The following is a 55,552-nucleotide window of genomic DNA, read 5'->3' as shown; positions in this document are numbered from 1 at the left end:
GAACGCCGAGCCGTTCGGCTTCTTCAGTACATCGTCGTCGCCCGCCGGGGAGATCGCCATAGACTCGCCGGTCCGCACCGGCGACATCGCCCTGGTTCCGTTCGGATATCACGGACCCGCCATCGCGGCCCCGGGATACGACCTCTACTACCTCAACGTCATGGCCGGACCGGGCGACGAGCGTGCCTGGCTGATCAGCGACCACCCGGCCCATGGCTGGATCCGCGAGACCTGGAACGACCAGGACATCGACGCCCGATTGCCCTACACCCGCTCGACCAGTGAAGGAAGCACGCACGCATGAGTACGACGAAGCAGATGACGGTGGCTCAGGCTCTGATCGAGTTCCTCGCCAACCAGTGGACCGTCGACGGTGATATCCGCGAACGCACCATCGCCGGAACCTTCGGAATCTTCGGGCACGGCAACGTCGCGGGAATCGGCCAGGCCCTGAAGCAGATCGAAGCGGAGCGGCCCGGGCTGATGCCGTACCACCAGGCCCGCAACGAGCAGGCGATGGTGCACCAGTCGGTGGGCTACGCCCGGATGCGTCGGCGCCGGGGCACATACGCGAGCGCGGCATCCGTCGGGCCGGGCGCCGCCAACATGCTGACCGGCGCGGCCCTCGCGACAACCAACCGGCTGCCGGCACTGCTTCTGCCGAGCGACACCTTCGCGACGCGGGTCGCCGATCCGGTTCTCCAACAGATCGAGCTCCCGCACGACACATCGCTCCAGGTCACGGACGCATTCAGGCCTCTCTCCCGCTTCTTCGATCGAGTCGATCGGCCCGAGAAGCTCTTCTCCATTGCTCTCGCTGCAATGCGTGTTCTCACCGATCCGGCAGAGACCGGCGCGGTCACGATCGCGTTGCCGGAGGATGTGCAGGCCGAGAGCATCGACGTGCCCCTCGAATTCCTCGCCCCTCGTGAGTGGCACATCAGACGTCCGACGCCCGAGGCCGGCCCCCTCGCCCGGGCTGTCGCTGCTATCCGCGCAGCGAAGAACCCCATCATCGTCGCCGGGGGCGGCGTGATCTACAGCGGGGCCGAGGATGCGCTGAGGGCTCTGGTCGAAGCGACCGGAATTCCTGTCGGCACGACCCAGGCGGGGGGAGGCGCTCTGCTCTGGGATCACCCGCAGTATCTGGGTGGCATCGGAGCGACCGGCTCCACAGCGGCGAACCGACTTGCGGAACAGGCGGACGTGGTCATCGGCATCGGCACCCGGTACTCCGACTTCACGACCGCCAGCCGTACGGCGTTCCAGACGCCCGGGGTGAGGTTCGTGAACATCAACGTGGCCTCGTTCGACGCGTACAAGCACGGCTCGCAGCTGCCGGTGATCGCCGACGCGAGAGAGGCGCTGATCGCGCTGACGCGTGCACTCGACGACTATCGGGTGCCCGATGAATGGGCCAACACTGCGACGCGGGAGAAGTTGGTGTGGGATGCGACGGTCGACGCGGCTCTCGCACCATCGGGCCGGGCCGTCCCGGGTCAGGCCGAGATCATCGGGGTCGTCCAGTCGTCTACCGATCCCCGAGACGTCATCGTTCAGGCCGCTGGCTCATTGCCGGGCGACCTGCACAAGTTGTGGCGAGTTCGGGACAGCCTCGGCTATCACGTCGAGTACGCCTTCTCCTGCATGGGCTACGAGATCGCTGGCGGGTTGGGAGTGCGCCGCGCTTCGCCCGACCGCGACGCCATCATCATGGTCGGCGACGGCTCCTATCTGATGCTCCACACTGAGCTCGTCACGGCCGTCGCCGAGGGCATCAAGGTGATCGTGGTGCTCATCCAGAATCACGGCTACGCTTCGATCGGTCACCTGTCCGAGACCATAGGTTCCGAGCGATTCGGCACCCTGTACCGGTACCAGGATCGCGAAGGGGGCTTCCAGGGAGAGCGGATTCTGCCGATCGACCTTGCGGCGAACGCACGAAGCTATGGCGTGGAGACGATCGAAGTCGCCCCGGGTCCTGACGCGATCGCCGACCTCAAGGCGGCGATGGCTGTTGCGAAGGCGTCGCCAACGACGACCCTCATCCATGTCAACAGCGACCCACTGTCGTACGCTCCCGACGGCGGGGGCTGGTGGGATGTGCCGGTCGCCGAGGTGTCTGCTCTCGAGACCACGACTATCTCCCGCCGAGCCTACGAGGAGCAGAGGACCCGCCAACGCCCCCTGCTGGGATGACCTATCTGTCGACGAGCGTGATCTCGAAGGAGTAGAGGTCGGGGCGGTAGCAGTGCTGGCCGTATTCGACCGCGCGTCCGGAATTGTCGAAGGCCGTCCTCGTCATCGTGAGAACAGCGGCGCCTTTGCGCAGATCCAGAAGCTCCGCTTCCTTCGTGGTCGCCGCGCGCGCCCCGATGCGCTGCTTCGCCACGCGCATGGCAACACCGCGTGCGCGGAGCAGTTGATACAGTCCGTGCGCGTCGAGAGCGGCCAGGTCGAGGTCGATGAATTCTGCCGGGAGGATGTTGTCGAGCACGGCGAGGGGGACCCCGTCAGCCGACCGGAGCCGGGAGATATGCACGACGGGCGACCCGACTTCCACGCCGAGGGCCTCGGCTGCCTTCTCATCGGCGACACCGATCGAGGAATCGAGAACCTGCGTCTCGGGCTTCTGCCCGGACCTGGCCAGGTCTTCGAAAAGGCTGGTCAGTTCGACGTTCCGTGTGACTCGTCCGTGCACGACCTGGGTACCGATTCCGCGCCGACGCACCAGGAGGCCCTTGTCGACGAGATCCTGAATAGCGCGCCGAATCGTCGGTCTGGACATTCCGAGGCGATTGCCCAGTGATACCTCGTTTTCGAGGCGTGAGCCGGCGGGGAGGGTCTCATCGAGGATGGCGCGTTCGAGGCGCGTAGCAATCTGGTGGTACAGCGGAACCGGGCCGGATCGATCGAGGTCCATAAAGAGGTCCGCCGGAAGCGGCTGTTCTTGTTGCAGCGCCATCAGTTCTCCTTGCTCGAGTCCCCAGCTCGTCAGAGCCCGAGGTTACATTATGCCCCATATGTCAGCTCACCACTATTATGTATTGTTAGGACATAAGGTGATTAGCGGTTAAGCTTGATTGAACCGATGGCGTCGACCTCCGTCGACGATGCAGAGTTGGAGAGATACATGAGCAACGCCCTGGCAGTGAACGCGACCGATCCGTCCCGCGAGCCGATGCTCCCACTCCGGTTTGTTGCCGACAAGACGAAGACGAGTCTCTGGAACGACTCGGCCGACATCCACGAACTCACCCAGTCGATCTCCTTCGGGGCCGTCGGTGCGACCTGCAATCCTGTCATCGCGCTGACGACGATCCAGAAGAATCTCGACGTGTGGGCGCCTCGGATCGCGCGTTTGGCTGTCGAGCATCCGACGTCGGGTGAGAGCGAGCTGGGTTGGCTCGCCATCGAGGCGATGTCCATCGAGGCTGCCGAGCTCCTCCTCCCGGCGTTCCACTCCAGCGGAGGTCGCGACGGTCGGCTCTCGGTGCAGACGGACCCGAGGCTTCATCGCGATGTCGACGCGCTCGTCGCCCAGGCGGTGCACTTCTCCCAGCTCGCCGAGAACATCATCGTGAAGATCCCGGCAACCGCTGTCGGCATCCGGGCTATCGAAGAGGCGACTTTCCGTGGCGTGAGTATCAACGCGACGGTCTCCTTCACCGTCGCGCAGGCGGTCGCCGTCGCTGAGGCAATCGAGCGCGGCCTCGACCGTCGCGCTGCTGCCGGCAAGCCTGAGCGGGAGTTCGGTTCTGTGGTGACCATCATGGGCGGACGCCTCGATGACTGGATCAAAGCCTCTGTTGCCGCCGATCGGCTTCTGGTCGAGCCCGGCTACCTCGAATGGGCTGGGGTGGCGGCGCTCAAGGAGGCATATCGAATCTTCCGTCGGCGAGGTTATCGCTCGCGGGTCTTGTCGGCCGCGTTCAGGAACCATCTCCAATGGTCTGAATTGGTCGGCGGCGACCTCGTCGTCTCACCCCCCTTCGACTGGCAGCTCCTGATCGACGAGAACAGGATCGCCGTCGACGTCGATCGAATCAACACGCCGGTTGCTCGCGAGGTGCTGGACGCGCTCCTTGAGCTGCCCGAATTCCGCCGCGCGTACCTAGAAGACGGCATGAGCGTCGACGAGTTCGAATCGTTCGGTGCCACTCGACGCACGCTCCGACAGTTCCTCGACGCGGATGCGCAGCTCGACGCGCTCGTGCGCGACATCATCCTGCCCGCGATCTGAACGGATGAGCGCGACGAGCGAGGGCGGTGCCGACGACATCACCTTCCGGTCGCGGCGGTGGGTGCGGCCCGAAGATCTCAATGCTCACGGCAGCCTTTTCGGTGGCAGCCTTCTGCGGTGGATCGACGAGGAGGCCGCGATCTACGCGATCCTCCAACTCGGCAACCCCCGGGCAGTCACGAAGTTCATCTCCGAGATCGAGTTCGTCTCATCGGCCGTGCAGGGAGATCTCATCGAGATGGGACTGCGCGCGACGGCCTTCGGCCGTACCTCGCTGACCATGCGGGCCGAGGTTCGCAACATGATCACTCGACGCCGCATCCTCGCCATCGAGCGGATCGTCTTTGTCGGCCTCGATGAGAACGGTGTACCCGTGCCTCACGGGTACACCGAGATCACCTACGATCGAGACCGTCTTCCGGCTAACTGACGGGCGTCACTTCTCCGTCTGGATCTTGTAGATCGAGCCTGTCGTGACATCCTCTTCGATTGCCTCGAGGGTGCGCCCACGGGTTTCGGGAACCTGGGTCGCAATGAAGACCAAGGCCCCGACTCCGATTGCGGCGAAGATGAAGAAGGTGCCTGAGATGCCGATCGCTTCGACCACCGTAGGGAACCAGAGGCCGAGCACCGCGTTCGCGATCCAGCCCCAGAAGACGGCGATGCCGATGGCGAAGCCCCGGATGAACAGGGGGAATATCTCTGCGAGCATGACCCAGATGGCGATGTTCAGAAAGGTCTGCATCGACCCGACGAAGAGCACGACGAGCAGCAGGATGACGAACGGGCGTGCTGGGTTGCCGACCGGGAGGGCGATCGAGGAGATGCCGATCAGGAAGTGCATCGTGGTCGTCAGGGAGAATCCCACGAGCAGGGTCGTGCGCCGGTTGATCCGCTGCATCAGGTTCAGGCCGATGATGCCGCCGATGACCGAGATGACGCCGGGCGCTATGTTGGCGACGAGGGCGGAGCCCTGGTCGAAGCCGGCCTCGGTCAGCACTGATTGGCCGTAGTACATGATCGAGTTGATGCCGGTGAGCTGCTGGGCGACGCTGATGCCAATGCCGACGAGCACGATGCGCAGGATCCACTTGTCTTTCAGTGAGTGCCAGCTGCCTCGCGGGCGCGAGGTCTCGGCGCGTGCGGCGCTTTCGATCTCCGCGAGCTCTGCCCGAGCGCGCTCAGGGCTGCGAACGGTGGTGAGCACGGCCAGCGCGTCGTCGAGGCGGCCCTGCGCGATGAGCCAGCGAGGCGATTCGGGCACCCGGGTCATACCGACGAGAAGGGCGGCGGCCGGTAGGGCGCTCACTGCCAGCATGTAGCGCCAGACGCTGCCGTGGTCTGCCCAGACGGTGCCGATGATGGCGTTGACCACGAAGGCGGAGAGCTGGCCGACGACGATCATGAGTTCGTTGCGCCCGGCAATAGATCCGCGGATTTCGTAGGGCGCGAGCTCGGAGAGGAAGACGGGCACGACGACGGATGCGCCGCCGACCGCGAGGCCGAGGATGGATCGCCCCACGATCATGATCTCGAGGTTCGGCGTGAAGACGCAGGTGAGCGCTCCGATGATGAACATGATCGCCAACAGGATGATCGTGCGGCGCCGGCCCCAGGAATCGGACAGGCGCCCGCCGAGCAGCGCGCCGATCGCTGCGCCGATGAGCAGCGAGCTCGTGACGACGCCCTCGGTCAACGTCGTCAGACCGAGCTCGACGGCCATGGGAGCGAGGGCTCCGTTGATGACTCCTGTGTCGTAGCCGAAGAGCAAGCCTCCGAGCGTCGCCACGAGGGCGACGATGCCGAGGCGACGGCGATGCGGGCCCGCTGTGAGTGGCGGGAGCGTGCTGGGGGACTGCACGGATGAGGTCACGAGACTCCTTCGTCGGTATGCAACTATCGCGGAGCAGCCTATATCGCCCTGCGCTATTGTGCTATTGTAAGAACATTAGCCATTCCGTCTTTGACACTGAGCTCATTCCGCTCCAAAGGAGTTGTACACCGCCGTATGATCCAGACAATCGTGTGCGCCGCCGCATCCCCCACGTCTACTTCCGGAGGCGGTCTGTGAAGGCCTCGGTCGCCGGCGCCCCGGTCAGCTTCGGCGTCTTCGAGCTCACACCAGAGGGCTCCGAGGTCGTCGCATCAGATGACCTCGTCGACGTTCTCACCGAAACCGGTTATACGGGAATCGACCTCGGTCCGGTCGGCTATCTCGGCCGCGGTGTCGAACTCCGCAGGCGATTGCAGCGTTCGGGCCTCGATCTGGCGGGCGGCTGGATTCAGCTCCCCTTCACCGACGACGCCGCGTTCGAGGCGTCTCTTCCCCAGCTCGACGAGACTCTCCGCATCTTCTCCGAAGCGTCGGAGCTCGGCCCGTCCCGTCTTCCCTTGCCGACCCTCGCCGACGACGGCTCACCGGCAAGACGGTCACACCCGGGCAGTGGCGCCGAGGCCGATCCCCTCGACGAGGAACGGTGGTCCAGGCTGATCACCAACGTGGAACGGGCCGTGGGCAGGGTTCGCGCCGCCGGCTTCGAGCCGACTTTCCATCACCATGCGGGAACCTACATCGAATCCCCGCATGAGATCGACCGATTTCTCGCGGCCGTCGATATCGGCCTGACACTCGATACCGGGCATCTCCTGATCGGCGGGGGCGATCCCGTCGATGCGATCGAACGGTGGGGCTCGCGCATCAACCACCTCCACCTCAAAGACGTCGACGTCGCCGAGTTGCGACGTGTGCTCGCCGCCGGGGGCGGTATGCGTGAGGTCTGGTCGTCGCAGTCGTTCGTCGCCTTCGGCCGCGGTGATATCGATCTCGCCGCCGTGATGACAGCGATGGATGCCCATGGCTACGACGGGTGGGTCGTCGTCGAGCAGGACGTCCTCAACTCCCCCGACGCCGCCATCGCCGCCTTCCGCGCCGAACGCGGCGACGACCAGAAGGTCAACCGCGAGGCTCTTCGCGACTGGGTGTGATCAGACCGACCCGCTTCCTGCGATGTGCAGACAATTCGAACGAGACAATGCCCTCAGGGCAGCAAGGACAATGACGTGACTCAGACCCCTCTTCGCTTCGGGCTCATCGGCACTGGCCGTATCGGCCAGGTGCACGCGGCGAACATCGCCGCCGACCCGCAGGCCACCCTGGCGTGGGTGTGCGACCCGTTCATCGAGGGCGCACATGCGCTTTCGGCCCTCTATGGCGGCACGGTGACGACCGACGCCGCCGAGATGTTCGCCTCCGGCGAGGTCGACGCCGTGCTGATCGCCTCGCCGACCGCCACCCATGTCGACCTTCTCGAGGCGGCGATCGATGCGGGAGTTCCCGCCCTCTGCGAGAAGCCGATCGATCTCGACACGGCCCGCGTCGATGCTCTTCTTCCCCGCGTGCAGTCGTCGGGTGTGCCTATCGCGCTGGGCTTCAATCGCCGCTTCGACCCCGCCTTCGCCGAGGCTCGGGCCCGGGTCGCCGCCGGGGAGATCGGAGCGCTCGAGCAGTTGTCGATCATCAGTCGGGACCCCGCGGCTCCGCCCGCGTCGTACGTTGCCGTCTCGGGTGGCATCTTCCGCGACATGACCATCCATGATCTCGACATGGCACGGTTCTTCCTGCCCGACATCGTCGAGGTGACCGCGACGGGCAGCACCACCTTCGATCCCGGGGCGCGTGAACACGACGACTTCGACACGGCTGTCGTCACCCTTCGGGCGTCCTCCGGCGCACTGGTCTCGATCACCAACTCGCGCCACAGCTCCGTCGGCTACGACCAGCGGCTCGAGGCGTTCGGAGCCGAGGGATCGATCGAGGTGGCGAACGCTCTCACCAGCCTGGTGAGCGTGTCGAACGGGCAGAGCGTGCAGGCGCGGCCGCCGTACCAGAACTTCTTCCTCGAACGCTACTCCGTGGCGTACCAGGCAGAGTTGGCCGAGTTCATCAAGCTCGCTCGAGGCGAGCAGTCCACGAGCCCGACCTTCGCTGACGGCCGCGCCGCGCTGATCCTCGCCGACGCTGCAGCTCGATCCGCCGTCGAGCGCGTCTCGGTCGCGGTCACGCTGTGACGATTCGACCCGAGGAAATCAGAAGATGACCTTCAGGCTGGCGGCATCCGCCGAGATGCTCTTTCCAGAACTTGACGTCGTCGATCGAGTACGCCGTCTGCATGAACGGGGTTTCGAGGTCGAGATCTGGGACTGGTCGACGAAAGACCTGCCCTCCCTCGCTGCGACAGGCGCGACATTCTCGTCGATGACCGGATACCTGCGGGGAGATCTCACGACTCCAGACGGAATCGACGAGCTCCTCCGCACTGCGACCCTGTCGCTTGCCGCTGCGGAGATCATCGACAGCCCCCGCCTCAACCTGCACGGCACGGGCCTTGCGCCCGGAGGGCTGCCCGTCAACCCGGGCAGCGCCGTCTCACCCGCCGAGCGCGAGCGGGCGCAAGACACTCTCGCCCGTCTCGCCGAGTTGGGGGAGGCGCACGGCAGGGTCTTCACGCTGGAGAACCTCAACACGGCGGTCGACCACCCCGGCACGCCGTTCGCGCGAGCAGAGGACACGCTCTCGCTGGTCAGCGCCGTCGACCGAACCGGGCTCAAACTCAATCTCGATCTGTATCACGCGCAGATCGGCGAAGGAAACCTCATCGACCTCGTGCGGCGCTCACTGCCCTGGATCGGCGAGATCCAGGTGGCCGATGTTCCGGGTCGACAGGAGCCGGGCACCGGCGAGATCCGTTACCCGGCGATCGCGCGGGAGCTGCGCTCTCTCGAATACGACGGTGTCGTCGGACTCGAAGCATGGCCGTCGGGCGACTCCGAGTCGGCGCTCGACGCGTTCGAGAAGGCGTTCCGCGACTGAGCTCGTCTCGGCCCCAGACAGAAAGGATGCCCTGTGCGTGGTTGTCGCACAGGGCATCCTTTTCGTTCGGCTGCTAGTCGGCATCCCTGTCGTACGTGGTCGTCCCCGTGACCGGCAGCACGGTCTCCCATGCTTTCGCTCGGTCGCTGCGAACCGCCGCCTCGACGATCTCGGCCGCGGACCAGGCATCGGAGGCGGAGGGAGCGATCTGTCGTCGTTCGATGACCGACCTGAGAAAGAGCGACGCCTCGATGGTCTTGAGATCGTCGAAACCCATACTCGTTCCGGCTCCCGGCTGGAAGCGATCGAAGTCGCCGAACCCGGGCTGCGCCATGACCGTTCGATACCCGCTCGGGTCGTCCGCCAGCTGCAGTTCATTGAGCCGCTGGAAGTCCCATCGCAGCGATCCCTTGGTTCCGTAGATCTCCAGTGAGTACTCGGCTCGCGGTCCGACCGCCACGCGGCTCGCCTCCAGAACTGCAACGGCACCGGACTCGAACCGCCCCAGGACCGCGGCGTAGTCCTCGTTCTCGACCGGGCCCCGTGCACCGCCCTCGGATCCCTTGCTGAAGTGGCCCGCGGCATCCGAGCCGGGCAGTGGGCGCTCGCGAATGAATGTCTCGGTCAGGGCTGAGACCGAGTCGATTCTCCCCACTACGTACTGGGCCAGGTCGGCGCCGTGCGAGAGGAGGTCGCCGAGCACGCCTGATCCGGCGCGATCGCGGACGAACCGCCAGGTCAAAGCCCCCAGCGGGTCTGCCGAATAGTCGGCGAGCAGCCGCACGCTGACATTCGTCACCGCGCCGATGCTCCCGCCGCGCACGAGTTCTCGGGCCTTGGCGACGGCCGGCGCATGGCGGTAGTTGAAGCCCACAGAGGTGATGATCCCTGCGGAGTCGGCCGCGCGCGCGATGTCGGAGGACTCGGCAGCCGATCGCCCCATCGGCTTCTCGATCCAGAAGGGCTTGCCTGCCTCGACGGCCGCAAGGGCGACTTCGCGGTGAAGGAAGTTGGGTGCGCAGATCGAGACGACGTCGACCTCCGGGTCGGAGAGGACCTCTCTGTAGTCCGGAGTCGTGCGTCGATACCCGAGGACGTCCTGCGCCATCGTGCGGGTTGCGGAGTCGGTGTCGGCAGCCGAGATCAGGTCGACAGCGACACCGAGTTCCGGATAGTGCTCTGGCACCGCCCGGTAGGCGCGTGTGTGCAGGCGCCCCATCCAACCGACTGAGACCAAACCGACCCCTATGCGCTCAGCCATGGGATACCTCTTCCTGCTATCGACGATGATGTACAGCCAAGTATAACTGAATGACAATATGTATTGACATTCGCACTAGCTGCTCGGCATACTTAGCGCACAATGATGTTGACCGGACCGTCGCAGGCGACGCAATCCGCATCGAAAGGACTTTCAATGAAGAAACGCTTTCTTGGCGGGCTCGGCCTGACGGCCGCGGCCGCATTGCTGCTGGCCGGATGCACGGGCACGGGTCAGGAGACCGCGCCCGACTCCTCAGGCGGAGATTTCACCTACGCCGTGGTCACGCACTCGGGCCCAGGCGATGCCTTCTGGGATCGGGTGAAGTCGGGGGCCGAGGCGGCCGGAGCCGACTACGGCGCCACGATCACCTACAACTCCGATCCTGATCCGGCCAAGCAGTCGCAGCTCATCGACAATGCAGTCGCGCAGGGCGTCGACGGCATCGTGGTGTCGATGGCCAACCCGGATGGTGTTCGGGACAGTGTCGAGAAGGCAGTGGCCGCGGGCATTCCGGTGGTCACCATCAACTCCGGCATCGAACGGTCCGCCGAATTCGGCGCTCTCACCCACATCGGCCAGAGCGAGACCGTCGCTGGCGAGGCGGTCGGCACCAAGCTCGCCGACGCCGGTGCCAAGAATGCGCTCTGCGTCATTCAAGAGGCAGGCAACGTGGGTCTCGAGGAGCGGTGCAAGGCGGCAGCCTCGACTTTCGGCGGCACCATGACGAACCTGCAGGTCGACGGCACGAACGACGCCGACGTCAAAGCGACGATCAAATCGAAGCTGCAGGCCGACCCGTCCATCGACGGGGTCCTGACCTTGGGTGGGCAATACGCGATCGACGCCGTGGGCGCCGTCTCGGAGTCGGGAAGCTCGGCGCAGATCGGCACGTTCGACCTCTCGGAGGACGTCGTCGCTGGAGTGGAGGACGGTTCGATCCTCTTCGCGGTGGACCAGCAGCCCTACGTTCAGGGCTTCCTGGGCATCACGGCCCTCTCCTTGTACTCCACGAACGGTAACGTGATCGGCGGAGGCCAGCCGGTCTACTCCGGACCCGCCTTCATCACGAAAGACAACGCCGCAGCGGTCGCCGAGTTCGCCGCAAAGGGCACTCGCTAGAACCCCCTCGGAGGTCGGCGCGTGTGGGGCGCGCCGACCTCCACCCTTCTCTCTTTAGGAGTCACCGTTGACGACCACTGACATCGTGACGATCGCAACGAGGCCTCGCCTCGAACGACGTCCCATCCGCAAGATCCTCAGTCGCCCCGAGGTCGGCGCTTTCGTCGCCGCCCTCGCAGTGCTGCTGTTCTTCTCCCTCTACACCCCGCAGTTCCTCAGCATGGCCGGAGCCGGCGTCTGGCTTGAATCAGCATCGACGTTCGGAATCATGGCTGTCGCGGTGGCGCTGCTGATGATCGGTGGCGAGTTCGACCTCTCCGCCGGTGTCATGACAGGCTTCTCCGCCTTGATCGTCGGCATCCTCACCACGCACTATGGGCTGAGCATCTGGGTGGCCGTGTTCATCTCCCTCGTCACCTGCCTCGGCGTCGGTGCCTTGAACGGCTTCCTCGTCATGAAGACCGGTCTCCCGAGCTTCATCGTGACGCTGGGCACGTTCTTCGCCCTCGCGGGAATCGACCTCGCCGTGACCAAGATCATCACGGGCCAGGTCGCCATCCAGGGCATGACGAACGTGCCCGGGTACGACAGCATCCAGCCGCTCTTCGGCTCGTCGCTCGCGGTGGGGGGCGGCAATTTCTACATCTCCGTGCTGTGGTGGTTCATGGTGACGGCCGTCGCCACCTGGATTCTTCTGCGCACCCGCGCCGGCAACTGGATCTTCGCCGTCGGAGGCGCCCAGACGGCCTCCCGTCAGATCGGCGTACCGGTATTCAAGACCAAGATCGGCCTCTTCATGGGCACGGCGGGCGCCGCGTGGCTCGTGGGAATGATCTCGCTCTTCCGCACCTCGACGGTTCAGGCGAACACCGGTGTCGGCCAGGAGTTCATCTACATCATCTGCGCGGTGGTCGGCGGATGCCTCATGACCGGTGGCTTCGGCTCGGCGATCGGGGCTGCTCTCGGCGCGCTCATCTACGGAATGGTCTTCCAGGGCATCACCTTCGCCCAGTGGGACACGAACTGGCTCCGCACGGTCCTCGGTGCGATGCTTCTCGCCGCTGTACTACTCAACAACTTCGTACGGACACGAGCAGGAGGCGGACGATGACGACAGAAACAGCGGCCATGACGGGCGCCCACGAAACGTCTAAGCCGGTCACGATCGTAGAGGTCCGCAACATCGGCAAGAGCTACGGGGCGGTCAATGCCCTATCCGGCATCTCGACGACGGTCAACGCGGGGCAGGTCACCTGTGTGCTCGGCGACAATGGCGCGGGCAAGTCGACGTTCATCAAAATGCTCGCCGGTGCCCACACCCCGTCGGAAGGCGAATTGCTCCTCGACGGAAACCCGGTGACCTTCTCATCGCCTCGCGCTGCCCTGCAGGCTGGTATCGCGACGGTCTACCAGGATCTCGCCGTCGTGCCTTTGATGCCCGTCTGGCGCAACTTCTTCCTCGGATCGGAGATCACCAAGGGCTGGGGCCCGCTGAAACGCCTCGACGTCAAGGCGATGAAGCGGATCACGCAGACAGAGCTCGGCAACATGGGAATCGACCTGAGAGACGTCGATCAGCCGATCGGCACCCTCTCGGGTGGCGAGCGGCAGTGCGTCGCCATCGCCCGTGCGGTCTATTTCGGTGCCCGAGTCCTCATCCTCGACGAGCCGACCGCGGCCCTGGGCGTGAAGCAGTCGGGCGTCGTGCTCAAATACATCGCCCGATCGCGGGACCAGGGCCTCGGAGTCGTGTTCATCACGCACAACCCGCACCATGCATACCCTGTCGGTGACCGCTTCCTTTTGCTGAATCGCGGAACGAGCCTGGGCAATTTTGAGAAAAGCGAGATCAGCCTCGGCGAGTTGACGAGCCTCATGGCCGGTGGTGCTGAGCTTGCCTCCCTCGCCCACGAGCTCGAGCGCTCGATGGGGCCGGAATCCGACATCGCGGCAGAGGTCGGGCGCGAGGCATCGAAGAACTAGGGGTAGTGGGCTCGGGCCCCAGGTCAGATGGAGACGTTGTCCCGCGATGGTGGGGCGATGGGTCTCAGCCCTTCGGAGCAGTGTTGAGTTGGACGGCCGCGCGGATCACGGCCTGGAACGCCTCCGCATCCACCGTGTCGCCCTCGTGCAGATCGATCGCCCGCCGCACGCCCGCGCCCACGGCGAGCAACCCCTCGGGATCGGGAAGAGACGATCCCTCCGGAAACGTGAACTTGACCTTGTCTCTATAGGTGTGGAGTTGATCACTAAGTGGCGGTGTTTTGTGATCGCTCTCTGGCATTAGTTGCCGATGACGAGGATGCTGGCTGCAGCTTCGATGACGTCGTCTGTGATGGTCTCGAGTTCGTTGATCTTGAGTACTCGGGCTATTTGTGGAAAGAGTCGTTCGAGGAGGCGGAAGTTACCGCGGGTGATGCGTTCGATCGCGGCGATGGCCTGGGCGTCGGTGAAGTCGTCAGGGTCGAGGGTGCGGCCGAGGCGTTTCCAGTGCCGGTCGAGGACGAATAGGAGTTCGTCGCGTCCGAGGGTGCGGTAGTGGTGGGAGAAGCCAAGGCGGCTGTAGAGCTGTGGGTAGTGGCGGAACCGCTGGTCGATTCCGGTCGTGTCGGTCGCGGAGCATCTCGAGCCCTGTGGGTGTGAGTCGTTCGGCTTCGTCGATGATGAGTAGCTCGACAAGATGCGCCACCCCGCCGGCTCTGACCCGCAGGGCGGTCTCGGTGGAGCGGAGGTGTTCGTCGGCGCAGATGCCTACCTTCGCTTGCCAGTGGTCGATGTCGTTCATGAGGTCTTTGGGCCGACAGAGGACTTCGGGCGTGTAGAAGACGGTGCGGGACCGGTTGGCGAGGGCGTAGTGCTTGGCGTCGTGGTCGCCGCGGGGTCCCCATTCGTTGATGTAGGGCTCGAGGGTGTCCCAGTTGGCGTAGCGGCGGGCGGAGTTGGTCTTGCCGACGCCGGCATCGCCGTGGCAGATGCCGATGGTTCGTTCTTTGCGGACGGCGTTGGCGAATTCGGTGAAGCGTCGGTGTTCTTTGGTCACGATGAAGGTCTGGTTCATCACTCGTCCTCTTCATAGGTGCGGAGCCGGCGCCGGCGTGGAGCAGGCGCTACGTCGCGCGTCTCCTCGGGGGTGGCAGCGGTTGGGATGCGGTCGTTGATTGTGCGACGGAGTTGTCGGCGGCGGGCTCGACGGGCGGTTTCGATGTCGCGGAGGCTCATCCGGAGATTGGGGTGGGCTTCGTCGACGGCGACGCAGATGAAGGTGTTGCGGTCGTAGACGCGGATCTCGGAGATGTCGCGCGGGTCGTAGCGGATGGTGATGGTGTGCCCGACGAACGGAGCGAGCGTCGGTGCGAGGTAGCGCTGGCCTTGGAAGTGGATGCCGTCTCGTTGCACCACGCGGCTTTTGGGGACGGTGAGCAGGAGCCCGTCGAGTTCTTCGAGACTGGTCGGCATCCGCGGGAGCCAGCCTTCGGCGACCCAGGCATCTCGAGGCGAGAGACCAAGCTCACGATGGGTGCGTTCGTTGTAGGTCGAGATAAAGCGTTGACGGCTTGGTCGAGTGCGGGGAGATCTAGGGAGGGCTGAGGTTTTCTGCTGCCGGGCTCGATGTGTCCCGGGAGGGCAGCGAGGAGTTCGGTGTTGATCGTTCGGAAGAAGCGTTCGATCTTGCCTCGGCCCTGGGGTCGCCCGACTGTTGAGTGGATGATGCGGATGCGCAGCTCGATGGCGGTGCGTTCGAGGTGGTGGCTGGTGAAGTCGGATCCGTGGTCGACGTGGAGGATGTCAGGGATGCCGCACATCGCCCACGTCGGGTCGGTTTTACGCCAGATCGCCTGGCGCAATGCGAGGGCCGTGTTGATTGCCGAGGGTGCGCCGGTGAACACGGTGTACCCGCATATTGCCCTCGAGTAGTCGTCCATCACGATCGTCAGCCAGGGCCGGTCCGGTTTTCCGCCGACACCGGTGATGAGGACGTCGAGTTCAGTGTGGTCCGCTTGCCAGGTCTGATTCGGACGTTCTGCCCGACGACGAAACACGAGCTCATGCTTGTCGCGATAGGAAGTCGGTCCCTCCAGAGCGAGGGTGACAAGCGCTGGATCCAGCGCCCGGACGATCTGCCTAACAGTGGCATAGCTCGGCGCCGAGCGCCCCGACCGTTCTGCTTCATCAACGGCGAGGCGGTGCAGCGTCGCAAGGGCAGGGCGAGGCCTGGTCAGTGCAAGCCGTTCAATGAACGTCACTGTCTCGGCGGCAGTGCGGCGGGTGCCGGTGTCCGCTCGAGGGTGAGAGTCGAGAGCGGTGCGGCCGCCGTCCCGGTACAGCTGGTGCCACCGCTGCAGTGTTCGAAGGGCAACGCCCGTATCTCGGGCGAGAATAGCGAGGGGTAGCTGGTCTTCGACGTGAAGTCGGAGGATGCGCCATCGCTCATCGCCGTTCATGACATCGCTACACGGCGGCGCTCTCGCGGCCGGCCACGGCGTGCTGGTGACGGTAGAGAGTGGCTCGACTCCAGCCGACAAGCCGGGCGGCGTCTTCGGCCGTGCGGCCCTTTGCTCGAGCGTCGGCGGCGATCGCGAGCTTGTCGGCAATGACTGCTGGGTCAGATAGGGGCCGGCCGAAGCGGGTCCCGCTCTGCCTGGCCGCAGCAATGCCGGCATTCACTCGCTCGACAATGAGCTCGCGTTCGTACTCGGCGAGCGTGGCCAGCATATTGAGCATCAACCGGCCCGTCGACGTCGCCGGATCGATGCCATCAGATATTGAGCGCACGTGGATACCGCGGCCGCGTAGCAAGTTCACGGTATTCAGAACGTCGATCAGGGAGCGGCCGAGGCGATCGACTCGCCACACCACAACCGTGTCGCCGGACTCCGCGTGCTCCAGAAGCTTCTTCATCCCTCGACGCTCGATCGCGGTCTTACTCCCGGAGGTGACGTCCGCGAACACATCTCGCTTTTGAACGCCAGCCGCGACGAGAGCATCGAGCTGCAGCTGGGCGTCCTGGCTCGACGTACTCACCCGCGTGTACCCAAGAAGTCTCATTCGGCCATTCTGACCCAGAAACCCCGATCCATCACAACGCTGAGACGATTTGCTGTAAGACGTCTTTCTAAGACATCGCCTTCCGCGAAACGACGCGCGGTTAGGTTCGTCGTTTTTGCCCTAACGGCATGTCTCGGAAAGCTTTATTTTGCTGAGGCATCGGTAATCCGGTCCACGAGGGGTCGGCCCCCAGCGCTAGGCCGAAACCAACTGGGTGCGCATCTCGAGGAAGGACGGGCGGCCCAAGGTGGTCGGCTTCTGGCATCCCACTTCATAACCACGATTACTCCCGCGGAAGAGACGCGTCGTTTTCGTGCTCGAAATAGTCAGTTTGGCGGGGATACGCCCAGACCCCGTCGCCTATGCCGCGAGAGTGGTGCGGTACACCTGGTCCAGGTGGGCTAGGGCTGCTGCTGCGTCGTCTCTCATCTGCGCAGCTGCCTCTCGCGGAGCACTGGCATTGATGACCGCACGGCCCGTTGCATCGGTGATGCTCTGAATGACGGAGATGAGTGCGGCTGCGTGCGCTCGGGCGACGATGGGGTGAATCGCCGGGTCGGTCTCGAGGAGGGCGGCCGCGAGGTGCTGTCCTTGCTCCTGCCGCAGCTCGAGCGCGAAACGCCGCAGTGTGTCGCTCTGTAGGCACAGGGCGGGAAACTCACCCCCTGCGAGACCGGGTTCCTCCTCGAGGTAAAAATCGATCGAGTTCATCAGGATGGGTTGCAGTGCGTCGGCAGGGCTCTGAGCGCGTGGCCGGTCGCGGACGACCCGGGAGTAGAGCGTTCGGTACTCGTCGGCGCGGTCCAGTACTAGGTCGGGTTTAGTCGGGAAGTAGTTGTAGACGGTCTGGTCCGATACGTCTGCGGCCCGCGCGACCTCCGCCATCGACACTGCGTCAAAGCCGCGCTCAGCGAAGAGCGCAGCCGCGGCGTCAGCGATCAGCTCCCGCTGTTGCATCTTCTTCCGCTCACGAAGTCCCAGCTGATCACTCATAAAGCCAGAGTATCGGAATTGGTGGAAATGGTCTAATGTTAGAGTCGCTACAAAATAGTTATTTGAACTAATGGAGGCACTACACAGATGACAACGACACACGACGACGCAACGTGGGGCGCCCCCAAGGCACTCGTCTCGGGCGCCGGATTCGCAGGTCTGACGACAGCGTTTTGGATGCACAGGCTCGGCTACCAGGTCACCATCGTGGAAAGAGGCGTCGGCTTGAAGCGGGGTGGCACTCCCGTGGACATCAAGGACGAGACAGTCGGCATCGCCGAACGGATGGGAATTCTCGACGCCATCCGTGAGAAGAGCCTCCCGCCGCGCGCGACGGAGTTCACGAACATCGACGGCGGAACCGACGTTCGCCTAGAACCAGAACCCGCAGAGGCGGGCGATCCCGTCGACGAGTATGAAATTCCACGCGACGCCCTTCTCGACATCCTCTTTGGAGCGGTTGAAGGCAAGGTCGAGATGCGTTTCAACGACTCCATCACCGAGCTCACCGACATCCCCGGTGGCGTTCGAGCGTCTTTCCGTCAGGGTCCGGAGAGTGACTTCGACGTCGTCTTCGGTTGCGATGGCAACCATTCCAACGTCCGAAAGCTCCGCTTCGGGAATGAGGCGGACTTCAGTCACTTCCTCCACAACTACTTCACGGTCGCAATCGTTGCCGAGACACTCATCCCGGAGGACACCACACGCATTCTCAGCATCCCCGGCAGGACGTTGATGCTGAATTCCTACGAGGACAAGACCGACATCAGCTTCCTGTTCCACTCCGATGAAAAGATCGCTTACGACTACCGCGACCAACAGCAGCAAAAGGACATCGTGCGGGGATCGTTCGCCGGCGCGGGCCCTCAGTTCCTTGCCTTCCTCGAAAAAGGGCTCAGCGCGGATAACTTCTACTTCGACGAGCTCAGCCAAACCAAGATGCCGCACTGGTCCGACGGGCGTGTGGCACTCGTGGGCGACGCCGGCTACTGCGCCTCCCCCGCCGCGGGCATGGGCGGTTCCCTTGCAATCATCGGTGCCACGGCCCTCTACGACGCATTTGAGACCGCCAATGGCGACATCGACGCAGCCTTCGCCGAATACGAAAAGACTCTCCGGCCCATCGTCGAGCAGATCCAAGCCATGGCCGTGAATTTCGGTCTAACCACCTTCTTCCCCGAAACGGAAGAAGCCATCCGAGCCCGAAACGACATGCTCACCGGCAAGTAAGCCTAAACCCCTCCATGACCGATACAACATCAACCCTCTTGAACGGAGAACAATCATGATCGACCCCACCCAGCCCGGAAAAGTCCTGCGGTTCACCGCAAAACCCGGCAAAGGAGAAGAGCTCTTCGCCCTCTGCGCTCAGATGAGCGAACGCTCCCCCGCTGTCGATAAGTGCATCATCGCCCGCGACGAAGACGACCCCGACACCATGTGGGCCATGGAATGGTTCATCAGCGACGAAAAACTCGCTGAGCAGGACGCCGACTCGGAGTGGGACGACATCCACGCTCAGATCGGTGCCCTTATCGCAGACTTCCAGCACATTAAGGTCCGAGCCGTCTACTCACACCTTTAACCACTCGGGCCCGACACGCAATCACTAAACGTTGCACATCGCGCCAGCAGTCGCGATGAAGATGAGTTTGATTGCCAGTCGGGCCCGCGCTGAGCGATCGCAGGGCACCTCCAGAGAGCGGTTAAATTCACAGATGGTTGCAACACGTAATTTCGAGAATCGCCGAGGCCTCGAATTTCGCCATTCGAGGCTGACGAAAATCGACCGCGTCGAGACGCCTCGTGTTCCTAGGGATGCAAGACGCTGACTACCCGTCCTGAGCAAGCCGAGAAACCAGGTCGATGCGCCAAATAGCGATCGCAGAACGTCGCCATATAACGCCGAAAGTCACAGGCCCGGCCGGTAGCGTAGGCCGTAGCCATCACCCAGAGAACGGATGCGCCGATGCCCCTCTCCTCCGCCTCGTGCTCTGGCGGCATGGTCTCGCTCGCATGGTCGGTGGCGGTGCCACCGGAGAACGTGTGGTCAGCGTGGGCTGACCCGACGATGCTCTCTCATTGGCTGGGTTCCGCGGTCGAATGCGATATCAGGGCGGGCGGCCGTCTTGTGGTCGACCACGGCGAGGGTGCTCTCTCTCGAAGCGACATTCTCGATGCCGCTGCACCGCGCCTCTTGGTGATGACGTGGGAGTTTCCGAACGAGGCGCCTTCACGGGTCTCCATCACCCTCGACAGGGAGGGCTACGGCACGCGTCTGGCACTCGTCCACCAGCAACTGGGCGACCTCGCGGGGCCGTACGAGTCGGGGTGGATGACTCACCTGACATTCCTCGAAGCGGCCGTCGAGGGTGATCCGCTGCCCACCTCGCAGTTCTGGAAGCTGCACGACACCTTCAAGGCGCTGACGGCGGTCGACCGTGGTCAGCTCGAGTGACGAGGAACGGTCGCTGTACGCGGTGAGCTCCTGAGATCCAGGTGACGTTGGCACAATGGACGCGTGCCACACCGTCAGTCCGCCCCGCAGAACGAGCCGCAGGAGAAGGTGTGCGCATCCTGCGGTCGGCCGATGCGATGGAGGGCGAAGTGGGCCCAGAACTGGGCCGACGTGAAGTACTGCTCCGACAGCTGTCGACGTCGCGGCGTGACCGAGGCCGACAGGCGGCTCGAAGCCACCGTCGTGAGGCTCGTATCGGAGGGTCAGGATGCGCCCGTCACCCCGGAGCTCGTGGCACGAACCGCGGCGCCCGATGACTGGCAGCCGCTCTACGAACCCGCCCGTCGTGCGGCACGTCGGCTCGCGCACCGCGGTGAGGTCGACATCGTTCAGAACGGTCGTGCCGTCGACCCGGGCTCGGTGCGCGGGCCGTTCACCATCCGAGCAGGCGTGCGCAGGTAATCGATCGCCGCGCCGGTTGCCGTAAGAACCCCTCGAAGTCGCTCGCGACGAGGAGTAATCTCGCTCGCATGTGCAGGAACATCCGAGTACTCCACAATTTCGAGCCGCCGACCACCGACGATGAGGTGCACGAGGCAGCGCTGCAGTTCGTGCGCAAGGTCAGCGGATCCACGCATCCCTCTCGCGCCAACACCGAGGCGTTCGAGCAGGCCATCGAGGAGATCGCGGAGGCGACGCGGCGACTGCTCGACGGCCTGGTGACGAACGCCCCGCCCAAGAGCCGCGAGCTCGAAGCGGTCAAGGGCCGGGAGCGGCACGAGAAGCGTATGGAGCGAGAGGTGCGCATCCGAACGGCGAGTGCTGAGGGGACGCTGAGCGCGGAGCAGTTGGTAGCGTCGTAGGCACGTCGATCGTCGGCAGTGACAAAGGACGGTGATTCATCTGAAGACACAGACCGCACCGCTTGAGGTCGCGGCCCTCGTCGTTCTCGCCGGACTGGGCGTGTACTTCACCGTCATCGTGCCTGCTCTGACGATGACGCTGCATATGCTGCCCATCGGGCTGATCCTTCTGGTGGCCGCGGTCTCGATGGTGGTCCTCATGGTTCGGCGTTCTCGTCGGCGGTGACCCGACTCGCTACTCCGAACGACTCGTGACCGCGGGCTGGATCCAGCTCGCCAGGCGGTGCCCTCAAACCGCGTCGAGGAATCGCTCGATGGTCGACGCGAACTCCTCCACGTTCTCGATCTGCGGCATGTGCCCGGCGTCGGCGAAGACGGTGACCTGCGCCTGAGGCAGTGCGGCGCGCGCTGCGGCGAGGTGAGAGAAGGGCAGGATGCGGTCGCGCGCGCCCCACACGAGCAGCACGGGTCGGTCCTTCGCCGCGATCCGCGACAGCAGGGCCTGCCGCCACGCGGTCTTGAGTCCCCGAAGGGTGCCGAGATCGCGGGCGATGTCGAGCGTTGTGCGGGAGTGCCCCTGACGTTGCGACAGCCTGTACGAGCGCGCGATGCGCGCCTCCGTCGCGTACTTCTCGTCGGTGAACACCGCACGCACAGCGGCCCTGGCCGTGCCGAGGCGGGGTCGCGTGAGCACTTCGCCGAGCAGGGGCACCGTGAGCAGGCGCAGGGCGAGGGTCACCTCCGATCCGAAGCCCGCGCTGTCGACCAGCACCAGCGCCGAGACGCGGTCGGGGTGCTCTGCGGCGAACTGCATGGCCACCGCTCCTCCGAGCGAGTTGCCCACGACGGGGATGGCGTGGGTCACCCCGACCGAGTCGAGGAACGTGGGAAGCACCGCGGCAAGCCGCTTCAGCGTGGCCCTGCCGGGCAGCCGCTCCGAGTAGGCGAACCCGGGCAGATCGAGGCTGTACACGGTGTGCCGCGCGGAGAGCAGCTCGTGCTGCTCGTTCCAGTCGTCGAGGCTCTGGCCGATGCCGTGCAGCAGAAGTACTGCAGGGCCGTCCCCTGTCACCCGGTACCGGATGCGTCGGCCGTCGACCTCGACGGTGGCCATGCCCGGCCGATCGAGCAGCACCCGCCGGTCGCTGTCGCCCTGCCGCTCCAGGCCGGGCGGCGTGCGCTCGCCGGCGAACCCGAAGCGCACGGAGTCCGTGACCCTTCCGGTTCGCAGCAGCACGAAGTCGCGCACGTAGTTCTGGTGCAGGCGCCACGGCGTGCGTTCTCCCTGTTTGGGCAACGACCGGATGCTGCGGCGCACGTACCCTGCCGCGAGATCGATCAGCGGGGTGAGCTGGCCTTTGACCACGGCGGAATCGGCCCGGGGCGTGACGCTCGAGTACCCATGGCGATCCATGAACTTCAGCAGTCGGGCGACGTAGCGGGCCACGAGGTCTGCCTTCAGCGTCCAGGAGGCGTTGGTGTAGCCGATCGTCATCGACAGATTGGGAACGCCGGCCAGCATCATGCCCTTGTATGCCAGTGTCTTCGAGACGTCGACGTCGCGCCCGTCGACGACCAATCGCATCCCCCCGAGGTAGAGCAGGCTGAGGCCGGTGGCGGTCACGATGACGTCGGCGTCGAGGTGCCCGCCATCCGCCAGATCGATGCCGCCGGGAGTGACGCGGTCGATCTGCCCGGTCACGATGTCGGCCTTGCCACGGCGGATCGCCGAGAAGAGGTCGCCGTCGGGGATGGCGCAGAGGCGCTGATCCCAGGGCTCGTAGGTGGGAGTGAGGTTCGGGTCGATCGCGAAGTCTGTCGGCAGTCGTTGCGCGGCCGCCTTGTGCAGGATGCCCTTCATCGCCTCGGGTCGCCGGCGCGCGAACTGGTAGGTGAGCTGCGAGAAGCCGATGTTCTTCGCCCGCACCAGCGCGTAGGCGAGGCGCTCGGGCATTCGGCCCCTCAGTCTGTCGGCGAGACGGTCCACCGACGAGACCGAGGCGATGTATGTGGGGGAGCGCTGCAGCATCGTGACGTGCTCGGCGCGTTCGGCCATCGACGGCACGAGGGTGACCGCGGTTGCCCCGCTGCCGATCACGACCACGCGGCTGCCCGCGTAGTCGAGGTCGGCGGGCCAGCTCTGCGGGTGAACCACGCGGCCCCCGAACGACTCGAGCCCGGGGATCTCCGGCGTGTAGCCCTGGTCGTAGCGGTAGTAGCCGGAACAGATCTGCAGGAACGAGCACGTGATGGTGACGGTCTCGCCCTGTGCATCGTTCTCGGTGAATTCCCCGCCGCGCCTGGGCGTGCGCACCGCGGTGAGCGTCCAGAGCGAGTCGGCGCTCGACCAGGATGCCGAGACGACACGGTGGTTGAGACGGATCGCGGGCTCCAGCCCCTCGTCGGCGACGGTCGATGTGATGTACTCGCGGATGGCGTCGCCGTCGGCCAGCGCTTTCGAGCCCCGCCACGGGCGGAACGAGTAGCCGAGCGTCGACATGTCGGAATCGGAGCGCACGCCCGGGTAGCGGAACAGGTCCCACGTGCCGCCCACTGAATCGCGGGATTCGAGGATCAGGAACGACTTGTCGGGGCGGTCGCGCTTGAGGATGCTCGCGGCGCCGATGCCGCTGAGGCCTGCCCCGACGACCACCACGTCTACGTGAACCACCATGTCGACCACTCTACTCGACGGACTGTCGAATTACTCAACACCGTGTCGAGTGAAGTGCTAGCGTGGAGGCATGGCAGAACGATCACGGCGCGCTTCCCGCCCCTCCGGAGATGATCGCCAGGAGGCGATCCTCGTCACCACCGAGGCGCTGCTCCAGTCGCGCGACTTCGACAGCCTCTCGATCGATGAGCTGGCGAAGGGCGCCGGCATCTCTCGCCCGACCTTCTACTTCTACTTCGCCTCGAAAGAGGCGGTGCTGCTCGCTTTGCTCGACCGCGTGATCCGTCAGGTGGAGGAGCGCGTCGGAGCACTGCCGCGCGAGTTCGAGGCCGACCCCGCCTCGGCATGGCGCCGCTCGATCGCGGTATTCATCGAGGTCTTCTCCGAGCACCGCGCTGTCGCGACGGCCGCCATGTCGGTGCGCTCGCGCAACGCCGAGGTGCATGACCTCTGGTCGCGCTCGATGCTGAGCTGGGTCGATTACACGGCCGAGGTCATCGAGGCGGAACGGGCCCGCGGGGCCGCGCCCGACGGCATCCAGGCTCGTGATCTCGCGGCATCGCTGAATCTTATGAACGAGCGCGTGCTGCTCGCCGCGGCCACGGGCGAGCATCCGGCCGTCACGGCCGGCGCCGAACTCGACGTTCTCGTCGCCGTGTGGGTGCAGAGCATCTACGGCGTCATCTCAACCTCTAAGTAAAAGGAGCACCACCATGTCCACCATCCAGAACGTCACCGTCATCGGCACCGGAGTACTCGGTTCGCAGATTGCGTACCAGGCCGCCTTCCACGGATTCTCTGTGACGGCCTACGACGTCACCGACGACGCGCTCGAGCACGCCCGCACGCGCATCGCCCAACTGGCGCCGGTGTATGTGGCCGACAAAGTGGCCGGGGCCACGCCCGAGTCGACCGAGGCGGCGGCTGCCGGCATCCGGTATTCGAGCGATCTCGCGCAGGCCGTGGCCGATGCCGACCTGGTGATCGAGGCGGCGCCGGAGAGCATCGACATCAAGCGCGACCTCTACCAGCGGCTCGCCGAGGCGGCTCCGCAGAAGACGATCTTCGCCACCAACTCGTCGACGCTGCTGCCCAGCGACCTGAAGGACTTCACCGGGCGCGCCGACCGCTTTCTCGCGCTGCACTACGCGAACCAGGTCTGGCGCCAGAACACGGCTGAGATCATGGGCACGACCGACACCGACCCGGATGTCTACCGCTCGGTGGTCGACTTCGCCGAACGCAGCGGACTCGTGCCCATCGAGCTGAAGAAGGAGAAGGCGGGCTACGTTCTCAACTCCCTTCTGGTGCCTCTGCTCAATGCCGCGGCCGGCCTTGTTCTTCAGGGCATCGCCGACCCGGAGACCGTCGACAAGACCTGGCGCATCGGCACGGGAGCGCCCGTCGGACCGTTCCAGATCTACGACGTCGTCGGACTCACGACCGCCTACAACATCGCGTCGGCGAACCCGGAGCCGGGATCGCAGGCCTGGGCCGCGTACCTCAAGACGAACTTCATCGACCAGGGCAAGCTGGGCGTCGCGACGGGCGAGGGGTTCTACCGGTACTAGGCGGCAGCTCGGACTGCTGCCCAAGTAACGCAATCTCTGTAGCGCTAACCGAGGAGTCCTATGGCCGCGGTGAGCGGCAGCGCATCACGGCACTGGTGGCAAGAGGGGAAGCGGCCGCGGGGTGCGCTGACGAGGGGCCGAGCCGAGTCGCCGCGAGAGCATCCGTCAACACGACTGGTCGCCCCCTCGTTGACGACGGTGGTTGCCGCAACGCGGGTTCCGGATGCCGCCGCCGATCTGGCCGTGAAAGTGACGACTTCGTTGCGAGTCGTAGATCACGTGAAGGACGCGTGGGATGGATCGTCAAGCAGCCGAACGATCTCGCCAAGCAACGCATCGCCCGTTCTGACTCCCTCCCGGAGCGCGTTGGCTATAGCCGTCGCTTCGGACGTCAGAATGACGGCGTCCCTGTCTCCGACTCGTGCGATAACCCGGTCAAACAGTCGGCCGCTTTCTTTTGCTACCCGGCCAGCGCCGTCGTGTGCGCAGTGCGGTGCGCAGAGTTCGGGCTCCCAATCCTCGAGTTGTGCGACCGTGCGGCGAAAGTTCACGGCGTCCCACTTGTTCGAGGTGCGAATCCACTCAATTAGTTCATGACGATCGGGGATGCTCTGGTCGCACTGCCGCAGTAGTTCCGAATCCGGCGATCCGCGGAGCGCGTCTGCGATGTCGGCCGAGCTGGCGGTCATCGGGTCGAGGCCCATGATCGTACGGAAGACCACCCCAGTAACAGCGGAAAGCGGCAGAGTCTTCTTGTCTTCGTTGAACGGCTCATTGAGAATGCTCGGATTATCGATTGCCCGCTGCACCCACCGCTCGAGTTGCTTGAGGCCGTAAGTGATCGCGTTCTCTTTTGACATACCGGAGTGGCGCTGGTGTGCGCTGGACGCATCACGAGCAGACGACCATGCCATCCGGTACAGATGTCCGATTGCGAAACTACGTGCTCCTCGTGTAGTTGTCGTTCGAAGCGCCTCTTCGTGGGTTTCGGTCAGATCGGGCAGGTTGTGCTCGCGCAGCATGTGAACGAAGTAACGGCCTGATTCGTCGGCAATAATTCGCCCTGCGAGTGCAGAAAGCTCCGCGCGTTCTGTTGACCACATCGTCGGGAGAGAAAGACGGAGCCGGAGATCCCGTGCGAAATCTTCACGTCGCTTTTCCAGAGTCCCAACACCTGGAAAGAAGAATCGAACTCGGTTCGCATAGATGCTGTCTCCGAGACTCGATCCATTCCAAACGAACGCGTCAAGTGGTGAGGACGGATGAATTTGAAGGAGGTCTTCCCACCAGGCGGCTTTGAACAGCTCATGACTAAGTGAGTAGTTTGGCCCTATCTCGTCAGTGTGAGTCTCCACCGGATAGACAAGTCCGCCGTGGTCTCCGGTCGCGTGGATAACTGTGAGCGCCCCGATCCTGGCCAAGAACGAGGCGCGATCGAGGAGGTATTCACCGCTGGTGTCTTCGACTGGGTACCGCTTAGCGAGTGCGCTCCGTCGGTCGTCGTCTAGTTCGCGCAATGCGACCGCTGCCAGCTGAGCTGCCTTTGTAGCGGACGCCCGTCGCGATCGTTCATCAATGGCCTTTGGGTCGAGGATCTTTGCCGCGCGCTCATTCACCGACGGATTGCACGAACGGCATTCAACGTCCTTGCCGCGGATAGCATCGGTCAGCGCCCGTCGCGATGCAAGAGTAAGCGGTTCTCCGCAAGTCGAGCATTCGAAGGACGGAGCTGTGGCAGAGACAGCTGCCGCCGCCGCGTAATGCGCTGTTCCTGACCAGACTTTGAATCCGATGTCGCTCGTTCGGTGAGCCCAGACGGGTTCACCTGTCTCAATGTCGACATTCCGGATGCTCCAATATGCGGCCCCGACCGACTGAAGTTCAAGAGGGGCGTCGCCATTCTGCACAACCTGCAAGATGATGCTTGACGGTTCGAATGTGGAAGTCATGGTTAATTATCGACTGAGCCGCCGACACGTCACTGGCAATATTGGCTAACCACATGGTTCTGTCGATGACGCTCACGATCCCGATGTTTCTATTTGCGGGTGAATCGTAAATAAATTGGATATAAGAAATAATTTAAATAATTGGATTACCTGATTTGAATTCGATATTCAAATTCCACGACCTATAGCAGTCAAATAAAAGCAAGTAATGCAATAAATGCAATATCAAAATAGATAGCAATAAAATGCTTTCATGAACGAAATTAAATATCCCCAATTCTCGTTCGACAGCGATTTGACTCGTGCCGTGATAGAACTTGAGCGCGAACGCACCAATCTCAACCGAGGAACCACACCGAGCGAGGTCTTCCTCCAGCTCAAGGATCTTTTTCAACTTTTGACAAGCATTATGTCCGCGCGAATCGAAGGAAACAGGACTTCGATACTCGACGCGGTCACTGGCGCGGCGGGCCTCCGGGATTCTTCTCGATCAAGCATGCGAAATGACGGGGTGGAGGAGATCCTCAACATCCAGCGAGCGGTCGATTTTATTGAGCAAACGGCAGCGACATCGCCGATCAACCACATGTTCATCCGAGAGCTCCATCGGATCGTGGTTTCAGATCTGAGTCGTGAGGGAGATCGAACTCCGGGCGCGTATCGGCTGGGAGAGGTGTCGATCGGGCGGTCAAACCATCGGCCGCCGTGGCCAGCTGATGTGCCAGACCACATGTCCACGCTCATCGACTTCATAGGTGAAGAGGTTGAGCCTCAAATGCAGTTGCTGCAGACCGCCATTGCCCACCACCGCTTTCTATGGATTCACCCATTCGGCAATGGCAATGGGCGAACTGCTCGGCTACTCACATACGCAATGCTCGTCAAGCAGGGATATACGTCGGCATCGGACTATCGTGCCGTGAATCCCACGGCGGTATTCGGTTCGGATCGGCAGGGATATTACGACAATCTAGAGGCTGCGGACTCTCTGTCTGACGAGGGGATTGTGGCCTGGTGCACCTACGTGCTCTCGGGGCTTAATACAGATCTGAAGAAACTAGGTCGTCTGACAGATCAGAACTTTGTCACGAACGAATTGCTCATCCCCGCCATTGAACGATTGCGTTCTGCTGGAGGTCTGACATCGGGGGAAGCTGCCGCTTTGGGCGTCGCGGCGCGCAAGACGATCGTCAAGGCTGGCGATCTCGACAAGGCTCTGCCAGGTTCGCCATCCACCCGCAGCCAAGCAATTCGGCGACTGACGGATCGGAATCTGCTGAGGGCGGTTGCTCCGGGAGCGCGTTCATACCAACTCATCTTCGCCCCCAACGAATTGACGGTTCACATGGTCAATCGCCTCGATGTCTCTGGGCTGCTGCCGAGGATTCTCACCGAGGACCCGATTTAGCGGGAGGGCGCATCGATCCAGGCAGGATCGCTGAGCTCAGCGACTAGGCCCCGCTCACCGCTTCGTGATCTGCCGCAACGTTCTTCTGCACCGCGAACTGGGTGCGGTGCAGCTCCTCGTACCGCCCTCCCGCAGCGAGCAGTTCGTCATGCGTGCCGCGCTCCACGATCGAGCCGTCTTCGACCACGAGGATCATGTCCGCGCTGCGAATAGTCGAGAGTCGGTGAGCGATCACCATCGCCGTGCGTCCCTCGAGCGCCTCGCTGAGCGCCGCCTGCACGGCGGCCTCCGACGTCGAGTCCAGCGCCGCCGTCGCCTCGTCGAGGATGACGACGCGCGGCTGGGCGAGCAGGAGCCTCGCGATGGTCATCCGCTGGCGCTCCCCGCCTGAGAGGCGGTAGCCGCGCTCTCCCACCATGGTGTCGAGCTGGTCGGGCAGCGACCGGATGAGCGGCTCGAGCCGTGCGCGACGCACGGCGTCCCACACGTCGTCGGTGGATGCATCCGGCCTCGCGAGACGGAGATTGGACAGGATGGTCTCGTGGAACAGGTGGCCGTCTTGCGTCACCATGCCGAGGGTGTGCCGCAGGGAGGCGAAGGTGACGTCGCGCACATCCAGCCCTGCGAGGCGCACGGCGCCGCTGTCGACGTCGTAGAGGCGCGAGAGCAGCTGCGCGATCGTGGACTTGCCGGCGCCGGACGTGCCGACGAGGGCGACGGTCTGCCCCGGCTCGATGCGGAACGAGATGCCGTGCAGCACCTCTTCGCCGCCGCGGGTGTCCAGCGTCGAGACCTCCTCCAGGGAGGCGAGCGACACCTTGTCGGCGCTCGGGTAGGCGAAGCGCACGTCGTCGAACTCGACCGATACCGGGCCGTCGGGCACGGATGCCGCGCCGGGCTTCTCCTGGATGAGCGGTTCGAGATCGAGCACCTCGAAGACGCGCTCGAAGCTGACCACCGCGCTCATGATCTCGACCCGGGCGCTCGCGAGGCCGGTCAGCGGAACGTAGAGGCGGGTGAGGAGGAGCGCCAGCGTGACCACGTCGCCGGTGTCGAGCTGGCCGGCGAGTGCCAGGAAACCGCCGAGCCCGTAGACGAGCGCAAGGGCGAGAGCGGAGACGAGCGTCAGTGCGGTGACGAAGATGAACTGCAGCGTCGTCGAGCGCACTCCGATGTCGCGCACACGGGCGGCGCGCACGCGGAACTCCTCGGCCTCCTCATCGGGCCTCCCGAACAGCTTGACGAGGGTGGCGCCGGGGGCTGAGAAGCGCTCGGTCATCTGCGTGCTCATGGCGGAGTTGTGGTCGGCTGCCTCGCGGCGCAACGCGGCGAGGCGGCTGCCCATGCGGCGCGCGGGGATCAGGAAGACGGGCAGCATGATCACGGCGAGAAGCGTCACGAGCCACGAGGTGCTGAGCATGACGATCAGGGTGAGGATCAGCGCCACGAGGTTCGTGACGACGCCGGACAGTGTGCCGCTGAAGGCCTGCTGAGCGCCGATCACATCGTTGTTCAGGCGGCTCACGAGGGCGCCGGTTCGTGTGCGGGTGAAGAAGGCGATCGGCATCTTCTGCACGTGGTTGAAGACGGCGGTGCGCAGATCCAGGATCACGCCCTCGCCGATGCGCGCCGAGAACCAGCGCGTCACGAGTGACACGGCGGCATCGGCCACGGCCACGAGGGCGATGACGATGGCGAGCCACACGATCGTGTTCACCGCGCCCCGCGCCACGATGACGTTGACCACCTGGCCGGCGAGTACCGGAGTCGCGACCGCGAGGAAAGCCCCCACGACGGAGAGCGCGATGAAGATCACCAGCTTGGCCCGGTAGGGCACCGCGAACGCCAGGATGCGCCGCACGGATTCACGGGAGAAGCCGTTCTTGCCGCCTTTGGCGCTCGAGATCTTGTACAGCGAGCTCCAGGCGGCGCTTTCCATGCTCATGGCGATTCCTTCCGAGGGGACCATGCCCAACCTACGTGACCGGTCCCGCTCCGGATGTCCGCCGCTTGACCTACACAGCGGGGGTCGCGTCGAAAGACGATGTCTGCCGTCCGAGAACCTTGAGCAGGTCGATCTTGCCGCGACTCGCCGATCCTGGACGCGTGGTCAGAACGACGAGACTCTGGGAGTGATTCTCGGTGAAGAGCACCTGACCGTCCACCTCGATCGGCCCGAGTGCTGGATGAAGGATTGTCTTGCAGTCGTCGTATCGGTGAGCAACCTCGTGGAGGTCCCACATACGCACGAATTCGGTGCTGTGCTTATGCAGCTCCGAATAGATGCGCTGGGCCCGCGCGGTGTCGCTTCCCGCCGCCATAGCGGCCCGCAGTCGAGCGGCATGGGATCGGCCGTGTTGTTCGTGGGTATCCGCAGGGTAGATCGATCGCTCCTCCGGGTCGAGAAACCATCGAAGGTAGCCGCTGCTGTGCAGGCCGGCGAAGCGGGTCTGGTCTCCGAGGAGGGCGGCTGCGAGGGGGTTCATCGCCAGGGTTTCGAGCAGATCGGTCTGTACCAGGCAGGGGGTGTCGACAAGGCTGTCCAGCACTCCGAGCAGCGCGGGGCTGACATGATCGCTGCGCTCGAAGCGTGTCGGCGCGTTGTGGCCCGTGAGAACGAACAGGTGATCGCGTTCGTCGAGAGTCAGCCTGAGCGCGCGCGCGAGCGCGGCCGTGATCTGCGTCGACGGGCGCGGTGCGCGCTGCTGCTCGAGCTTCGCGTAGTAGTCGGTAGACATTCCGGCGAGTTGGGCGACTTCTTCTCGCCGGAGTCCGGGCGCCCGTCTTCTCGGACCTTCGACCATACCTACGTCTCGTGGGCTCAGGAGCTCACGTCGCGCGCGCAGAAAGGAGGCGAGTTCCTCTTTGTTCATGGATCCATCCTCGCCGCTTGCGCGACGGCTATCCAGAGACCAGCGATGCACCCCTACGCGAGGGGTGACTGTTCAGATGCTGCTGAATGTGTCCAGGAGTTTGTCGTAGGAACCGTTCGCGAGGGCATGACGAATGGGCATGGCGGCGTCGACGACGAGTTCCCGTGCCTCGGGGTTGTCGCGCAGCAGGCCCAGGAGTTCGGTGAGGAAGTCCTCCAGGGGCAGGGCGTGTTCGTTGTCCCGCTGATCGAGAAGGTCGGTGCGAACGCCCGGAGGAACGATCTCGATGACCTGGATGCCCGTGGCTGCGCTCGAGAGTTGGACGCGAAGGCTCTCGGTGAACGAATGCAACGCGGCCTTGGTGGCGTTGTAGGTGGGCGTTACCGGGTAGGGAACGAAAGCCAGCGATGACGTGACGTTGACGATGGCGGCATCGGCTTTGCCTGCCAGTAACGGCAGGAGGGCGTACGTCAACCGGATGGTGCCGAGCAGGTTGATGGCGATGTGCTGCTCTGCGATGCCGACGTCGGCCGGGTCGAGTAGATCCTCCTTCAGCATGATGCCGGCGTTGTTCACGAGCACATTCAGGTGCGGGTGACTCTTCTCAAGCTGGGCGCGGGCGTGAGCAATGGACTCCGGATCGGCAACGTCGAGCTCGATGCCGTCGATTCCCGGGTGCTCGGTCGTGATCGTCTCGATAAGCGCTCTGCGTCGCCCGGCAATGATGACCTTGTTGCCGCCGGCCTGCAGGCGCAGAGCGAGGCCGAGGCCGATACCGGACGTTCCGCCCGTGATGAGAATCGTGTTGCCTGTGAGATGCATGGTGTGAGCTCCATTTGTTTCAGTGTGACGGGCTCGACGGAAGCCTCGTCAGTCACGCTATGTGGGGTGGTGAGGGGCAGGGAGAGAAGGTTTATCCACGGACAAGGAATCCATGGACCGGTTGGTCGCAGCCGTCAGCTCAGTGCCGCAGCATCGTCCGATACAGACGCGAGCAGGTCGAGCGCCTCGAACGGCCGCGGGGTCGCTGCGGCGAGATAGAGCACCGAGAAGCCGAGCTCGTTCGCCTTCTCCATCGTGCCGAGCAGCTCATCGCGAGTGGTCGTAGGGGTGATGCTCGCGGTCGTTGTCTTCTGCACGGTGGCGAAATCGCGGCCCACGTCATCGCAGTGCCGTTGCAGCACCTCGAGTTTGTGGAGCGTGTCGTCGGCGACCCTGAGGTTGCACGCGTCTGCATACTGGGCGACGAGCCGCAGAGTCTTGCGTTCGCCGCCGCCGCCGATGAGGAGGTACGGCCGCGGACGGGACAGGGGCGCGGGCGCGCTCAGCGTTCGGGTCAGTTGGTAGTGCTGCCCGTCGTACGGCCCATCAACCTCGCCCCACATCTGCAGGCAGATCTGCACTGTCTCTTCGAGCCTCTCGAAACGTTCCTTGAGGGGCGGCAGATGAAGGCCGAGTCCTGATGCTTCGTCTTCATTCCAGGCTGCCCCGATGCCCAGACCCGCTCTTCCATTGCTCAGGGTGTCGAGCGTGGCCACCTGCTTGGCCAGCAGGCCCGGTGACCGGTAGGTCACGCCGGTCACCAGGGTGTGCAGGAGAACGGACTCGGTTCGGCCGGCCAGAAACCCCAGCAGCGTGTAGGCCTCGAGCATCGCGTTCTCGACGGGCCCGTACATGCTGACCTGCCAGACGTGGTCCATCACACTGATGCGTTGAGCTCCCCCCTGTTCGGCCGTCTGGGCGAGCCGCGCGATGGTCTGCGCGAGCTGGGCGGGCGGGGTGTCCTGCTGGGTGAAGTTGGCGAGGTGAAATCCGAGGTCCATGGTGTGGCTCCTGCCTAATACGTCTGAGCGCGGCTCAGAGCGCGCCGCTCAACATCTCGAGAACCTGCGGGTAGCTTCCGTTCGCGGTGGCCTGACGCAGGAAGGCGACGTTCTGCACGGTGATTTCGTGCGCATCCGGCTGGCTGGTGATGAGCTCCATCACCTCGTCGAGGAATGCCTCGAGCGGCATCGCGATCGGCGACTCCGACTGACCCGGCATGAGTTCCGTCTGAACGGCCGGCGGGACGAGCTCGATGACCTGCACCGACGTGTCGGCGAGCTGCACCCTCATGCTTTCCGTGAAGGAGTGGACGGCGGCTTTGGAAGCACTGTAGGTCGGGGTGAACGGCAGGGGCACGAACGCGAGGCCCGATGACACCGTGACCACGACCGGGTCGGTGGCCTGCTGCAGGAACGGAAGGAATGCCGCGAACAGTCGGATCGGTCCGAGCAGGTTCGTCTCGATCGTGAGCTCGGACGTCGAAAGGAAGGATGCGTCGTGCAGGTTCTCCGGCTGCTGGATGCCGGCCATCGGGATCAGCACATTGAGGTCGGGGTGACGCTCGGTGACCGTTTCGAACGCCGCTGCGATGGAGGAGGGATCAGTGATGTCGATCTGGACCGAGTCCAGTCCGGGGTGCTCAGCCACGAGGCTGTCGAGCAGCTCCGCGCGGCGTCCGCCGATGATGACGGTGTTGCCGAGGGCCTGGAACCTGAGGGCGAGGCCGAGGCCGATGCCCGAGGTCGCGCCGGGGATGAATATGGTGTTTCCTGTTGTCTTCATGAGATTGAGTGTGCTCGGGTGCGAGAGAGTGCGGCAGAGTGCGCTTATCCACGGACTGGCATTCCTAGCTTCCAGACGTGCGCGTCATACTGGATCACATGGACCGCGCCGAGCTCGCCGACTTCTTGCGGACGCGCCGCGAGTCGATACAGCCGGCCGACGTCGGAATCAGTGTCGGACAGCGTCGTCGAGCGCCGGGACTGCGCCGAGAAGAGGTCGCCTGGCTCGCAGGAATGTCGACCGACTACTACGCCCGCCTCGAGCAGCAGCGCGCAGTCCAGCCGAGCGAGCAGATCCTCATCGCGGTTGCGCGCGCACTCCGCCTCACTGCCGAGGAGCACGCTCACCTCTTCCGCCTTGCCGGTCATCACGCGGCACCACCGCGAGACCGGTCGCAACAGATCGAACCCGCCCTCCTGCGCGTGCTCGATCGGCTCGATGATACGCCGGCGATGATCGTGACCGACATCGCCTTCACCCTCGCGCAGAATGCGCTCGCGACGGCGCTGTTCGGAGACGAGACCAGCTACACGGGCCTGGCTCGCAGCTCGTACTACCGCTGGTTCACAGACGATTCCGCCAGGGCCCTGTCGCCGATCCGGGAACACGCGATTCACAGCCGGTTGAATGTCGCGGGCCTGCGCGCAGCTCTGTCTGCGGGGGGAGAAGACCCGACCGCAACCACCATGGTCGATGAGCTTCTGCGTCGCAGTCCGGAGTTCGCGTCGCTGTGGGCTGAACACATCGTCGCCGAGCGTCTGGGCGACGAGAAAACCGTGATTCATCCGGAGCTGGGCGAGATCGAATTCGACTGCCAGCCCCTCTACCTCGAGAACCGTGCCCAGGCTCTCCTTGTGATGACGCCCCGAGCAGGCTCGAACGCGTCGGAGAAACTGCGTCTCTTACAGCTGGGCACCCTGGGCTAGGCCAGGCATCCGGTCGGTCAGCCCTTGCTGCGTTTGTAGGCGCGGTACAGGGAGATTCCGCGGACGGCGAGCACGATGACGGCAGGGATCTGGATCGCCGCGGAGATCCAGTGCCAGCCCACTCCTTCTTCAGGGTAACTGTCGAAATCGGTGGGGATGCCGCTCGTCGATGTGTAGACGCCGGCGAAGAACAGCGACATGAATCCGAACAGGATGATCGAGACCGCCCCCATGAGCGCCAGGTCGTCTGCTGTGTCGTGACGGAAAGAGGGCACCGCCATGAACACGCCGGTCACGGCCGCGAGCCCGGCCGCGATCACGAGAAATGCAGGCAACGGAATGAACGGCCACGCGGCCGTCTCGTCCCAGCGGGCCGTGTCGCGAAGTCCCATCCGGCCGCCGGCGAGAACGAAGTTCAGCAGGCTGAGGAGGAAGAACAGGAACATGGCGAAGGCGGCGTACATAAAGACGCGCTTGCCACGAGCGACACGGCGGTCGAGTTCGGCGTCCGTCAGGGCCGTTCGGCCCCTACTCCTTCTCATACACGTCGAACTGGGCCTCGTTCTCCTGCAGCGAGCCGAGCAGCGCGAGGGCCTCGGCGCTCGAGCTGCCTATCGCGGGCGTGCCGACGAGCAGCTGCTGGCCCGGCGCATCCCGAACTTCGAACGTCTGGTACGTGAGCTCGATGCGCCCGACCGTGGGGTGGACGAACACCTTGTAGGCGCGCGCCAGGCCGGCGACGGTCTGGTCGTCCCAGAGCTCGCGGAACGCGGGCACCGGCAGCATCTCGTCGAGCAGCGCGCGGATCGCCGGGTTGTCCGGGTCGTAGCCGGCGTTCAAGCGCAGGGCGTGCACGGTCGCGCGGGTCACGGTGTTCCACTCGGTGAACACGTTCCTGGCCTCGGGGTGCGCGAACAGAACGCGCACCATGTTGATCGGGCCGTCGGCGTCGGTGTCGTCGAAGGGCGACAGAAGAGCGGATGCCGCGGCGTTGGTCGCGAGAACGTCGAACGACGGGCCCAGCACGTAGGCGGCGGCCGCCGGGAACGACTCGAGCAGGGTCAGAAGCGCCGGATCGACGAGGTCGCGAGGGCTGCCGGCCCGCAGGCTCGGGTCCATTCCGGCCAGCCGGTAGAGGTGCCCACGGGAATCGGTGTCGAGCCTGAGGGCCCGGCCGATCGCATCCAGAACCTGTGACGAGGGGCTGCGCTCGCGGCCCTGCTCGAGCCGCGCGTAGTAGTCGGCGCTCACGCCGGCGAGCACGGCGACCTCTTCGCGGCGCAGACCCGCGACCCGGCGCGTGCCGTGGCCGCCCGCGAGACCGGCCTGGTGCGGGTCGACGTTGGCGCGGCTCGCTCGAAGGAAGTCGCCCAAGGCATTTCCGGAGAGTGTCTGCATACTCCCCAACGTAGTCGCGGCCTCGGGCCGGTGGGGGTGGTGCGGCCGCAGCCAGGGTGCGGCACACCTAGGTTCGCTCGCCCTTCTTCGCCGCGAGCGATGCGCCGAGACTCGAAGCACGAACACATCCGCCGTATCGACAGAGAGCCGCCCCTCATGACCGAGATCCTCGAAGTGACCACCCTTCGCCCCGCCGCCGGCCTCACCGCCGCCGATTTCATCACGGCCAATGCCGACATCGACGCCTACCTGGCGCGCCAGCCCGGCTTCGAGTGGCGCCGCATCCTCGAGAAGAGCGACGGCACCATCATCGACATCGTCGCCTACGACAGCATGGAGCACGCTCGCGCTGGAGCCGACGGCATCGGCGGCGAGATGGCGGGTTCGCCCGTGCACGCGACGATCGACCACTCCAGCGTCGACTGGAACCTGACCACCGTGCTGCACCGTGTCGACGGCAACTGACACGGCGGTCGATGCGGCTGCCGCGCGTCGTCGTTCTCTTGTCCGCGTGTTAGTTCGCCGCAGTAGAGGTCTCTACGAGGGTCCGACTAACGAGTGCTCAACTTTCCCCAGCTCACGGGAACCATCGCCACGGCGGCAGCGACCGTCGCAAAGACCAAGCCTCGCTCAGAATTCTGCATCGCGCGAGAGAACGTCGCCGGAAGCTCTCGGATCCTTCCTGCGATCACATCAAAGAAGTCGAGGAGCGATGCATCTGCTTGGAAAATGACGACCCCGTAGAACGAAAAGTCCTCGTGGCGCGTGGCCGTAAAGAACCAGCCGAGTATTGAGAGAATGAGCCCGAATCCGAGGAGGCATACTGCCGTCCATCCGATCCACCTGATGATCGCTGGCACTAACGTCGCAACAAAGTTGACTCCAAGAATGAAAGCGCGAGCCGTCCGCACGCTGAGAGGAAGCTTCCTGAATGGGTTGAGCTTGGGTTCGGAAACGATCTGCCGAAGGCTTGTATTCGCCGCGGCTCGCTCGACTTCTCGCAGAAACCGCCTGAGACGAATGCTCGTGAGCAGATTGATCCTGAGAGACAATCCCACCACTCCCGCGCAAGCAAGCCAGATCAGACCAAGCAAAGGCTTGTCGTTGCTCAGGTCGACAAACAGAGCAAGGGATGCGAGCAGCACCGGGATAAGACAGAAGAGGGCCCATCCCCGCACGTAGCGGAGCAGGGTATGTCGAACGTCATTTTCATCGCTCCTCACGACGTAGGCAAGTCCGATGCTCGGGATAATCAGTAGCACAGTCACCGCTGCGTCGACCATGGCCCCTGGCGAGGACGGGGATCCGTGGATATAGCTCAGCACCTCGAACGGACTGAGCTGGGCGATCGCTCCTGCTAACAACAAAATGAAGATCGTCCATGTCCACAGAAGCACCGGCCTCATGACACCTTGCGGGTTTGGGAGCATTAGCGAGAAGACGTACCGTGACCGAACCCGTGTCCACTCGCTGACCTTACCCGGGTAGAAGATCTGCCTCGTATGCGTCTGGCGATCGCGATACTCGTACTGGATCGGTGATGTCGCGTTCCATAAGAGAAAGACACCCACCGCGAAAAAGGTTCCGGGTGGGGCAACTAGGCGAATGTGCTCTCGTACTGGGCCGGAAGTCTCGGAGACTCGAACGGCGACTAGACCTGCACCCGGGATGGCAGACGCGCGAGCGTTTCTTGCGTGTGTCCGCTTCAAGAGTTCGATAAGGGGGTCGCGTTCGTCTTCAACTCGCCGGAGCTTGAAGAGTTCCTCGCCCTTCCCGAGGTCGTACCACGTAGTGGGAACGAAAGCCACGGCCATGCGTTCGATAAGGGATCCGTGTTCAGAGGCGACGAGATATTGCCACACCTTTCGGTCCGATGGCGACATCTGTGAAACCACATCCGGGACGATCGGGGTCTTCGCGTCGTCGTGGACGTACCACTGCATCACCGCATCCGCGGTGGGGAAATCAAGCGCGACGTCGCGCATGATCTCGAACGCCCTCTCTCGACAGTGCGACGGCAAGCCACCGGCGGCCACGTAGCCAACAAGGCCAACCATCGCAGAATCCTCTGCGCTGTTGAAAAGCGACACCGCCTCGCCACGGCTGTTCCGAAGATCGAAATCAAGAATCAAGCCCTTGTTGAGGATGCCCAGCGGCACGGGGATGTGGTCCGCCCGCGCGAGTCCGTACTTCTTTGCTCGGGTACGCAGGGCGTTTACGTCAATGTCAAAACTGACGGTCCGTTCTCGGAGACCGTCTGTCAGCACAGCGATGGTCTCCACTCGCCTGGAAATCCAGGACCAATCGGTCAACAGATCAACGTACAACCGAGCGTATGCAGCCCGTGCGCGACTGACACGAACGCCCCCTAAGACACCTTCTTTTGTTGCTACCACGACGCCCCTCCGGCTGTGGAAAGAGCAATTAGCTAGTTGTCCTCATCGCCACGGTCGACCTTCATCTGCATACCCATCGTCACCTGGACGTTGCGGATTAGCTGCTCCGAGCCGAACGGAAGACCTCGGACATCTCGCCGCGAATTGAACCGGGTGTTTTTCCAGGCTTTTGCGACTTCACGCCAGAACCCGCCAAACGCTTCTGGCCTAGTGGGCTCACTTGCGCTGACAGCTATGTCACCCAACATTCACTCCTTCGATTTCCTACGACGCGGAGGAATATCCACTTCGTGGAGCTCGAGACGAAAACCATCGGTCAACGAATCGAAATTCATTAGCACTCTCATGATAAGTGAGTGATGAGTAGAGATCATATCTACTGCCGAGTCAAGCAACGAGCTGCAATCGAAACAATAGCGGCCCCACAACGTCGACCGCGACGGCACGCAGGCTCGGACCCCTCATCCCTGTGCTCATGACGAAGCTAAAGCCCCAGCACCGGTAGTTGCGCCTCCGAGCCTGCGGAGTTCCGAACGTGGCGGCCGACGTCGTTCCCAGCGAGCGGTCAGCCCGCGGCTGTCGAAGTGAACGAGAGCGTTGTACGACCGACGCTCCAGGGCTGGGGGCCACGACGAACTCGTCATCACTGCCGGCGCTCGCCCGGAGCTCAGCCCTCTTCGACGTCGGCGAACGTGATCCGCACACCTCCGGTCGCGAGTCCGAAGATCGTCGGGAACAGCGCCGCCGCCTCAGGAGTCGCGACCGCCGCCGACGCGGTGTCGTAGTCGGCGAAGTACAGGTCGACGAGGCGGTAGGCCGGCGTCGGGCTGCCGTCCTCCTTGGGCCAGACCTTCGACGATTCGAGGCGCTGCAGGCCGGGGAGTGCCTTGGCCAGCTCGAGCTGCTTCGACTCGGCGAAGCCTGCCTCGAACGCGTCGGCGTCGGTGGGGTTGTCGTAGATGACGGTGATTTTGGTAGTCATGATTCAGTCTGCTTTCTTTTGTGGGTGAGAGGGAAGGGAACGGAGCGGACGGTCAGGAATCCCGGCCGTAGGTCTCGAGCAGTCGCAGCCAGACCTCGCTGACCGTGGGGTAGGCGGGCACGGCGTGCCACAGCCGGTCGATCGGCACCTCGCCGGCGATCGCAATCGTCGCCGCGTGCAGCAGCTCGGCCACATCCGGCCCGACCACGGTGAAGCCCACGATCACGCCGAGATCCTCGTCGACGACCATTCCGGCCCGGCCGGTGTAGCCGTCGGCGTGCAGGGATGCGCCGGCTACCGCGCCCAGGTCGTACTCGACGGCGCGAATGCGCAGTCCGCGCCGCGTGGCCTCGGCGACGGTGAATCCGACGGATGCGACTTCCGGGTCACCGAAGATCACCTGCGGCACCGCGAGATCGTCGGCCGTGAAGGCGTGACGCCCCCACGCCGTGGCATCCGGTGCCGTGCCCTGGGCGCGGGCCACGATGCTGTCGCCGAGGATCCGGGCCTGGTACTTGCCCTGATGCGTCAGCAGCACGCGCCGGTTCACGTCTCCGGCCGCATACAGCCACTCGCCCTCCACGGGCGCGCCGTCGCGCAGCACGAGAAGCGCGTCGTCGACGGTCAGCCAGTCGCCCGGCTCCAGCCCGACGCTCTCCACACCCAGACGAGACGTGTTCGGCATCCGACCCGTGGCCACGAGCACTTCATCGGCGAGCACAGCCGATCCATCGGCGAGCTCGATGTGCACGAGCCCGCTGTCATCGCGACTGACGGATGTCGGCTCCGTCGACAGATGCAGCGACACCCCCTTCGCGCGCAGCGACTCGGTGAGCAGCTCGCGGGCGAACGGCTCCACGGCGGGCAGCAGCCCGTCGCGAGCGACGATCGTCACGGCCGTTCCGAACGCCGAGAACGCCGTCGCCATCTCGACGCCCACGACTCCTCCGCCGATGATCGCCAGTCGCTCGGGCACGGTCGGGGTGGATGCCGCTTCCCGGCTCGTCCACGGACGTGCGGCCGCCAGGCCGGGCACCTCGGGAACGCGGGCGCTCGACCCGGTCGCGATGACGACCGCGTGGCGCGCATCCAGTGTCTGAGAAGCACCAAAACCGTCGATGACCGACACCTGCCGGGTGCCGCTGATGCGGCCCTCGCCGCGGAACAGCGTGACGCCCGCGCTCTCGAGCCAGGCGGCCTGGCCGTCGTCCTTCCAGCGCGAGGCGAACGAGTCGCGGCGACGCAGCACGGCCGACACGTCGAGTTCGCCGGTGACCGCGGCCCGGGCGCCGGGCAGGTGCGAGACGGCGCGGAGGGCAGCGGCATCCCGAAGCAGAGCCTTGGTGGGCATGCAGGCCCAGTACGAGCATTCGCCGCCGATGAGTTCGCGTTCGACGATGGCGACGGTGAGCCCGCCCTGCACGACGCGGTCGGCCACGTTCTCGCCGACGGGGCCGGCGCCGATGATGATGACGTCGAAGGTGGGGTTCGTCATGACTACAGGCCCTTCGCGGCGCGGCCCAGGCGCAGGGCCGAGACGAGGAAGAAGATTCCGCCGAGGGTGGCGTAGCCGCCGACGGTGCCGACAGAGGCAGATGCGCCGCCGGCCATCGAGGCGATCGCGGTTCCGGCGAGCACCGAAAGGCCGCCCGAGAGGATCAGGGCCCACTGGCCGCCGAGCGCGCGGCGGCGCAGGGCGACGATCAGCTGAACGGCTCCGGCGGTGATGGCCCAGACTCCCCAGACGACGAGTACGGCGGGCGTTCCGGATGCCGATGCGATCGCCAGGCCGATGGCCGCCAGCAGGCTGAGCGCCATGTTGATGTAGAGCAGCGGGGTGGCGCCGGTGCCGCGGTTCGTGCGGGAGTCGACGACGGCCGCCGCGACATCGAAGAGGGGGTACAGCACGAGCAGCGCGACGGTCGCGATGCCGAGGGCAGCTCCCGCGCTCGGCGCCGTGACGAACACGAGCACCGCCCACACGACGGCGAAGGCGAAGCGAACGAAGTACAGCTTTCGCAGCGACGACGCCACGGTGGCGGTCTCGGTGGTGGGCGTGGTGGTTGTCATCATGATCCTGTTCTCAAGCGGTGAAGGGTGGGGCGGCTGCCTCGCTGAGCAGTCTTCGCTTCGCCGACAGGGGTCATGTACTTCGTTTGAACTACTTCGGCGGGCAATCTCGGCCGGGTCGGCTCGATCGAGCGCCGTCTACTTCGAACGAAGTACACGGCAGGTCGTCAGAGGGCCAGACTCGACTCATGAGCACAGCAGAGAACGTCGTCGACGCCGCCCGGGCGCCCCTCTGGATTCGCCGCCCCGGCACGCTGCACCTCGTCGCGTACGTCGTGGCCGGGCTCGTCTTCGTGGGCCAGCTCATCGTGATGGCCGTTCAGGGCGCGGATGCCGTGACGCTCGCGGGCGTGCTGGTCGCGGGCGCCGGGGTCGCGATCTCGTGGCGGATGCCGTGGGTCGGCCTCATCGTGACGAGCGCCGCGTCGTTCGCGGTCGCGGCCGTCGGCGAGAACCGCATCTCGGTCTGGATGATGGCCGTGCTCGTGCTGTTCTCGTTCACCCTGCGCGGCAAGCGCCCCGTGGTCGGAACAGTCATCGTCGCCCTCGTGTTCTTGGCCGCGCTGTTCACCGTCGGAGACATGCGCGGCGGTGCGGTCGTTGCGACCGCGGCTCTCTTCTCTGCCATCGGCGGCGGCGCGACGGGCGCTGCCCTCCGTCTTGCGCGAGAGCACTGGTTGGCAGTGGAGGAGCGGGCCCGCCAGGCATCCGCGACCCGCGAGATCGAGGCCGAGCGCCGCGTCACCGAGGAGCGCCTGCGCATCGCCCGCGACCTGCACGACGTGGTCGGACACCAGGTGGCGATGCTCAGCGTCAACCTCGGAGTCGCCGAGATCGGCCTGCCTGGCGAGGCGGTGTCGTCGCGGCAGGCCCTGGACTCGGCCCGCTCGAACGCGCGCAACGTCGTGAGCGAAACCCAACGCATCCTGAACCTGCTTCGTCGGGGAGACGCCGCGGCCGACGACGACGCCCTGCGGCCGACCCCGTCGTTCGGCGCCCTCGAGGGTCTGGTCGAGTCGTTCGAGAGCATCGGTCTCGAGGTGACGGCGTCGATCTCGGTTCCGGATGCCGTGGCCGGCCCGGTCGTGGGAGTGACGGTCTATCGCGTCGTGCAGGAGGCGCTGACGAACGCGTACCGGCACGGTGAGGGAGCGGCGGTCGTTGATGTTCGCTCGGACGGGGGCAGGATTCACGTGAGTGTGGAGAACCGGATCAGTCACACGCTGCGCGGTTCGGTCGCCGGCAGTGGCCTCGGGCTGGTGGGCATGCGGGAGCGCGTGGAGTCGTGCGGCGGGACGCTTCTGTTGTCGTCTGCTGACGATATTTTTCGCGTGAGCGCCGTGCTCGACCCGGTGGGAGCGCAGCTCGCATGACGAACATTCTGATCGTCGACGACCAGGACGACATGCGGGCGGGCATTCGGTCGATGCTGCTGCTCGACCCCACGTTCGTCGTTGTGGGGGACCTGTCTGATGGACTGCAGGTGCCCGCATTTCTACGGGACAACGCTGTGGATCTGGTGCTGATGGACATTCGGATGCCCGGGATCGACGGTGTTGAGGCCACTCGGCGGATCCGGGCAGAGTATCCGGCTTCTCGGCTGCGGGTGATCGTGCTGACGACGTTCGACCAGGACGAGATCGTGCTCGCGGCGCTGCGTGCGGGGGCGAACGGATTTTTGAGTAAGACGGTCAGCCCCGCCGAGCTCGTGGCCGGAATCGCCGAGGTGGTTGCCGGTGGGGGAGCGCTGTCGGCTGCGGCGACGGCGGCGCTGATCGGGCACATGACAGACAGCCCACCGCCTGCGATCGACAAGGAGCTGCTGCAGCGGTTCGAGGCGCTGACCCCACGGGAGCGCGACGTGGTCGTGGCTGTCGCGAGCGGACTCGACAACCACGAGATCGCGGCGCAGATGTCGGTGTCGCCGTTCACGGTGAAGACCCACGCGGTGCGCGCGATGACGAAGGTCGGAGCCAGGGACCGGGCGCAGCTGGTGACGTTCACGTTCCGGGCGGGGCTGTACCCGTGATTGGGCAGACGGTCATACCGCTGTGGTCGAGTCCTTCGCCCGGTCGAGACGTAGCCGTAGTTAATGGCCCTGATCAGAATAGTTATGCGGTAATTCTGTCTTCAGCAGCCCGCGGCATTTCGCTCCAAGTTCGCCCGTCCAGCTCGCGCCCATTGATTTTGGGTGTCCTTCCGCCCCATTGCTTGAAAAAGAAAGGAACGTCAGCGGTTACGCATTGATCTCGAATTTCTTCCACCCACCCGACCTCCATCTGCCGGTGTCTCGGACCTGACTCACCGCCAGCGATCACCCAATCAATTCCGGCCAGCGGTATCTCAGGTAATGCGGCAAGGAGTGGTTCACAGGACAGAAATCGAACTGCGGCTGGGACCCGAGACAGCTCATGAATTCGATCAAACGCGGTCGGATCTTCCACCGACACTCCAATCCAGACGTTGCTGGGCCACCGTAGATGTGGGGCTAGGCGTCGCAAGCGGCGCGCCCGCTTTGTCAGAATTTGATACGTGTGTTGAGGTGTCTTTTCCATTACCTCGAAGACCCTTTGAATGAAATCCAGCGATACTTTCGCGTGGAATAAATCACTCATTGAATTCACAAACACTATCGATGGCTTGGACCAGGTCAGTGGCTGCCCCAGCGAACCCTCGTGCATGGTGACCCCGAATCCAGGACCGGACGTGACAGGATCTCCATCGTTTTGGTACTTGGCCGCTCCCATCGCTTTCAGTCGCTTTGAGAGAGTCAGGGCGTAGCAGTTGTCGCATCCCGTCGACACCTGATCGCAGCCGGTCACCGGGTTCCAGGTGACCTCAGTCCACTCAATTGCAGTTCTTGCCATGCTCGTCTGACCTCACTATCCAAAACGCATCAACCTGTCTCGTCAGCGTGTTGTCGATCACCACCTTACGGACACCGCGCATGTCGTCCCCCGATTGAAGCCCGCGTTCGAAGTCTCTGCCACGAGGGACCAAATTCCTAGAGAAAATTGATCGTCGTTTGTCCATCGCGTTTATATCCCGATTTCGCCTTGCGGATGACGGTGATTTTGTGAGCTCTCTCTAGCTCGCGCAGTGCACTGGTCATGTGCGTTTCTCGAAAGGGAGTCTCAAGAATCACAAACTCCTCGATTATCTCGGCGAAGATTGGTCCCATATCTCGAAACCTCGTCGACAAAGCGTCTTTCAATGGCTCGATGTCCGGGTCTGGGGTAAACAAAATCGATTGTCCGGCGAGCCGATCTGCGAAGACCCGCCCGGAGCCCGGGTCGAGTTTCCACATTGCTTCCTTTATCGTTTTCACGCCCTCGTAGTGCCTGGTCCCGTGGATCAGGTAATAGGACACGTTGCCCGACGAATTGCGCATCTCAAAACTACTTACAAACGTGAACTTGGCCACGTTCTTCAGTTGCTTCGCGTAGACATCTCGTAGGTGCGCGATTCGAGCTGCGCCGGGCGTTCCGTCATAATCCGCCATCACTTCGTCTGGCGGAAGGCCGAATAGGGATTGAATTGCATTCTCTTGACCTGGACGCTCAACAAATCGTTGGACATGTCCAACCATGAAGTTGATAAGCACCTCCGATTTAGAGTCTCGCAGGAGGTCGGCGATCGTCGCCATGGACAAACCCGTGTACCCGAAAGGATCTATGAATGCGAAGGTGGGGGCCAGCCGCTTTCCTCGCGATGTGAGGTCATCTGTGATTTCGCGGGCTACATTTTCAAACGTGTCGTTGATGACGACCGTTTTCACATTTTCTGTGACGAGGCTGGCCTCATTTTTTCGGAATCTGTCGATCGTGTCCGCTAGCGACTCGGCGTTCTCTTTGTTCTTCTCTATGAAGTAGAACTGGAAATTACAACTCGACATCTTTGGCGCATGTCGATGATCGACTAACCGACGCAACGCAATCACGGGGGAGCCGTGCGTCCCGTCTTCGTAGACGCCGCGACCCGCGAAACCGTCCAAGAAGACTACTCGCCTGTTCCAGCTAGCCATTTTGGGAAACCATGCACCAAGATAACGTTCTAGCAGCTGGTGTTTGGCTCGGGTATGAGGGTCGAGCTCCCACTTCGACGGATCTGAATCCCTCATCGACGCCCCCTCGTTCGCTACGAAAACTCATGTTTGCATAAGGGATTGTAAACGCTCGGACTCCAGTCTTCGGGCGTGTCGTATCCTGCCGGCTGACTCGCAACATGCCCTTCTCCTGAAGCACACTTGATCAATAGTCAGATTTGAGCTCTTGTGCCGCCCAACGGGGGGCCCGAAGCATCCTCGCGTCCACTACGGGGCCGGTTATGCATTTGTGAGATTAGGAAATAGGGATTCCTCTTGGTCACTCGAGGTGCTCAAACTGACGCGTACATACCGTTCGTGGCCTGCGAGCTTCAGAGACGTGGCTGCCGGGGTTCAGGGAAAGTAGATCACCGCGAGGTGATCACGCCGCCCCGCTGCGACCCAACGGGATCGTACGATCTTCGCCGTTGCTTAAGAGGTCAACGTGCCTCAGCGCGAGTGTCCCAGTGTCCACGAGCACCTGAACCGTCAATACATGGGGGCGACTGCAGCAATTGCAATCCTCCGACAACACCAAGCGGGCGCTGATCAGAACAGGGGCTTGTTGAACCCGACGAGCTCTCACGTGAACCGTGTTCACATCCTGAGGTTCTGGGGGCAGTTCGAACGATTCCTCAGACTCGGTAACCTCGGTCACGGACGACGTCATGCTCTCTCGCAACTGAACTGAGACCTCGTTCTGGAGCTTGGCAGAGAGTTTCGAAACCTTGCCAACGCCGAGCGAAAATTCAGCCCCAATTTTTGTCGACACCTCATCCTCCAACTGAAGCGTCCAAGCGGCAGTACGGGATAAGGTCGCTCGTCGTTTCTGCCCGGCTTGTAACGTCAAGACCTCTCGCCAGTCTTCATCCCGTACGAGGGATTCATTGACAATTTCGAGCGCGATTAGACGGATAGTTGTGAGCGACCCAATTGGCCACCACTTCCGTCTGCGTGCAATCACCGGCTGCTCCGCCGAAACGCCAATTAGCGCATGATTCTGGTACTGGATGTACTCGCCCCGAATCACACCGGGTAACTGTGTAAGCGCTTGCGGCTTAGCAATGTAGCGAGAAAATCCGCGATTCAAGGCTTCGCCCACATCGCTACTACTTGCCTCGCCTGTCAACAAAACGCCACGGACTCGCGGATCAATCTCACGAAGTCGAATGAATAGATCAATCCCAAGAATCTGAGGCATCTGCTGGTCCAGGACGACAATCGCGACACCCCCGGATCTAACGGCTTCTTCAGCCTCCCCCGGATCGTCGTATGCGACGGCCGAAAGTCCCGTCGCTTGGGTGACGAGACGCGCGTAGTCCTCAGCAGCGTCGCGATCATCATCGACGACGACTACCGCACTCATGCTAGCCCCCGAGGGTTCAGGGGAAGGGATACAGCGAACATGGCTCGTCCGTCCTTGACCTCTTGGGTGAATACTGCCCCCGGAACTGATCGGACAAGCCGTTGCACCACGGCTAATCCGAGCCCTTCATGATCCGGCTTAGTAGAGAAACCTCGCGTAAGTATCTCTGGATCTAAGGATTTCTGCGCATTGTCTTCGTCCAAGAATTTGTTTTCGACCAATAACGAAATTTCGTTACGAGACTGGGTGCCTTTGACAAAAACGTCTATCGCCGGTGACGCTTCGACGGCGTTCTCGATCAACGGCACAAGGAGGGCCAGAATGAACGACGATCGATAATCAAGTTGAGTAGGAATATCCAGAATCACATGGTCTTTGCTGACGCCTAGTCCAGACGCCGCTCTCAGCACGAACTCCGCGAGCCCTTCATTGGACGCAACTTCAGAGGCCATGTCACCGCCAGAAACTATGCGGAACGCCTGGATGAACGACTTAGAGATAGCAACGCTTGTGGCTGCCCGGGCAAGCGCGCTCCGATCGTCAGAACTTAGTTCTTTGCTGCCCGCCACCAAAGAGAGGGCGACTTCTATTTGTGACAAAGGTGTATTTAGGCTGTGGCTTATTTCGCGCACAATGAGGGCCACAGATTCATTCAAAGCATCTGTGTCCAATTGACCAGCCTCTTTCTGGTCGGTCAGAGACGTTCCACTCCGAGTGCTGCGCCGCGTTTCCCTTATGAGCGATTCAATTGTATTTCGCTGCGTCAACAAAATTTCTTGCAGAAACTGATCCCGCTCTTTTGCATCCCGACTTCTTAATTCCGCCTCGATGCGCTTAGACCGGACGTTCTCTCGAGCTTCGTAGATGCGCGAGAAGACCAATAGAGTACTGACCGCTAGTACAGCTACCGCGGGAAGGAACCAGGTCAAGATATCCGTCATCATTCTCCGTTCGTACTGCTGCCGTCGGGCCAACGCTACCGCCCTGATGGACAGATCTAACGTCGTCGGAAGTCGCGGTGAAGTGGATCTGGTTTACGGGTGTTAGGGCCGGCCGCCTCGTTGCCACGGTTTCGTCCTGTGGGAAGCGTGAGTGCGACTACGTCAAGGCCCGCGCATTACTTGCAGCAGGTCGATTAGTCCGTCGACTTAGAACACGGGCGTAGCGCTCGGAGTTGACGTGGGCGATTACGAAAGTTGAAGCTAGGAACTGGCCACAGCCGGTGACGTTTACGATCCAGGTGCTGTGCTCATTTCGTGGCTATCTTGTGCGCGACACTTGCTTGGCAACACCGGTGGTGTTGTACCTGTATCGAGCCATCTCTGAGGTCACTAAATACTGGTCTGCGATTTGTTCGATTGTCGCGTTGCGGCGGGCCGCCGACATCAATAGATCGCGCGGTAACAGAAGAGCGCCCCCAAGCGCAGTGGCTTCCTCCTCCTCCTCGGGCTTACAGGTCCGGAAGGGCATGCCAGCGAGTTCTCGAACTTCTGAAAGGTCGTGGTCAAGGATGACGTGCGAAAGTTCGTGCGCGATATCGCTGTTTTGGCGACCGCGGCTGCGAAGAGGGCTGACCACAATGATCTTTCTCGCGCTTATATCGAAGGTCGCTGCAGAAAAAGAATAGGCCTGGATGCGCTCGAGCTCTTCCAACTCTTCGACAGCGATGAGCGAGCCCGCATCGACGACAGCGACCCCTAGGTGCTCAGCCAGAACGCGTGGATCTAGCGCGTCGCTGGCAGCCAGGCCGAGTTCGCCCCTGAACTTCGAAGCCGTCCGCTCGGACTGAGCCTTGAAGCCGTGCTTGAGAGTCAAATTTCCCCCGCAGCGATTTTGCGTTCGAGGGACTCATGCATAGTTCCGAGGATTTGATTAAGACGTTGGGGCACTCCGGGGCGAAGGACGCTCGCTGCTCTCAAGTGACACGCAATTACCGGCGGACCCGCGATGTTAACGGCGAGGGCGTCATACATAGTTCGCAGCATCTCGGATATCTTGGTCGCCGCAGCGGGCTCAAGGCGGGGGTCTGAGGTTAGGTGCGAGATCGCCTCATCGATCGGATTGACCTCGCGAGGGACGATGGGTGCGAAGAATCTACTCGGCGGAACTCCGAGCCAAGCGCAAAGCAACATGAATGATGTCAGATCCGGCTGAGACCCGGCTTCGACGCGGGAGAACGTGCTGAAGCTGACATTCGCCTCAGCTGCGGCCTTGCGAAGCGACAGCGACCCTCGATGTTCCTTAAGCATGGAGCCCAGTTGAACCACGTCCAGGCGTTCAATGGGGCCGGAGTCCGTTTCCGGCGAGATGTCTGCGGTCATCGTCCGCAGCGTAAATGGCTCATCGACATGCTCCCAGCATAAGGCACCTTGTTTCTTGACTGATTCAGACACGCGACGCTCTATGTGGGCAATGACTCTTTACTGATACAGTTAGCGGACCACCTACGCCGACCAGGCAGAAATGAGGCGCCCGATGGGTACCAGTGAGTCCAGAGCGAAAATCCGATTCACGATTGATGGAATCGAGTACAGTACTCGCGACGATGACCAAGAAGCGGCCAACCTTCTGCGTCTGGCCGGTCGCGACCCCGATGTATTCGACCTTGCTCGGATCGTCCCTGGCGATGACCCGGACGTGCTTAAAGACGGCAAGGTCCTGGACCTGAAGGAGGGCGACGCTTTTCTCGCCCTGAAGCAACGGGTGCTGCTGACTTTCACAATCGACGGCAACTCGTACTCGACACGCGACGACGACCAGGAAGCAGCATCCTTGCTCCGCCTCGCCGGTCTCGACCCAGCGCACTTCGATCTCGCCAAGATCAAGGCGAACGGTGAAATAACCGTCCTTCGGGACGTGAAGGTAATCGACCTCCGCGAAGGAGATGCGTTCGTCTCCGTCGCCCAGGTCGCGAGCTGGACCATCGTCGTGAATACCGTCCCCGCGGCTGTCGACGACGAGGAGGTCGACTACGACAAAGTGGTCCAGCTCGCATTCCCAGTCCCACCTAGTCCCGACACGCGCTTCACTGTTACTTTCCGCAAGGCGAAGGAGCCGAAAGAGGGCACCTTAAAGGCAGGTAAAACCGTCATCGTCAAGAAGGAAGGGACGATCTTCAATGTCAAAGCCACTGGTAAGTCGTAGCCCCGACCTCAACCGCCTTCAGGTCGAGGGATACGACATTGCGGTGGAGGCGAACAACCTCATCGTTCGCGTACCTTACGTCGATGCAAACCGGAAAGTTCAGTGGGGGTTCCTGGTGTCCGAGTTGACTGTCGTCATGGACGTCGCGGCGGGTGGTGAACGCACAGGCCCGATGAGCAGCCACGTGGTGAACTTCGTCGGTGTGACTGCCGAAGACCTGCCGTGTGACTCAAACGGGCAAGTGCTTCACGCGTTGATCTACCAGATCGGCACGACGCACCTCGGTGGCGGACTGATCGCAAGCTGTGGCTTCTCCCACAAGCCCGAGCCCATCTATCAGGACTACTACGAGAAGATGACGACATACGCGGACATGTTGCTGTCCGAGGTCCACGAGATAGACCCGGCGGTCAAAGTTCAGACTTTCCCGCCGATCAAGGCAGGCGAAGACGAGACGCCACTGCGGTACTTCGATTCCGCGAGCAGTCGCGCTGGAATTGGGGCCGTAATCGATCGGCTTCGCGGTCAGAAAGTGATTATTGTCGGGCTGGGCGGCACGGGCTCGTACATCCTCGACGCGGTTGCCAAAACGCCAGTCGCCGAAGTGCATCTATACGATGGCGACACGTATCTGACCCATAATGCGTTCCGTTCGCCCGGTGCCGCGACGTTCGACCAGCTCACGGCTCAGCCGCTGAAGGTTCACCATCACCAGGTCACCTATGACGCCATGCACCGCGGTGTCATTGCTCACGCAGAACGTGTGACCAACGCCAATATCGACGAACTGCGAGACGCATCCTTCGTGTTCCTCGCGATGGACACCAGTCCGCAGAAGCTCTACATCATCGAGAAGCTACAAGAGTTCGCCATCCCGATGGTGGACTGCGGGATGGGTATATACCAGGCCGGTACCTCGATAGCTGGAATCGTGAGAACGACTATGAGCTCGGCAAGGCAGGACAATCAAACCTGGATTAACGACAACATTTCGTTTGCCGATGAGGATGACGACGAATACTCGCAGAACATCCAGATCGCCGAACTGAACATGCTGAACGCCGCGTTTGCGGTCATTGCGTGGAAAAAATACTTCGGTTACTACGCAGACTTCGAGTCAGAAACGTCGAGCGTGTACACGATCGACGGAAACCACCTACTCAATGAGGTGGTGACCGTTGAAGACTGAGTACCTCGATCCAGAGTTCATCGATACCTTTCCGAACACACTCGAGCCGGGTGTGTTGTACATCTCGATGAAGTACGCGACTACGGCACATCTCTGCGCCAGCGGCTGCGGAAATAGCGTTGTATTGCCGCTCAGTCCAGCCGAGTGGAAAATGTACTTCGATGGCGAGGCCGTCAGTATTACGCCCTCGGTCGGTAACTGGGAATACCCCTGCCAGGCCCACTACTGGATTCGTGGGAACAAAGTTCATTGGGCAGCCCTCTGGACAAAGAAGGAGATCGAGAACGGCCGGGCGAACGATCAACGCGATCTCGACATTCATTTCTCGACTGCGGAAGACCAAGCTCTAGTGTCGGAACCTGTTGCACGTAAACCGTCATTCTTGATGAGACTTCTCAAGACTTTCTTCGGCCGCTAAAGCGCGCCAACAAGGATCGAGTGATGACGCTAAATCTCACGCCGGGGGACTCAGGCGACGTAGTAGGACGCCACCCCCGGTCTCTGGTGCAATGCGGGGCTGGGGCTGATGCTCTAACGTCGTGATCCGCGGAAAGGACAGCCAACATAGACTGACCCAGTGAGTGACTCCTCCATTCCCCCCGTCAAGCTGCGCCCCGAGATCCTCGCTTTGCCGCCGTATAAGCAGGGCACCTCTATAGAGGGAGGGTTCAAGCTCTCCAGCAACGAGAACCCCTTTCCGCCGCTGCCCGGGGTGCTCGAGGCCGTCGAGAAGGCCAGCGCCTCGCTCAATCGCTATCCGAATGCCGCCGCGCCCGACCTCACCGCCAAGCTGGCCGAGCGGTTCGGCGTGAGCGCCGACGAGGTCATCATCGGGGCGGGGTCGGTCTCCCTCCTTGTTCAGCTCGTGCAGGCCGCGGCCGGCGCGGGTGACGAGGTCGTCTACTCGTGGCGGTCGTTCGAGGCCTACCCCTGGATGCCCACCCTCACCGGGGCGGTCAGCGTGAAGGTTCCGAACAGCGACGATCACCGGCACGATCTAGATGCCATGAGAGACGCGATCACCGAGCGCACGCGCCTGATCATCGTGTGCAGCCCCAACAACCCGACCGGCACGATCGTCACCAAAGACGAGTTCGCCGAGTTCATGGACGCCGTTCCGAGCGACCTGCTCGTGATCCTCGACGAGGCCTACCGCGAGTTCGTCACCGACGACGACGCGGTGGACGGCAAGGAGCTCCTGGGCAAGTACCCGAACCTCGTTGTGCTGCGCACATTCTCCAAGGCCTACGGGCTCGCCGGGCTGCGCGTCGGCTACGGCATCGGCCCCGCCGCCATTCTGCAGGCCGCTCGCACGACTGCCATCCCGCTCGGAATCACCGACCAGGCGCAGCACGCCGCCGTCGTGAGCCTGGGCGACGACGTGCAGCTCAACGAGCGAGTCGCAGACATCGCCCAGCGCCGCGACGACCTCTGGGTCGCCCTCATCGACCAGGGCTGGGACGCTCCGAAGCCCCAGGGAAACTTCATCTGGCTGCCCACCGGAGAGCACACCGCGCACGCTGCACAGGTATATGCCGAAAATGGAATAGTCGTGCGCGCATTCCACCCCGAAGGAGTGCGCATTTCGATCGGCGAGCACGAATCTGTAGAGAAACTCATCGCTATCTCGTCAAAGCTTGTCGCAACCCTCTCAGATGGCCCGTCGACGCACCCGATAGCGTAGCCATACAAGCGAAAGACAAGAGGGTTCATCCATGACCACTCCTCCGCCCGCGGTTCAATTTCTGGCCACAGACGGTTCCTTCGCTCCCAGCGCCGGGAGCGACGAGTACCTGCCTTACATAGAGGCGCTCACCGACGAACAGCACGAGCAGTTCTATCGCGATATGGCCGTCATCCGGCGCTTCGACACCGAATGCACCAACCTGCAGCGTCAGGGGCAGATGGCCCTGTGGCCGCCGAGCCACGGACAAGAGGCCGCTCAGGTCGGATCGGCCCGGGCAACGAAGCGCCAGGACCACATCTTCCCCAGCTACCGCGAGCACGTCGTCGGCAAGATCCGCGGCATCGACCTGATGGGCATTGTCGAGCTGATGCGCGGCACCACCCTCGGCGGGTGGGACGTGAACGACCCGAAGAACGGCAACTTCCACGGCTACACCCTGGTTCTCGGCACGCAGACGCTGCACGCCACCGGTTACGGCATGGGCATCAACTTCGACGGCGCCGTCGGAACAGGCAACCCCGACACCGACACCGCCGTGATCGTCTACTTTGGCGACGGCTCCACCAGCGAGGGCGACGTCAACGAGGCCATGGTCTTCGCGGCCAGCTACCAGACGCCCACCGTCTTCTTTTTGCAGAACAACCAGTGGGCCATCTCGGTTCCGGTCGCCACGCAGTCACGCGTCCCTCTCTACCTGCGCCCGCGCGGCTTCGGCATTCCGAGCGTGCAGGTCGACGGCAACGACGTGCTCGCCAGTTACGCGGTGAGCGCCAAGCACCTCGACGATGCCCGCAACGGCCTTGGACCCAGCTATATCGAGGCCCAAACGTACCGCATCGGCGCCCACACGACATCCGATGACCCCACCCGCTACCAGAATGACGAGCAGCTGGCCTACTGGGTCGCCCGCGACCCGATTCTGCGCTTCGAGGCCTTCTTGAAGAACAAGGGCGCGAGCGAGGCCTTCTTCGCCGACGTCGAGCAGGAGGCGGCCGACTTCGCGGCGGACATCCGGAAGCGCACGCTCGAGCTGCCCAACCCCACGATCGACAACCTGTTCGACCACGTCTACAGCGAGCCGCACCCGCTCATCACCGAGCAGAAGGCCTGGCTGGCGAACTACGAGGCGTCGTTCGGAGGAGACAAGTAATGGCCGTCGAAGAACTTCCGCTGGCGAAGGCCATCAATGCGGGCCTGCGCAAGGCCATGACCGACAACGACAAAGTCCTGCTCATGGGTGAGGACATCGGCACGCTCGGCGGCGTCTTCCGCGTGACCGAGGGCATCAAGGCCGAGTTCGGCGACAAGCGCGTGCTCGACACGCCCCTCGCCGAGTCGGGAATCGTCGGCACCGCCATCGGCCTCGCCCTGCGCGGCTACCGCCCGGTCTGCGAGATCCAGTTCGATGGCTTCGTCTACCCGGCCTTCAACCAGATCACCACGCAGCTGGCCAAACTCACCAACCGCGGTCGCGGAACGCTCACCATGCCCGTGGTCATCCGCATCCCCTACGGCGCCCACATCGGCGCGATCGAGCACCACATGGAGAGCCCCGAGGCGTACTTCGCGCACACGGCCGGCCTGCGCGTGGTCAGCCCGTCGACCCCCAACGACGCCTACTGGATGATCCAGGAGTCGATCGAGTCGAACGACCCCGTGATCTTCTTCGAGCCCAAGAGCCGCTACTGGCCCAAGGGCCCCGTCGATCTGGATGCCTCGGCCTCGCCGCTGCACGCCAGTCGCGTCGCGCGCACGGGCACGGATGCGACGCTCGTCGGCCACGGCGCCATGGTCACCATGATGCTGCAGGCCGCAGAGCTCGCCGCGTCGGAAGGCGTCAGCCTCGAGGTGATCGACCTGCGCTCGATCAGCCCCATCGACTACGCGCCCATTCTCGAGTCGGTCACCAAGACCGGCCGCCTGGTCGTATGCCAGGAGGCCGCCGGCTTCGTCAGCGTCGGATCCGAGATCGCCGCCACCGTCGCCGAGAAGGCGTTCTACTCGCTGCAGGCTCCCGTCATCCGGGTGTCGAGCTTCGACGTTCCCGTTCCCGCGCCTCGCATCGAGCAGCTGTTCCTGCCCGACGTCGACCGCATCCTCGAGGCCGTCGACCGGTCGCTGGCTTACTAGACCCATGATTTCCCTTCGACAGGCTCAGGGAACGGTCCGTTCCCTGAGCCCGTCGAAGGGCCCGCTTCAATCGCAAAGGATGGCATCGTGACCACCTCGCACTTCAACCTCCCCGACGTCGGCGAAGGCCTCACCGAGGCCGAGATCGTCTCGTGGCGCGTCGCCCCCGGTGACACCGTCGCCATCAACGACGTGCTCGTCGAGATCGAGACCGCCAAGTCGCTCGTCGAGCTGCCCTCTCC

General features: G+C 63.3%; 56 protein-coding genes and 2 pseudogenes (2 of these 58 running past the window's edge). 30 read left to right on the top strand and 28 right to left on the bottom strand.

Features of this window, described 5'->3' with window-relative positions; translation table 11 throughout:
- Both iolB and iolD read left to right on the top strand, forming a co-directional pair.
- Positions 1-304, top strand: the 3' end of a protein-coding gene (gene iolB, locus QCD70_RS11210; protein ID WP_301216187.1) for a 5-deoxy-glucuronate isomerase. 620 nt of this gene lie to the left of the window's left edge; the window shows 304 of its 924 coding nt (coding positions 621-924); its start codon lies beyond the left edge, outside the window; its stop codon occupies positions 302-304.
- Entirely contained in the window at positions 301-2,199 is a 1,899-nt protein-coding gene (iolD, locus tag QCD70_RS11205; protein ID WP_301216185.1) for a 3D-(3,5/4)-trihydroxycyclohexane-1,2-dione acylhydrolase (decyclizing), read from the top strand. The genes iolB and iolD overlap by 4 nt, the downstream gene beginning before the upstream one ends.
- Position 2,200: 1 nt before the next feature.
- Here iolD and QCD70_RS11200 read toward each other — a convergent pair whose 3' ends face one another.
- Positions 2,201-2,965 carry a GntR family transcriptional regulator gene (locus QCD70_RS11200; protein WP_301216183.1) on the bottom strand — a complete coding sequence of 255 codons (765 nt, stop codon included), beginning with the start codon at positions 2,963-2,965 and terminating at the stop codon, positions 2,201-2,203.
- A gap of 168 nt (positions 2,966-3,133) precedes the next feature.
- Between QCD70_RS11200 and QCD70_RS11195 the strand changes: the two genes are divergently transcribed.
- Both QCD70_RS11195 and QCD70_RS11190 read left to right on the top strand, forming a co-directional pair.
- Positions 3,134-4,243 (top strand): transaldolase family protein, encoded by a 1,110-nt coding sequence (locus QCD70_RS11195; RefSeq protein ID WP_301216181.1) that lies wholly within the window; start codon positions 3,134-3,136, stop codon positions 4,241-4,243.
- 4 nt (positions 4,244-4,247) lie between these two features.
- Positions 4,248-4,673 carry an acyl-CoA thioesterase gene (locus QCD70_RS11190; protein WP_301216179.1) on the top strand — a complete coding sequence of 142 codons (426 nt, stop codon included), beginning with the start codon at positions 4,248-4,250 and terminating at the stop codon, positions 4,671-4,673.
- A 6-nt stretch (positions 4,674-4,679) separates the two neighbouring features.
- Here QCD70_RS11190 and QCD70_RS11185 read toward each other — a convergent pair whose 3' ends face one another.
- Complete coding sequence (locus QCD70_RS11185; protein WP_301216177.1) at positions 4,680-6,116, bottom strand: sugar porter family MFS transporter; 1,437 nt, start codon at positions 6,114-6,116, stop codon at positions 4,680-4,682.
- Between the two features lie 152 nt (positions 6,117-6,268).
- On the opposite strand from QCD70_RS11185, the gene QCD70_RS11180 reads away from it, so the two are divergent.
- From QCD70_RS11180 to QCD70_RS11170, 3 genes are all read left to right on the top strand, one after another.
- On the top strand, positions 6,269-7,228 hold the full coding sequence (locus tag QCD70_RS11180; protein WP_301216175.1) for a sugar phosphate isomerase/epimerase family protein: 960 nt from the start codon (positions 6,269-6,271) through the stop codon (positions 7,226-7,228).
- 75 nt (positions 7,229-7,303) lie between these two features.
- Positions 7,304-8,311 (top strand): inositol 2-dehydrogenase, encoded by a 1,008-nt coding sequence (gene iolG / locus QCD70_RS11175; RefSeq protein WP_301216173.1) that lies wholly within the window; start codon positions 7,304-7,306, stop codon positions 8,309-8,311.
- A gap of 25 nt (positions 8,312-8,336) precedes the next feature.
- The gene (locus QCD70_RS11170) at positions 8,337-9,113 is read left to right on the top strand and encodes a TIM barrel protein (protein WP_301216171.1); all 777 of its coding nucleotides are present in this window, start codon (positions 8,337-8,339) and stop codon (positions 9,111-9,113) included.
- A gap of 73 nt (positions 9,114-9,186) precedes the next feature.
- Here the strand turns inward: QCD70_RS11170 and QCD70_RS11165 are convergent, their stop codons facing one another.
- A complete protein-coding gene (locus QCD70_RS11165) occupies positions 9,187-10,374 on the bottom strand; it encodes a Gfo/Idh/MocA family protein (RefSeq protein ID WP_301216170.1) in 1,188 nt (395 codons plus the stop codon).
- Between the two features lie 156 nt (positions 10,375-10,530).
- Between QCD70_RS11165 and QCD70_RS11160 the strand changes: the two genes are divergently transcribed.
- The 3 genes from QCD70_RS11160 (at position 10,531) to QCD70_RS11150 (ending at position 13,479) form a co-directional block, all read left to right on the top strand.
- Positions 10,531-11,496 (top strand): sugar ABC transporter substrate-binding protein, encoded by a 966-nt coding sequence (locus QCD70_RS11160; RefSeq protein WP_301216168.1) that lies wholly within the window; start codon positions 10,531-10,533, stop codon positions 11,494-11,496.
- 67 nt (positions 11,497-11,563) lie between these two features.
- Entirely contained in the window at positions 11,564-12,607 is a 1,044-nt protein-coding gene (locus QCD70_RS11155; RefSeq protein WP_301216166.1) for an ABC transporter permease, read from the top strand.
- The gene (locus tag QCD70_RS11150) at positions 12,604-13,479 is read left to right on the top strand and encodes an ATP-binding cassette domain-containing protein (protein ID WP_301216164.1); all 876 of its coding nucleotides are present in this window, start codon (positions 12,604-12,606) and stop codon (positions 13,477-13,479) included. The genes QCD70_RS11155 and QCD70_RS11150 overlap by 4 nt, the downstream gene beginning before the upstream one ends.
- Positions 13,480-13,543: 64 nt before the next feature.
- Here QCD70_RS11150 and QCD70_RS11145 read toward each other — a convergent pair whose 3' ends face one another.
- The 6 genes and pseudogenes from QCD70_RS11145 to QCD70_RS11125 form a co-directional block, all read right to left on the bottom strand.
- Positions 13,544-13,780 carry a DUF1801 domain-containing protein gene (locus QCD70_RS11145; RefSeq protein ID WP_301216162.1) on the bottom strand — a complete coding sequence of 79 codons (237 nt, stop codon included), beginning with the start codon at positions 13,778-13,780 and terminating at the stop codon, positions 13,544-13,546.
- Positions 13,780-14,554, bottom strand: a pseudogene (locus QCD70_RS11140) (AAA family ATPase). Before QCD70_RS11140 ends, QCD70_RS11145 begins: the two are co-directional and overlap by 1 nt.
- Positions 14,554-14,952, bottom strand: coding sequence for a Mu transposase C-terminal domain-containing protein (locus QCD70_RS19240; RefSeq protein ID WP_367316716.1), 399 nt, complete (start codon positions 14,950-14,952; stop codon positions 14,554-14,556). The pseudogene QCD70_RS11140 and the gene QCD70_RS19240 overlap by 1 nt, the downstream one beginning before the upstream one ends.
- A 287-nt stretch (positions 14,953-15,239) precedes the next feature.
- Positions 15,240-15,938, bottom strand: a pseudogene (locus QCD70_RS19235) (DDE-type integrase/transposase/recombinase); the annotation flags it as partial.
- Between the two features lie 7 nt (positions 15,939-15,945).
- Positions 15,946-16,542 carry a recombinase family protein gene (locus QCD70_RS11130; protein ID WP_301216160.1) on the bottom strand — a complete coding sequence of 199 codons (597 nt, stop codon included), beginning with the start codon at positions 16,540-16,542 and terminating at the stop codon, positions 15,946-15,948.
- Between the two features lie 360 nt (positions 16,543-16,902).
- The gene (locus QCD70_RS11125; protein WP_301216159.1) at positions 16,903-17,535 is read right to left on the bottom strand and encodes a TetR/AcrR family transcriptional regulator; all 633 of its coding nucleotides are present in this window, start codon (positions 17,533-17,535) and stop codon (positions 16,903-16,905) included.
- Between the two features lie 87 nt (positions 17,536-17,622).
- Between QCD70_RS11125 and QCD70_RS11120 the strand changes: the two genes are divergently transcribed.
- The 6 genes from QCD70_RS11120 (at position 17,623) to QCD70_RS11095 (ending at position 21,082) form a co-directional block, all read left to right on the top strand.
- Positions 17,623-18,765, top strand: a complete 1,143-nt coding sequence (locus tag QCD70_RS11120; protein ID WP_301216157.1) for an FAD-dependent monooxygenase — start codon at positions 17,623-17,625, stop codon at positions 18,763-18,765.
- A gap of 55 nt (positions 18,766-18,820) precedes the next feature.
- Positions 18,821-19,120, top strand: coding sequence for a putative quinol monooxygenase (locus QCD70_RS11115; RefSeq protein ID WP_301216155.1), 300 nt, complete (start codon positions 18,821-18,823; stop codon positions 19,118-19,120).
- Between the two features lie 384 nt (positions 19,121-19,504).
- Positions 19,505-19,993: an SRPBCC domain-containing protein gene (locus QCD70_RS11110; RefSeq protein WP_301216154.1), complete on the top strand. Its 489-nt coding sequence runs from the start codon at positions 19,505-19,507 to the stop codon at positions 19,991-19,993.
- A 63-nt stretch (positions 19,994-20,056) separates the two neighbouring features.
- Positions 20,057-20,455: a DUF2256 and DUF3253 domain-containing protein gene (locus QCD70_RS11105; protein ID WP_301216153.1), complete on the top strand. Its 399-nt coding sequence runs from the start codon at positions 20,057-20,059 to the stop codon at positions 20,453-20,455.
- 68 nt (positions 20,456-20,523) lie between these two features.
- Positions 20,524-20,856 (top strand): DUF2277 domain-containing protein, encoded by a 333-nt coding sequence (locus tag QCD70_RS11100; RefSeq protein WP_301216151.1) that lies wholly within the window; start codon positions 20,524-20,526, stop codon positions 20,854-20,856.
- Positions 20,857-20,887: 31 nt separating this feature from the next.
- Positions 20,888-21,082 carry a hypothetical protein gene (locus tag QCD70_RS11095; RefSeq protein ID WP_301216149.1) on the top strand — a complete coding sequence of 65 codons (195 nt, stop codon included), beginning with the start codon at positions 20,888-20,890 and terminating at the stop codon, positions 21,080-21,082.
- 63 nt (positions 21,083-21,145) lie between these two features.
- Here QCD70_RS11095 and QCD70_RS11090 read toward each other — a convergent pair whose 3' ends face one another.
- Positions 21,146-23,530 (bottom strand): alpha/beta fold hydrolase, encoded by a 2,385-nt coding sequence (locus QCD70_RS11090; protein ID WP_301216147.1) that lies wholly within the window; start codon positions 23,528-23,530, stop codon positions 21,146-21,148.
- A gap of 70 nt (positions 23,531-23,600) precedes the next feature.
- Between QCD70_RS11090 and QCD70_RS11085 the strand changes: the two genes are divergently transcribed.
- Together QCD70_RS11085 and QCD70_RS11080 are read left to right on the top strand one after the other, a co-directional pair.
- Entirely contained in the window at positions 23,601-24,230 is a 630-nt protein-coding gene (locus QCD70_RS11085; RefSeq protein WP_301216145.1) for a TetR/AcrR family transcriptional regulator, read from the top strand.
- A gap of 13 nt (positions 24,231-24,243) precedes the next feature.
- Complete coding sequence (locus QCD70_RS11080; RefSeq protein ID WP_301216143.1) at positions 24,244-25,101, top strand: 3-hydroxyacyl-CoA dehydrogenase; 858 nt, start codon at positions 24,244-24,246, stop codon at positions 25,099-25,101.
- A gap of 275 nt (positions 25,102-25,376) precedes the next feature.
- Here the strand turns inward: QCD70_RS11080 and QCD70_RS11075 are convergent, their stop codons facing one another.
- Positions 25,377-27,050: a hypothetical protein gene (locus QCD70_RS11075; RefSeq protein ID WP_301216141.1), complete on the bottom strand. Its 1,674-nt coding sequence runs from the start codon at positions 27,048-27,050 to the stop codon at positions 25,377-25,379.
- 253 nt (positions 27,051-27,303) lie between these two features.
- Between QCD70_RS11075 and QCD70_RS11070 the strand changes: the two genes are divergently transcribed.
- Positions 27,304-28,458 carry a Fic family protein gene (locus tag QCD70_RS11070; protein WP_301216139.1) on the top strand — a complete coding sequence of 385 codons (1,155 nt, stop codon included), beginning with the start codon at positions 27,304-27,306 and terminating at the stop codon, positions 28,456-28,458.
- Between the two features lie 43 nt (positions 28,459-28,501).
- On the opposite strand, the gene QCD70_RS11065 is transcribed toward QCD70_RS11070, so the two are convergent.
- The 5 genes from QCD70_RS11065 to QCD70_RS11045 form a co-directional block, all read right to left on the bottom strand.
- Positions 28,502-30,403, bottom strand: coding sequence for an ABC transporter ATP-binding protein (locus tag QCD70_RS11065; RefSeq protein WP_301216138.1), 1,902 nt, complete (start codon positions 30,401-30,403; stop codon positions 28,502-28,504).
- Between the two features lie 70 nt (positions 30,404-30,473).
- The gene (locus QCD70_RS11060; protein WP_301216136.1) at positions 30,474-31,331 is read right to left on the bottom strand and encodes a helix-turn-helix transcriptional regulator; all 858 of its coding nucleotides are present in this window, start codon (positions 31,329-31,331) and stop codon (positions 30,474-30,476) included.
- A gap of 72 nt (positions 31,332-31,403) precedes the next feature.
- Entirely contained in the window at positions 31,404-32,153 is a 750-nt protein-coding gene (locus tag QCD70_RS11055; protein WP_301216134.1) for an SDR family oxidoreductase, read from the bottom strand.
- Positions 32,154-32,287: 134 nt separating this feature from the next.
- The gene (locus QCD70_RS11050; RefSeq protein ID WP_301216132.1) at positions 32,288-33,154 is read right to left on the bottom strand and encodes an LLM class F420-dependent oxidoreductase; all 867 of its coding nucleotides are present in this window, start codon (positions 33,152-33,154) and stop codon (positions 32,288-32,290) included.
- Positions 33,155-33,188: 34 nt separating this feature from the next.
- A complete protein-coding gene (locus tag QCD70_RS11045) occupies positions 33,189-33,938 on the bottom strand; it encodes an SDR family oxidoreductase (protein WP_301216130.1) in 750 nt (249 codons plus the stop codon).
- Positions 33,939-34,036: 98 nt separating this feature from the next.
- Between QCD70_RS11045 and QCD70_RS11040 the strand changes: the two genes are divergently transcribed.
- Positions 34,037-34,864 (top strand): helix-turn-helix transcriptional regulator, encoded by an 828-nt coding sequence (locus tag QCD70_RS11040; RefSeq protein ID WP_301216128.1) that lies wholly within the window; start codon positions 34,037-34,039, stop codon positions 34,862-34,864.
- Positions 34,865-34,881: 17 nt separating this feature from the next.
- Here the strand turns inward: QCD70_RS11040 and QCD70_RS11035 are convergent, their stop codons facing one another.
- Positions 34,882-35,328 carry a hypothetical protein gene (locus tag QCD70_RS11035; RefSeq protein ID WP_301216127.1) on the bottom strand — a complete coding sequence of 149 codons (447 nt, stop codon included), beginning with the start codon at positions 35,326-35,328 and terminating at the stop codon, positions 34,882-34,884.
- Between the two features lie 64 nt (positions 35,329-35,392).
- A complete protein-coding gene (locus QCD70_RS11030) occupies positions 35,393-36,262 on the bottom strand; it encodes a helix-turn-helix domain-containing protein (protein WP_301216125.1) in 870 nt (289 codons plus the stop codon).
- A 156-nt stretch (positions 36,263-36,418) separates the two neighbouring features.
- Here QCD70_RS11030 and QCD70_RS11025 point away from each other — a divergent pair, with 156 nt between their 5' ends.
- Positions 36,419-36,727 (top strand): hypothetical protein, encoded by a 309-nt coding sequence (locus QCD70_RS11025; protein ID WP_301216123.1) that lies wholly within the window; start codon positions 36,419-36,421, stop codon positions 36,725-36,727.
- Between the two features lie 86 nt (positions 36,728-36,813).
- On the opposite strand, the gene QCD70_RS11020 is transcribed toward QCD70_RS11025, so the two are convergent.
- From QCD70_RS11020 to QCD70_RS11005, 4 genes are all read right to left on the bottom strand, one after another.
- Complete coding sequence (locus tag QCD70_RS11020) at positions 36,814-38,544, bottom strand: hypothetical protein (RefSeq protein WP_301216121.1); 1,731 nt, start codon at positions 38,542-38,544, stop codon at positions 36,814-36,816.
- 781 nt (positions 38,545-39,325) lie between these two features.
- A complete protein-coding gene (locus tag QCD70_RS11015; protein WP_055933109.1) occupies positions 39,326-39,640 on the bottom strand; it encodes an EthD family reductase in 315 nt (104 codons plus the stop codon).
- A gap of 52 nt (positions 39,641-39,692) precedes the next feature.
- Complete coding sequence (locus tag QCD70_RS11010) at positions 39,693-41,135, bottom strand: dihydrolipoyl dehydrogenase family protein (protein WP_301216117.1); 1,443 nt, start codon at positions 41,133-41,135, stop codon at positions 39,693-39,695.
- A 2-nt stretch (positions 41,136-41,137) separates the two neighbouring features.
- A complete protein-coding gene (locus tag QCD70_RS11005) occupies positions 41,138-41,713 on the bottom strand; it encodes a hypothetical protein (RefSeq protein WP_301216115.1) in 576 nt (191 codons plus the stop codon).
- Between the two features lie 185 nt (positions 41,714-41,898).
- Between QCD70_RS11005 and QCD70_RS11000 the strand changes: the two genes are divergently transcribed.
- Both QCD70_RS11000 and QCD70_RS10995 read left to right on the top strand, forming a co-directional pair.
- Positions 41,899-43,083 (top strand): sensor histidine kinase, encoded by a 1,185-nt coding sequence (locus tag QCD70_RS11000; protein ID WP_301216113.1) that lies wholly within the window; start codon positions 41,899-41,901, stop codon positions 43,081-43,083.
- Positions 43,080-43,739, top strand: coding sequence for a response regulator transcription factor (locus QCD70_RS10995; RefSeq protein WP_301216111.1), 660 nt, complete (start codon positions 43,080-43,082; stop codon positions 43,737-43,739). Before QCD70_RS11000 ends, QCD70_RS10995 begins: the two co-directional genes overlap by 4 nt.
- A gap of 82 nt (positions 43,740-43,821) precedes the next feature.
- Here QCD70_RS10995 and QCD70_RS10990 read toward each other — a convergent pair whose 3' ends face one another.
- The 6 genes from QCD70_RS10990 to QCD70_RS10965 all read right to left on the bottom strand — a co-directional run bounded on the left by QCD70_RS10990 (position 43,822) and on the right by QCD70_RS10965 (position 49,481).
- The gene (locus QCD70_RS10990) at positions 43,822-44,577 is read right to left on the bottom strand and encodes a DUF5131 family protein (RefSeq protein ID WP_301216109.1); all 756 of its coding nucleotides are present in this window, start codon (positions 44,575-44,577) and stop codon (positions 43,822-43,824) included.
- A 137-nt stretch (positions 44,578-44,714) separates the two neighbouring features.
- Positions 44,715-45,830 (bottom strand): three-Cys-motif partner protein TcmP, encoded by a 1,116-nt coding sequence (locus QCD70_RS10985; RefSeq protein WP_301216108.1) that lies wholly within the window; start codon positions 45,828-45,830, stop codon positions 44,715-44,717.
- A gap of 346 nt (positions 45,831-46,176) precedes the next feature.
- Entirely contained in the window at positions 46,177-47,160 is a 984-nt protein-coding gene (locus tag QCD70_RS10980; RefSeq protein WP_301216106.1) for a response regulator, read from the bottom strand.
- On the bottom strand, positions 47,157-48,104 hold the full coding sequence (locus tag QCD70_RS10975) for a GHKL domain-containing protein (RefSeq protein WP_301216104.1): 948 nt from the start codon (positions 48,102-48,104) through the stop codon (positions 47,157-47,159). Before QCD70_RS10975 ends, QCD70_RS10980 begins: the two co-directional genes overlap by 4 nt.
- A 316-nt stretch (positions 48,105-48,420) precedes the next feature.
- A complete protein-coding gene (locus QCD70_RS10970; protein ID WP_301216102.1) occupies positions 48,421-48,975 on the bottom strand; it encodes an ImmA/IrrE family metallo-endopeptidase in 555 nt (184 codons plus the stop codon).
- Positions 48,972-49,481 carry a helix-turn-helix domain-containing protein gene (locus QCD70_RS10965; RefSeq protein ID WP_301216100.1) on the bottom strand — a complete coding sequence of 170 codons (510 nt, stop codon included), beginning with the start codon at positions 49,479-49,481 and terminating at the stop codon, positions 48,972-48,974. Before QCD70_RS10965 ends, QCD70_RS10970 begins: the two co-directional genes overlap by 4 nt.
- Before the next feature lie 154 nt (positions 49,482-49,635).
- Here QCD70_RS10965 and QCD70_RS10960 point away from each other — a divergent pair, with 154 nt between their 5' ends.
- The 7 genes from QCD70_RS10960 to QCD70_RS10930 form a co-directional block, all read left to right on the top strand.
- Positions 49,636-50,304 carry a multiubiquitin domain-containing protein gene (locus QCD70_RS10960; RefSeq protein ID WP_301216098.1) on the top strand — a complete coding sequence of 223 codons (669 nt, stop codon included), beginning with the start codon at positions 49,636-49,638 and terminating at the stop codon, positions 50,302-50,304.
- Entirely contained in the window at positions 50,279-51,493 is a 1,215-nt protein-coding gene (locus tag QCD70_RS10955) for a ThiF family adenylyltransferase (RefSeq protein WP_301216096.1), read from the top strand. The genes QCD70_RS10960 and QCD70_RS10955 overlap by 26 nt, the downstream gene beginning before the upstream one ends.
- Positions 51,483-51,911: a DUF6527 family protein gene (locus QCD70_RS10950; RefSeq protein ID WP_301216094.1), complete on the top strand. Its 429-nt coding sequence runs from the start codon at positions 51,483-51,485 to the stop codon at positions 51,909-51,911. Before QCD70_RS10955 ends, QCD70_RS10950 begins: the two co-directional genes overlap by 11 nt.
- A 159-nt stretch (positions 51,912-52,070) precedes the next feature.
- Positions 52,071-53,177, top strand: a complete 1,107-nt coding sequence (locus QCD70_RS10945; protein ID WP_301216092.1) for a histidinol-phosphate transaminase — start codon at positions 52,071-52,073, stop codon at positions 53,175-53,177.
- A gap of 31 nt (positions 53,178-53,208) precedes the next feature.
- Positions 53,209-54,330 (top strand): thiamine pyrophosphate-dependent dehydrogenase E1 component subunit alpha, encoded by a 1,122-nt coding sequence (locus tag QCD70_RS10940; protein ID WP_301216090.1) that lies wholly within the window; start codon positions 53,209-53,211, stop codon positions 54,328-54,330.
- Complete coding sequence (locus QCD70_RS10935) at positions 54,330-55,310, top strand: alpha-ketoacid dehydrogenase subunit beta (protein ID WP_301216088.1); 981 nt, start codon at positions 54,330-54,332, stop codon at positions 55,308-55,310. The genes QCD70_RS10940 and QCD70_RS10935 overlap by 1 nt, the downstream gene beginning before the upstream one ends.
- Positions 55,311-55,397: 87 nt before the next feature.
- Positions 55,398-55,552 carry the 5' portion of a dihydrolipoamide acetyltransferase family protein gene (locus QCD70_RS10930; RefSeq protein WP_301216086.1) on the top strand. 1,327 nt of this gene lie beyond the right edge of the window, so 155 of the gene's 1,482 nt are visible here — the first part of the coding sequence; its start codon is at positions 55,398-55,400; its stop codon lies beyond the right edge, outside the window.

Source organism: Agreia sp. PsM10 (assembly GCF_030433855.1).
GTDB lineage: Bacteria > Actinomycetota > Actinomycetes > Actinomycetales > Microbacteriaceae > Agreia.
The sequence above is the reverse complement of the archived record's forward strand: the minus strand, read 5'-3'. Positions and strand labels throughout refer to the sequence as shown.

What these genes read in the sequence shown, in the direction of transcription:
- QCD70_RS11110 (WP_301216154.1), top strand. Translation starts at nt 19,505, where the DNA reads ATGCCCCTCTCCTCCGCCTCGTGCTCTGGCGGCATGGTCTCGCTCGCA.
- QCD70_RS11000 (WP_301216113.1), top strand. Translation starts at nt 41,899, where the DNA reads ATGAGCACAGCAGAGAACGTCGTCGACGCCGCCCGGGCGCCCCTCTGG.
- QCD70_RS11080 (WP_301216143.1), top strand. Translation starts at nt 24,244, where the DNA reads ATGTCCACCATCCAGAACGTCACCGTCATCGGCACCGGAGTACTCGGT.
- QCD70_RS11035 (WP_301216127.1), bottom strand. Translation starts at nt 35,328, where the DNA reads ATGTACGCCGCCTTCGCCATGTTCCTGTTCTTCCTCCTCAGCCTGCTG.
- QCD70_RS11130 (WP_301216160.1), bottom strand. Translation starts at nt 16,542, where the DNA reads ATGAGACTTCTTGGGTACACGCGGGTGAGTACGTCGAGCCAGGACGCC.
- QCD70_RS11115 (WP_301216155.1), top strand. Translation starts at nt 18,821, where the DNA reads ATGATCGACCCCACCCAGCCCGGAAAAGTCCTGCGGTTCACCGCAAAA.
- QCD70_RS11070 (WP_301216139.1), top strand. Translation starts at nt 27,304, where the DNA reads ATGAACGAAATTAAATATCCCCAATTCTCGTTCGACAGCGATTTGACT.
- QCD70_RS10975 (WP_301216104.1), bottom strand. Translation starts at nt 48,104, where the DNA reads ATGATGACGGATATCTTGACCTGGTTCCTTCCCGCGGTAGCTGTACTA.
- QCD70_RS11065 (WP_301216138.1), bottom strand. Translation starts at nt 30,403, where the DNA reads ATGAGCATGGAAAGCGCCGCCTGGAGCTCGCTGTACAAGATCTCGAGC.
- QCD70_RS11060 (WP_301216136.1), bottom strand. Translation starts at nt 31,331, where the DNA reads ATGAACAAAGAGGAACTCGCCTCCTTTCTGCGCGCGCGACGTGAGCTC.
- QCD70_RS11090 (WP_301216147.1), bottom strand. Translation starts at nt 23,530, where the DNA reads ATGGTGGTTCACGTAGACGTGGTGGTCGTCGGGGCAGGCCTCAGCGGC.
- QCD70_RS10940 (WP_301216090.1), top strand. Translation starts at nt 53,209, where the DNA reads ATGACCACTCCTCCGCCCGCGGTTCAATTTCTGGCCACAGACGGTTCC.
- QCD70_RS10955 (WP_301216096.1), top strand. Translation starts at nt 50,279, where the DNA reads ATGTCAAAGCCACTGGTAAGTCGTAGCCCCGACCTCAACCGCCTTCAG.
- iolD (WP_301216185.1), top strand. Translation starts at nt 301, where the DNA reads ATGAGTACGACGAAGCAGATGACGGTGGCTCAGGCTCTGATCGAGTTC.
- QCD70_RS10965 (WP_301216100.1), bottom strand. Translation starts at nt 49,481, where the DNA reads ATGACCGCAGACATCTCGCCGGAAACGGACTCCGGCCCCATTGAACGC.
- QCD70_RS11165 (WP_301216170.1), bottom strand. Translation starts at nt 10,374, where the DNA reads ATGGCTGAGCGCATAGGGGTCGGTTTGGTCTCAGTCGGTTGGATGGGG.
- QCD70_RS11030 (WP_301216125.1), bottom strand. Translation starts at nt 36,262, where the DNA reads ATGCAGACACTCTCCGGAAATGCCTTGGGCGACTTCCTTCGAGCGAGC.
- QCD70_RS10990 (WP_301216109.1), bottom strand. Translation starts at nt 44,577, where the DNA reads ATGGCAAGAACTGCAATTGAGTGGACTGAGGTCACCTGGAACCCGGTG.
- QCD70_RS11085 (WP_301216145.1), top strand. Translation starts at nt 23,601, where the DNA reads ATGGCAGAACGATCACGGCGCGCTTCCCGCCCCTCCGGAGATGATCGC.
- QCD70_RS11100 (WP_301216151.1), top strand. Translation starts at nt 20,524, where the DNA reads ATGTGCAGGAACATCCGAGTACTCCACAATTTCGAGCCGCCGACCACC.
- QCD70_RS11125 (WP_301216159.1), bottom strand. Translation starts at nt 17,535, where the DNA reads ATGAGTGATCAGCTGGGACTTCGTGAGCGGAAGAAGATGCAACAGCGG.
- QCD70_RS11190 (WP_301216179.1), top strand. Translation starts at nt 4,248, where the DNA reads ATGAGCGCGACGAGCGAGGGCGGTGCCGACGACATCACCTTCCGGTCG.
- QCD70_RS11005 (WP_301216115.1), bottom strand. Translation starts at nt 41,713, where the DNA reads ATGATGACAACCACCACGCCCACCACCGAGACCGCCACCGTGGCGTCG.
- QCD70_RS11055 (WP_301216134.1), bottom strand. Translation starts at nt 32,153, where the DNA reads ATGCATCTCACAGGCAACACGATTCTCATCACGGGCGGAACGTCCGGT.
- QCD70_RS11025 (WP_301216123.1), top strand. Translation starts at nt 36,419, where the DNA reads ATGACCGAGATCCTCGAAGTGACCACCCTTCGCCCCGCCGCCGGCCTC.
- QCD70_RS11015 (WP_055933109.1), bottom strand. Translation starts at nt 39,640, where the DNA reads ATGACTACCAAAATCACCGTCATCTACGACAACCCCACCGACGCCGAC.
- QCD70_RS10960 (WP_301216098.1), top strand. Translation starts at nt 49,636, where the DNA reads ATGGGTACCAGTGAGTCCAGAGCGAAAATCCGATTCACGATTGATGGA.
- QCD70_RS11010 (WP_301216117.1), bottom strand. Translation starts at nt 41,135, where the DNA reads ATGACGAACCCCACCTTCGACGTCATCATCATCGGCGCCGGCCCCGTC.
- QCD70_RS11195 (WP_301216181.1), top strand. Translation starts at nt 3,134, where the DNA reads ATGAGCAACGCCCTGGCAGTGAACGCGACCGATCCGTCCCGCGAGCCG.
- QCD70_RS11145 (WP_301216162.1), bottom strand. Translation starts at nt 13,780, where the DNA reads ATGCCAGAGAGCGATCACAAAACACCGCCACTTAGTGATCAACTCCAC.
- QCD70_RS10985 (WP_301216108.1), bottom strand. Translation starts at nt 45,830, where the DNA reads ATGAGGGATTCAGATCCGTCGAAGTGGGAGCTCGACCCTCATACCCGA.
- QCD70_RS11170 (WP_301216171.1), top strand. Translation starts at nt 8,337, where the DNA reads ATGACCTTCAGGCTGGCGGCATCCGCCGAGATGCTCTTTCCAGAACTT.
- QCD70_RS10980 (WP_301216106.1), bottom strand. Translation starts at nt 47,160, where the DNA reads ATGAGTGCGGTAGTCGTCGTCGATGATGATCGCGACGCTGCTGAGGAC.
- QCD70_RS10935 (WP_301216088.1), top strand. Translation starts at nt 54,330, where the DNA reads ATGGCCGTCGAAGAACTTCCGCTGGCGAAGGCCATCAATGCGGGCCTG.
- QCD70_RS11200 (WP_301216183.1), bottom strand. Translation starts at nt 2,965, where the DNA reads ATGGCGCTGCAACAAGAACAGCCGCTTCCGGCGGACCTCTTTATGGAC.
- QCD70_RS11120 (WP_301216157.1), top strand. Translation starts at nt 17,623, where the DNA reads ATGACAACGACACACGACGACGCAACGTGGGGCGCCCCCAAGGCACTC.
- QCD70_RS11050 (WP_301216132.1), bottom strand. Translation starts at nt 33,154, where the DNA reads ATGGACCTCGGATTTCACCTCGCCAACTTCACCCAGCAGGACACCCCG.
- QCD70_RS10995 (WP_301216111.1), top strand. Translation starts at nt 43,080, where the DNA reads ATGACGAACATTCTGATCGTCGACGACCAGGACGACATGCGGGCGGGC.
- QCD70_RS19240 (WP_367316716.1), bottom strand. Translation starts at nt 14,952, where the DNA reads ATGCCGACCAGTCTCGAAGAACTCGACGGGCTCCTGCTCACCGTCCCC.
- QCD70_RS11150 (WP_301216164.1), top strand. Translation starts at nt 12,604, where the DNA reads ATGACGACAGAAACAGCGGCCATGACGGGCGCCCACGAAACGTCTAAG.
- QCD70_RS11160 (WP_301216168.1), top strand. Translation starts at nt 10,531, where the DNA reads ATGAAGAAACGCTTTCTTGGCGGGCTCGGCCTGACGGCCGCGGCCGCA.
- QCD70_RS11075 (WP_301216141.1), bottom strand. Translation starts at nt 27,050, where the DNA reads ATGACTTCCACATTCGAACCGTCAAGCATCATCTTGCAGGTTGTGCAG.
- QCD70_RS11045 (WP_301216130.1), bottom strand. Translation starts at nt 33,938, where the DNA reads ATGAAGACAACAGGAAACACCATATTCATCCCCGGCGCGACCTCGGGC.
- QCD70_RS11040 (WP_301216128.1), top strand. Translation starts at nt 34,037, where the DNA reads ATGGACCGCGCCGAGCTCGCCGACTTCTTGCGGACGCGCCGCGAGTCG.